Annotated in this window: 43 protein-coding genes and 2 rRNA genes; 36 read left to right on the forward strand and 9 right to left on the reverse strand. The window is 61.6% G+C overall.

Annotated features, from left to right (window positions below; genetic code table 11):
• From ACFIQF_RS22780 to ACFIQF_RS22825, 10 genes are all read left to right on the forward strand, one after another.
• Positions 1 to 1,007, forward strand: a 23S ribosomal RNA gene (locus ACFIQF_RS22780); the annotation flags it as partial.
• A 217-nt stretch (positions 1,008 to 1,224) separates the two neighbouring features.
• Positions 1,225 to 1,337: ribosomal RNA gene (rrf, locus tag ACFIQF_RS22785) — 5S ribosomal RNA — on the forward strand.
• Between the two features lie 130 nt (positions 1,338 to 1,467).
• On the forward strand, positions 1,468 to 1,872 hold the full coding sequence (locus ACFIQF_RS22790; protein ID WP_393945960.1) for a MerR family transcriptional regulator: 405 nt from the start codon (positions 1,468 to 1,470) through the stop codon (positions 1,870 to 1,872).
• Between the two features lie 93 nt (positions 1,873 to 1,965).
• Complete coding sequence (locus tag ACFIQF_RS22795; RefSeq protein ID WP_393945961.1) at positions 1,966 to 3,147, forward strand: isovaleryl-CoA dehydrogenase; 1,182 nt, start codon at positions 1,966 to 1,968, stop codon at positions 3,145 to 3,147.
• 50 nt (positions 3,148 to 3,197) lie between these two features.
• On the forward strand, positions 3,198 to 3,860 hold the full coding sequence (can, locus tag ACFIQF_RS22800) for a carbonate dehydratase (protein ID WP_393945962.1): 663 nt from the start codon (positions 3,198 to 3,200) through the stop codon (positions 3,858 to 3,860).
• Between the two features lie 127 nt (positions 3,861 to 3,987).
• The gene (locus tag ACFIQF_RS22805) at positions 3,988 to 5,169 is read left to right on the forward strand and encodes an acetyl-CoA C-acyltransferase (RefSeq protein ID WP_393945963.1); all 1,182 of its coding nucleotides are present in this window, start codon (positions 3,988 to 3,990) and stop codon (positions 5,167 to 5,169) included.
• 34 nt (positions 5,170 to 5,203) lie between these two features.
• Entirely contained in the window at positions 5,204 to 6,298 is a 1,095-nt protein-coding gene (locus ACFIQF_RS22810; RefSeq protein WP_393945964.1) for a hypothetical protein, read from the forward strand.
• Complete coding sequence (locus ACFIQF_RS22815) at positions 6,295 to 6,921, forward strand: pyridoxamine 5'-phosphate oxidase family protein (RefSeq protein ID WP_393945965.1); 627 nt, start codon at positions 6,295 to 6,297, stop codon at positions 6,919 to 6,921. The genes ACFIQF_RS22810 and ACFIQF_RS22815 overlap by 4 nt, the downstream gene beginning before the upstream one ends.
• An 11-nt stretch (positions 6,922 to 6,932) precedes the next feature.
• Positions 6,933 to 7,595 (forward strand): SDR family oxidoreductase, encoded by a 663-nt coding sequence (locus ACFIQF_RS22820; RefSeq protein WP_393945966.1) that lies wholly within the window; start codon positions 6,933 to 6,935, stop codon positions 7,593 to 7,595.
• A gap of 51 nt (positions 7,596 to 7,646) precedes the next feature.
• Entirely contained in the window at positions 7,647 to 8,777 is a 1,131-nt protein-coding gene (locus tag ACFIQF_RS22825; protein WP_393945967.1) for an acyl-CoA dehydrogenase family protein, read from the forward strand.
• 95 nt (positions 8,778 to 8,872) lie between these two features.
• Here ACFIQF_RS22825 and ACFIQF_RS22830 read toward each other — a convergent pair whose 3' ends face one another.
• Entirely contained in the window at positions 8,873 to 9,400 is a 528-nt protein-coding gene (locus tag ACFIQF_RS22830; protein ID WP_393945968.1) for a MarR family winged helix-turn-helix transcriptional regulator, read from the reverse strand.
• An 81-nt stretch (positions 9,401 to 9,481) separates the two neighbouring features.
• On the opposite strand from ACFIQF_RS22830, the gene badH reads away from it, so the two are divergent.
• The 5 genes from badH to ACFIQF_RS22855 all read left to right on the forward strand — a co-directional run bounded on the left by badH (position 9,482) and on the right by ACFIQF_RS22855 (position 15,136).
• On the forward strand, positions 9,482 to 10,246 hold the full coding sequence (gene badH / locus ACFIQF_RS22835) for a 2-hydroxycyclohexanecarboxyl-CoA dehydrogenase (protein ID WP_393946001.1): 765 nt from the start codon (positions 9,482 to 9,484) through the stop codon (positions 10,244 to 10,246).
• 35 nt (positions 10,247 to 10,281) lie between these two features.
• A complete protein-coding gene (badI, locus tag ACFIQF_RS22840) occupies positions 10,282 to 11,064 on the forward strand; it encodes a 2-ketocyclohexanecarboxyl-CoA hydrolase (RefSeq protein ID WP_393945969.1) in 783 nt (260 codons plus the stop codon).
• 9 nt (positions 11,065 to 11,073) lie between these two features.
• A complete protein-coding gene (gene aliB, locus ACFIQF_RS22845) occupies positions 11,074 to 12,225 on the forward strand; it encodes a cyclohexanecarboxyl-CoA dehydrogenase (RefSeq protein WP_393945970.1) in 1,152 nt (383 codons plus the stop codon).
• A 66-nt stretch (positions 12,226 to 12,291) separates the two neighbouring features.
• Entirely contained in the window at positions 12,292 to 13,947 is a 1,656-nt protein-coding gene (gene aliA, locus ACFIQF_RS22850; protein ID WP_393945971.1) for a cyclohexanecarboxylate-CoA ligase, read from the forward strand.
• 178 nt (positions 13,948 to 14,125) lie between these two features.
• Positions 14,126 to 15,136: a Bug family tripartite tricarboxylate transporter substrate binding protein gene (locus ACFIQF_RS22855; RefSeq protein ID WP_393945972.1), complete on the forward strand. Its 1,011-nt coding sequence runs from the start codon at positions 14,126 to 14,128 to the stop codon at positions 15,134 to 15,136.
• Positions 15,137 to 15,218: 82 nt separating this feature from the next.
• Here ACFIQF_RS22855 and ACFIQF_RS22860 read toward each other — a convergent pair whose 3' ends face one another.
• A complete protein-coding gene (locus ACFIQF_RS22860) occupies positions 15,219 to 15,713 on the reverse strand; it encodes a DUF421 domain-containing protein (protein ID WP_393945973.1) in 495 nt (164 codons plus the stop codon).
• 420 nt (positions 15,714 to 16,133) lie between these two features.
• Here ACFIQF_RS22860 and ACFIQF_RS22865 point away from each other — a divergent pair, with 420 nt between their 5' ends.
• Positions 16,134 to 16,547 (forward strand): YchJ family protein, encoded by a 414-nt coding sequence (locus tag ACFIQF_RS22865; protein WP_393945974.1) that lies wholly within the window; start codon positions 16,134 to 16,136, stop codon positions 16,545 to 16,547.
• Between the two features lie 35 nt (positions 16,548 to 16,582).
• A complete protein-coding gene (locus ACFIQF_RS22870; protein ID WP_393945975.1) occupies positions 16,583 to 17,263 on the forward strand; it encodes an HAD family hydrolase in 681 nt (226 codons plus the stop codon).
• A gap of 17 nt (positions 17,264 to 17,280) precedes the next feature.
• Here the strand turns inward: ACFIQF_RS22870 and ACFIQF_RS22875 are convergent, their stop codons facing one another.
• Positions 17,281 to 18,588 carry a hydroxymethylglutaryl-CoA reductase, degradative gene (locus tag ACFIQF_RS22875; RefSeq protein WP_393945976.1) on the reverse strand — a complete coding sequence of 436 codons (1,308 nt, stop codon included), beginning with the start codon at positions 18,586 to 18,588 and terminating at the stop codon, positions 17,281 to 17,283.
• 149 nt (positions 18,589 to 18,737) lie between these two features.
• Between ACFIQF_RS22875 and ACFIQF_RS22880 the strand changes: the two genes are divergently transcribed.
• The 6 genes from ACFIQF_RS22880 (at position 18,738) to ACFIQF_RS22905 (ending at position 26,679) form a co-directional block, all read left to right on the forward strand.
• Positions 18,738 to 20,189: an aminotransferase-like domain-containing protein gene (locus ACFIQF_RS22880; protein ID WP_393945977.1), complete on the forward strand. Its 1,452-nt coding sequence runs from the start codon at positions 18,738 to 18,740 to the stop codon at positions 20,187 to 20,189.
• 134 nt (positions 20,190 to 20,323) lie between these two features.
• Positions 20,324 to 21,523 (forward strand): ABC transporter substrate-binding protein, encoded by a 1,200-nt coding sequence (locus ACFIQF_RS22885; protein ID WP_393945978.1) that lies wholly within the window; start codon positions 20,324 to 20,326, stop codon positions 21,521 to 21,523.
• A gap of 78 nt (positions 21,524 to 21,601) precedes the next feature.
• On the forward strand, positions 21,602 to 22,522 hold the full coding sequence (locus ACFIQF_RS22890; RefSeq protein ID WP_393945979.1) for a branched-chain amino acid ABC transporter permease: 921 nt from the start codon (positions 21,602 to 21,604) through the stop codon (positions 22,520 to 22,522).
• 2 nt (positions 22,523 to 22,524) lie between these two features.
• Positions 22,525 to 24,342, forward strand: coding sequence for a branched-chain amino acid ABC transporter ATP-binding protein/permease (locus ACFIQF_RS22895; RefSeq protein WP_393946002.1), 1,818 nt, complete (start codon positions 22,525 to 22,527; stop codon positions 24,340 to 24,342).
• Entirely contained in the window at positions 24,332 to 25,066 is a 735-nt protein-coding gene (locus ACFIQF_RS22900; protein WP_393945980.1) for an ABC transporter ATP-binding protein, read from the forward strand. Before ACFIQF_RS22895 ends, ACFIQF_RS22900 begins: the two co-directional genes overlap by 11 nt.
• Entirely contained in the window at positions 25,063 to 26,679 is a 1,617-nt protein-coding gene (locus tag ACFIQF_RS22905; RefSeq protein ID WP_393945981.1) for a GMC family oxidoreductase, read from the forward strand. Before ACFIQF_RS22900 ends, ACFIQF_RS22905 begins: the two co-directional genes overlap by 4 nt.
• Positions 26,680 to 26,705: 26 nt before the next feature.
• On the opposite strand, the gene ACFIQF_RS22910 is transcribed toward ACFIQF_RS22905, so the two are convergent.
• The 3 genes from ACFIQF_RS22910 to ACFIQF_RS22920 form a co-directional block, all read right to left on the reverse strand.
• Positions 26,706 to 28,334 (reverse strand): AMP-binding protein, encoded by a 1,629-nt coding sequence (locus tag ACFIQF_RS22910; protein WP_393945982.1) that lies wholly within the window; start codon positions 28,332 to 28,334, stop codon positions 26,706 to 26,708.
• A gap of 30 nt (positions 28,335 to 28,364) precedes the next feature.
• On the reverse strand, positions 28,365 to 29,045 hold the full coding sequence (locus tag ACFIQF_RS22915; protein ID WP_393945983.1) for a glutathione S-transferase family protein: 681 nt from the start codon (positions 29,043 to 29,045) through the stop codon (positions 28,365 to 28,367).
• An 86-nt stretch (positions 29,046 to 29,131) separates the two neighbouring features.
• On the reverse strand, positions 29,132 to 30,175 hold the full coding sequence (locus tag ACFIQF_RS22920) for an AraC family transcriptional regulator (RefSeq protein WP_393945984.1): 1,044 nt from the start codon (positions 30,173 to 30,175) through the stop codon (positions 29,132 to 29,134).
• A 162-nt stretch (positions 30,176 to 30,337) separates the two neighbouring features.
• On the opposite strand from ACFIQF_RS22920, the gene ACFIQF_RS22925 reads away from it, so the two are divergent.
• Entirely contained in the window at positions 30,338 to 32,050 is a 1,713-nt protein-coding gene (locus ACFIQF_RS22925) for an AMP-binding protein (protein ID WP_393945985.1), read from the forward strand.
• A 44-nt stretch (positions 32,051 to 32,094) separates the two neighbouring features.
• Here ACFIQF_RS22925 and ACFIQF_RS22930 read toward each other — a convergent pair whose 3' ends face one another.
• The gene (locus ACFIQF_RS22930; protein ID WP_393945986.1) at positions 32,095 to 33,825 is read right to left on the reverse strand and encodes a Na+/H+ antiporter; all 1,731 of its coding nucleotides are present in this window, start codon (positions 33,823 to 33,825) and stop codon (positions 32,095 to 32,097) included.
• An 88-nt stretch (positions 33,826 to 33,913) separates the two neighbouring features.
• On the opposite strand from ACFIQF_RS22930, the gene ACFIQF_RS22935 reads away from it, so the two are divergent.
• The 10 genes from ACFIQF_RS22935 (at position 33,914) to ACFIQF_RS22980 (ending at position 43,192) form a co-directional block, all read left to right on the forward strand.
• Positions 33,914 to 35,521, forward strand: coding sequence for a carboxyl transferase domain-containing protein (locus ACFIQF_RS22935; RefSeq protein ID WP_393945987.1), 1,608 nt, complete (start codon positions 33,914 to 33,916; stop codon positions 35,519 to 35,521).
• Positions 35,522 to 35,540: 19 nt separating this feature from the next.
• Positions 35,541 to 36,329, forward strand: a complete 789-nt coding sequence (locus tag ACFIQF_RS22940; protein ID WP_393945988.1) for an enoyl-CoA hydratase/isomerase family protein — start codon at positions 35,541 to 35,543, stop codon at positions 36,327 to 36,329.
• A gap of 95 nt (positions 36,330 to 36,424) precedes the next feature.
• Positions 36,425 to 37,201: a DUF4126 domain-containing protein gene (locus ACFIQF_RS22945; protein ID WP_393945989.1), complete on the forward strand. Its 777-nt coding sequence runs from the start codon at positions 36,425 to 36,427 to the stop codon at positions 37,199 to 37,201.
• 58 nt (positions 37,202 to 37,259) lie between these two features.
• A complete protein-coding gene (locus tag ACFIQF_RS22950) occupies positions 37,260 to 39,266 on the forward strand; it encodes an ATP-binding protein (protein ID WP_393945990.1) in 2,007 nt (668 codons plus the stop codon).
• A 75-nt stretch (positions 39,267 to 39,341) separates the two neighbouring features.
• Positions 39,342 to 40,265: a 2-hydroxyacid dehydrogenase gene (locus tag ACFIQF_RS22955; protein WP_393945991.1), complete on the forward strand. Its 924-nt coding sequence runs from the start codon at positions 39,342 to 39,344 to the stop codon at positions 40,263 to 40,265.
• Between the two features lie 38 nt (positions 40,266 to 40,303).
• Positions 40,304 to 41,215 carry a hydroxymethylglutaryl-CoA lyase gene (locus ACFIQF_RS22960; protein ID WP_393945992.1) on the forward strand — a complete coding sequence of 304 codons (912 nt, stop codon included), beginning with the start codon at positions 40,304 to 40,306 and terminating at the stop codon, positions 41,213 to 41,215.
• 80 nt (positions 41,216 to 41,295) lie between these two features.
• Entirely contained in the window at positions 41,296 to 41,598 is a 303-nt protein-coding gene (locus tag ACFIQF_RS22965; RefSeq protein ID WP_393945993.1) for a hydrolase, read from the forward strand.
• Positions 41,599 to 41,742: 144 nt separating this feature from the next.
• Positions 41,743 to 42,243: a YbaK/EbsC family protein gene (locus ACFIQF_RS22970; RefSeq protein WP_393946003.1), complete on the forward strand. Its 501-nt coding sequence runs from the start codon at positions 41,743 to 41,745 to the stop codon at positions 42,241 to 42,243.
• Positions 42,240 to 42,515 carry a DUF1289 domain-containing protein gene (locus ACFIQF_RS22975; protein WP_393945995.1) on the forward strand — a complete coding sequence of 92 codons (276 nt, stop codon included), beginning with the start codon at positions 42,240 to 42,242 and terminating at the stop codon, positions 42,513 to 42,515. The genes ACFIQF_RS22970 and ACFIQF_RS22975 overlap by 4 nt, the downstream gene beginning before the upstream one ends.
• Positions 42,516 to 42,556: 41 nt before the next feature.
• Positions 42,557 to 43,192, forward strand: coding sequence for a 2-hydroxychromene-2-carboxylate isomerase (locus tag ACFIQF_RS22980; protein ID WP_393945996.1), 636 nt, complete (start codon positions 42,557 to 42,559; stop codon positions 43,190 to 43,192).
• Between the two features lie 137 nt (positions 43,193 to 43,329).
• Here ACFIQF_RS22980 and ACFIQF_RS22985 read toward each other — a convergent pair whose 3' ends face one another.
• On the reverse strand, positions 43,330 to 45,072 hold the full coding sequence (locus ACFIQF_RS22985) for a cation acetate symporter (RefSeq protein WP_393945997.1): 1,743 nt from the start codon (positions 45,070 to 45,072) through the stop codon (positions 43,330 to 43,332).
• Positions 45,069 to 45,377, reverse strand: coding sequence for a DUF485 domain-containing protein (locus ACFIQF_RS22990; protein ID WP_393945998.1), 309 nt, complete (start codon positions 45,375 to 45,377; stop codon positions 45,069 to 45,071). Before ACFIQF_RS22990 ends, ACFIQF_RS22985 begins: the two co-directional genes overlap by 4 nt.
• 279 nt (positions 45,378 to 45,656) lie before the next feature.
• Between ACFIQF_RS22990 and ACFIQF_RS22995 the strand changes: the two genes are divergently transcribed.
• Together ACFIQF_RS22995 and ACFIQF_RS23000 are read left to right on the forward strand one after the other, a co-directional pair.
• The gene (locus ACFIQF_RS22995; protein ID WP_393945999.1) at positions 45,657 to 47,315 is read left to right on the forward strand and encodes an MFS transporter; all 1,659 of its coding nucleotides are present in this window, start codon (positions 45,657 to 45,659) and stop codon (positions 47,313 to 47,315) included.
• 303 nt (positions 47,316 to 47,618) lie between these two features.
• Positions 47,619 to 48,593, forward strand: coding sequence for a porin (locus ACFIQF_RS23000; RefSeq protein ID WP_393946000.1), 975 nt, complete (start codon positions 47,619 to 47,621; stop codon positions 48,591 to 48,593).
• The last annotated feature ends 568 nt before the right edge of the window (positions 48,594 to 49,161 follow it).

The following is a 49,161-nucleotide window of genomic DNA, read 5'->3' on the forward strand; positions in this document are numbered from 1 at the left end:
GTAAACGGCGGCCGTAACTATAACGGTCCTAAGGTAGCGAAATTCCTTGTCGGGTAAGTTCCGACCTGCACGAATGGCGTAACGATGGCCACACTGTCTCCTCCTGAGACTCAGCGAAGTTGAAATGTTTGTGATGATGCAATCTCCCCGCGGAAAGACGGAAAGACCCCATGAACCTTTACTGTAGCTTTGTATTGGACTTTGAACAGATCTGTGTAGGATAGGTGGGAGGCTTTGAAGGGTGGATGCTAGTTCACCTGGAGCCGACGTTGAAATACCACCCTGGTGTGTTTGAGGTTCTAACCTTGGTCCCTAATCGGGATCGGGGACAGTGCATGGTAGGCAGTTTGACTGGGGCGGTCTCCTCCCAAAGCGTAACGGAGGAGTTCGAAGGTACGCTAGTTACGGTCGGACATCGTGACGATAGTGCAATGGCATAAGCGTGCTTAACTGCGAGACTGACAAGTCGAGCAGATGCGAAAGCAGGACATAGTGATCCGGTGGTTCTGTATGGAAGGGCCATCGCTCAACGGATAAAAGGTACTCTGGGGATAACAGGCTGATACCGCCCAAGAGTTCATATCGACGGCGGTGTTTGGCACCTCGATGTCGGCTCATCTCATCCTGGGGCTGTAGTCGGTCCCAAGGGTATGGCTGTTCGCCATTTAAAGAGGTACGTGAGCTGGGTTTAAAACGTCGTGAGACAGTTTGGTCCCTATCTTCCGTGGGCGCTGCAGATTTGAGGAAGCCTGCTCCTAGTACGAGAGGACCGGAGTGGACACACCTCTGGTGTATCGGTTGTCACGCCAGTGGCATTGCCGAGTAGCTATGTGTGGAAGAGATAACCGCTGAAAGCATCTAAGCGGGAAACTCGTTCCAAGATGAGATCTGCCGGGGGCTTGACCCCCCTAAAGAGTCGTTCTAGACCAGGACGTTGATAGGTTGGGTGTGGAAGCGCAGCAATGCGTTAAGCTAACCAATACTAATTGCTCGTGCGGCTTGACCCTATAACTTTGATGATCCCCACCTTAGAAGGGGATGCATGCGAAGACAACACTGCAACTGCAGTTATGCCAAAGGCCTAGCGTGTTACAATGCACAGCTCAGGTCGGCGCAATCAAATTACACGCTGATAGCAACAAGCGAAAGCTTGCTGCAGACTCTATGAATTCGCTTGGGTAGCCACCAAAGATCGCAAGATCGGCTGCCTGGCAAAAAGTTATGCCTGATGACCATAGCAAGTTGGCCCCACTCCTTCCCATCCCGAACAGGACAGTGAAACGACTTCGCGCCGATGATAGTGCGGATTCCCGTGTGAAAGTAGGTCATCGTCAGGCTCTTATCCTGCTAACCCCCGTGATCTCAATGGTCTCGGGGGTTTTGCTTTTACGGCGCGCCGGTTTGTGCCTGGGTGACTTGCTGATTTCTGCCGCGCATTGATAATGCACCTTCAACAAGGATTTGCGCATGGGGACAGTCACCGCCACCTACACCATCAGCGATTTGGCCGAGGAGTTCGATCTCACCACCCGCGCCATTCGTTTTTACGAAGACATGGGGCTCTTGCACCCTGCGCGCGCGGGTGTCAGCGGCAAGCAGCGCATTTATTCGGCCAAGGATCGCACCCGTCTGCGTTTGACGCTGCGCGCCAAGCGCTTGGGCTTGAGCCTGCAAGAGGCTAAAGAGATTCTGGATCTGTACGAGTCGCCTCGCGACACGCAAATGCAGCTGGCTCGGTTTGTGCAACTGCTCTCTGGCCACCGCGAGCGCCTGCATTCGCAGTTGGCAGATTTGCAAGCCAATTTGGCAGAAATTGACGAACATCTGCGCGAAGCGCAAGAGCTGCTGCAGATGCCGGCTGGAAAAAAATAGCTTATATTTGACGTTAACGTAAACGTAGGTGTCGCAGTCGCAGTGCATGCTGCCATACCTCAACAATGACAGAGCCATCAAGGAGACAAGCACATGTCCGGACTTCCAGGTTTGAATTTCCAGCTCGGCGAAGATATTGATGCATTGCGCGACGCAGTGCGTGAGTTTGCCCAGGCAGAGATCGCTCCGCGCGCTGCCGAAATTGATCGCAACGACCAGTTCCCAATGGATCTGTGGCGCAAGTTTGGCGATCTGGGCGTGCTGGGTATCACGGTACCCGAGCAGTACGGTGGCGCTGATATGGGCTATCTGGCACACATGGTGGCAATGGAAGAGATCTCGCGTGCCAGTGCCTCGGTGGGCTTGTCATATGGCGCGCACAGCAACCTGTGCGTGAACCAGATCAACCGCAACGGTAACGACGCACAAAAGGCCAAGTACTTGCCCAAGCTGATCAGCGGCGAGCATGTCGGCGCTTTGGCCATGAGTGAACCAGGTGCTGGCTCTGACGTGATCAGCATGAAGCTGCGCGCTGAAGACAAGGGCGGCTACTACGTGCTCAACGGCAACAAGATGTGGATTACCAACGGCCCCGATGCAGATACCTTGGTGGTGTACGCCAAGACCGAGCCTGAGCTGGGTGCCCGCGGTGTGACGGCTTTCCTGATCGAGAAAGGCATGAAGGGTTTCTCGATCGCGCAAAAACTCGACAAGCTGGGCATGCGCGGCAGCCACACGGGCGAGCTGGTGTTCCAGAACGTCGAGGTACCTGCAGAGAACGTGCTGGGTCAGGTTAACGGCGGCGCCAAGGTGCTGATGAGCGGCCTGGATTACGAACGCGCTGTTTTGACTGGTGGTCCGCTGGGCATTATGCAATCGGTGATGGACAACGTGGTGCCGTACATCCACGACCGCAAGCAGTTCGGCCAGAGCATTGGTGAGTTCCAGCTCATCCAGGGCAAGGTGGCTGATATGTACACCGTGCTGCAAGCAGGCCGCTCTTTTGCCTATACGGTTGCTAAAAACCTCGATCTGCTCGGAACGGACCACGTTCGCCAAGTGCGCAAGGATTGTGCGAGCGTGATTTTGTGGTGCGCCGAAAAAGCCACCTGGATGGCTGGCGAAGGCGTCCAAATCTATGGTGGCAATGGGTATATCAACGAGTACCCGCTCGGTCGTTTGTGGAGAGATGCGAAACTCTACGAAATTGGCGCCGGCACCAGCGAGATTCGTCGCATGCTGATCGGTCGCGAACTGTTCGCGGAAACCTGCTGACAGCGCGCGTGCTGCGCCATCCTTGACAACCGAATCCAAAGGATAGCTTTATGACTACGACCTCCATCGAAGAACTCTTTGTCCACAACCGTGAGTGGGCAAGCCAGGTGGAGCGTGATCGCCCCGGGTTCTTCACCGGGCTGATGTCGCAGCAACATCCCAAGTACATGTGGATCGGCTGCTCCGACAGCCGCGTTCCTGCCAACCAGATCACCGGTCTGGAGCCGGGCGAGGTGTTTGTTCACCGTAACGTGGCCAACGTGGTGGTGCCCAGCGATCTGAACTGCCTGTCCACCATCCAGTACTCGGTGGACCAGCTCAAGATCGAGCACCTGATGGTCGTAGGCCACTATGGCTGCGGCGGCGTGATGGCTGCGCTGGAAGGCCTGCGTCTGGGCCTGGTGGACAACTGGACGCGCCACGTCCGCGATATTCGCGACAAGCACATCCAGCTGTTGCAAAACCTCAAGCCCCAGTTTCGCCATGATGCGCTGTGCGAACTCAACGCCATCGAGCAAGTGGTGAACGTGGCGCAAAGCACGGTGCTGCAAGATGCCTGGGCTCGTGGCCAGAAGGTCACCCTGCACGGCTGGTGCTACAGCCTCAAGAACGGCCTGATCACCGACCTGGGCATGACCGTGCCTGGCGTGGGCGGCCTGGAAGAGGTGTACCAAAAAGCCATCGACAACGTGGCCACACGCGTTCGCGAATAAGGCGCGCAAGCCGGATCGCGGGCAGGCCGAGCAAGGATGACTTGGCCGCTTTTACCGATCCATAACACCCCAAGACCAAGGCCTGTTTGCAGGCCTTGTTTTCAGCAGCAACACACAGGAGACAAACATGAAAGATCCCATCGTCATCGTCGGCGCAGCTCGCACCCCCATGGGTGGCTTTATGAGCGATTTCGCCGACCTGTCGGCCAACGACCTGGGCGGCGCGGCCATCAAGGCAGCCGTAGCGCGTGCCGGCATCGCTCCGGAGAAGGTGGAAGAAGTCTTGTTTGGCAACTGCTTGATGGCTGGCCAGGGCCAGGCGCCCGCACGCCAGGCGCTCTTCAAGGGCGGCCTGCCCAAGAGCACGGGTGCTGTCACGCTGTCGAAGATGTGCGGTGCAGGTATGGAGGCCACTATCCTGGCGCACGACCAGTTGGTGGCAGGCAGCCGAGATGTGATGGTGTCTGGTGGTATGGAGAGCATGACCAATGCCCCGTACCTGCTGAAAAAAGGCCGTGGCGGCTACCGCATGGGGCACGACAAGGTGTTCGACCACATGATGCTCGACGGCCTGGAAGACGCTTACGAGCCCGGCCGCTCCATGGGTACTTTTGGTGAAGACTGTGCGGCCAAATACCACTTCACCCGCGAGCAGCAAGACCAGTTCGCCATCGCCAGCGTGGAAAGAGCGCAAGCCGCTACCAAGTCCGGCGCTTTCAAGGACGAGATCACGCCGGTCACGTTGAGCACGCGCAAGGGCGAGGTGACGATTTCCGAGGACGAAGGCCCGGCCAAGGCCAAGCTGGACAAGATCACCAGCCTCAAGCCCGCTTTCAAAAAAGACGGCACGATCACCGCCGCCTCCAGCTCCAGCATCAACGACGGTGCTGCCGCTCTGGTGCTGATGCGTGAATCCACAGCTAAAGAGCTGGGCTGCAAGCCTTTGGCGCGCATTGTTTCGCACGCCACTTTTGCGCAAGAGCCTGAGTGGTTCACCACGGCCCCCATCGGTGCCACTGAAAAGGCGCTGAAAAAAGCCGGCTGGAAAGTCGAAGACGTGGATCTGTGGGAAATCAACGAAGCCTTCGCCGTGGTGCCCATGGCGCTGATGCACGATCTGAAGGTGCCGCACGACATCGTCAACGTCAACGGCGGCGCTTGCGCGTTGGGCCACCCCATCGGTGCCAGCGGTGCGCGTATTTTGGTCACCCTGCTGTATGCGCTGAAGGCGCGTAACAAGAAGCGCGGCCTGGCAACCCTGTGCATTGGTGGGGGAGAAGCCACCGCCATGGCGATCGAGATCGTCTAAATCCTGCAAAATGGGCTGGTAAAGGAGGCTCGCCATGAACGACGATGCACACACCGACCAGCCCCTCTTGCTGGACACGCAGGCCCTGGAAGGTTTTTGGCAGGCATTTGCCTACGATGAGCGCAATCTTGCGCTGTTGCCCGATCAGGAATTTGTCGCCAAAGCCAACGACATTCTGGCCTTGTACGCGCCCGAACTGGCGCTGGAGTTGGAGCACTCGGACGGCAGCTTGTTCAAGCGCCTCATCATCAGTGCGCACGGCAATACCGACCAGTTTGAAAACGCCATGGCGCTGGTGCGCGCTGCGCCCAGCCTGCCAGGCTACAAGGTGCAGGCGTTTCGCAGCCGCACGCTGGGCAGCGATTTCAGCATGGGCATGGCGGGCTTCGAGCTGGCTTGCTCGGATGTGCTGGTGGCGCATTACGACGCTGGCGGCGTAGTCGGCCTGGAGCTGGCTTTTGAAAAAATCATCCCCGCCGATATGCTGGAACATGCTCAGCACATGAGTTTCATCATGCTTGACCATGTACTGGGCGAGTGGGATTTTGCGGTGCGCGTCGGCCCGGTGGATTTTGTCGACGCTTTTTCGCAAGGCGTCAGCGGGGCGGAGCCGCTGTCAGTGTTTCCGCCCATCTTCGATGCATTCCAGCGCGAGGACATGGGCCGCAGCTACCGCTTTCCCAAAGGCGACGACGACCAGTGGACGGTTTTCGATGTTCGCCAGCGTGGCGCTGCCCAAGATGCGCCGGCGGGCCAATTATCGCTTCGCGTAGCTGCCAACGCCGTGGCTACGCGGGCCGACTTGCCGCACTACCTTGAGGTGAGCATGCCCGTCGCCAACCAGCAAGAGCTGGAGGCAGCCAAGCTGGTGCAGACCAGTTTGCAAGCCGCCTGGGAGCCGCTGGAGCAAGGTATTCTGGCATTCAGTCGCTTGAGTGGCGAGGGTGATCTGGTGTCTGGTTTCTATGTTGAAAACCCCGATGCCGCAGTACACCAGGTACATGCTCTGGCGCAGCAACACGCTGAATCTTTGGACGTGGAAGTCAGCACCATGTTCGATCCCTCGTGGCAAGAATACGGTGCGTTGTATGCCGCCGCTGGCCCACGCCCCGAAGGCAAAGCGGCATGATCACCACGCAAGCGCAACTGCGCACGCTCTACGCCGAGCCTGCCGAGCGGGCGCTGCGCAAGCAGTTGGACCATCTGGATGCGCACTGCCAACGCTTTATTGCGCTGTCTCCGCTATGTGTCGTGGCAACCGGTGGCGCGGCTGGTGCATTGCTCGATGCATCGCCGCGTGGCGGCCCGCCCGGCTTTGTGAAGTGCGCTGATGCCAAGCACCTGCTGCTGCCCGACGCTGGTGGCAACAACCGCCTCGATTCGCTCAGCAACCTTCTGGCAGACCCACGCATTGGTTTGCTGTTTCTGGTGCCGGGTGTGGATGAAACCTTGCGTGTGAACGGCGTGGTGCGCCTGCGTGACGAGGTGGAATTCACCAACCGCTTTGCCGCCGAGCGCCAATTGCCCAAACTGGTGCTGGAGATCGAGGTGCGCGAAGCCTATTTGCATTGCGCCAAGGCGCTGATGCGCTCCAAGCTGTGGGCGGCGGAAACCCAGGTGGAGCGCAGTGTGCTGCCCACGCTCAACCAGATGATCCATGATCAGATCGGCCAGCAAGCTGCACCGGAATCGCAGGCCGCCATGGTGCAGCGCTACCGCGAGCAAATCGTGCAAGAGCAGGGCGAAAGCTGAGAGAGGCGGCCATGGCAGCAATACTGGTGATTGGTGCATCGCGTGGAATCGGCTTGGAGTTGGTGCGCCAATACCGAGAAGCGGGGCATCGGGTGATCGCTACGGTGCGCAAAGCTGCAGACCGCGAGCGTGTGCAGGCGCTGGGCGCCGAGGTGCACTTGGTCGATGTAGCGCAGCCCGCCAGTGTCAGCGGTCTGGCATGGCTGCTGGATGGCGAAAAGCTCGAAGTGGCTTTGTATGTAGCCGGCGTGTGGAGCGCGCCAGATGCCGCCACGCCGCCTACGCAAGAGCAGTTTGATGCCGTCATGCACACCAACGTCCTGGGCGCCATGCAAGTGCTGCCACAGGTGGCGCCCATGGTGCAGGCGGCGCAAGGTGTGTTGGCTTTGGTATCCAGCGAGATGTCGCTGCTGGGCGAAGCGGGGCCGGATGCCTGGCTGTACCGCGTCAGCAAAGCCGCGCTCAACATGGTGGTAGCCAGCGCTCAGCCGCGTTGGCCGGGCATGCGGCTGGTGGCGCTGGACCCGGGTTGGGTGCAGACCGAAATGGGCGGCGCAAGCGCACCGTTGACGCTGCAGCAAAGCGTTGGCGGCATGGTGCAAACCTTGGCCGGTGTCAGCGAGAAAGACGCTGGCCGCATGCTGCGCCACGATGGCGTGCGCGTGCCCTGGTAGCCCAGCCGCACCACTAAGAATTTTGCAAAACAGACAAGGAGACACCGTCACATGTTGCTGACCGAAGACCAAAAGATGATCCGCGATGCCGTGCGCGAATTTGCGCAAGCCGAGCTGTGGCCCAACGCTGCGCAGTGGGACCGTGATCACCACTTTCCCAAAACTGTGCACCAGGGCCTGGCGCAGTTAGGCGCTTATGGCATCTGTGTGCCAGACAGCTTGGGCGGTGCCGGGCTGGATTACATCAGCCTGGCTTTGGTGTTGGAAGAAATTGCGGCCGGCGACGGTGGCACCAGCACGGCCATCAGCGTGACCAACTGCCCCGTCAATGCCATTTTGATGCGCTACGGCAGCGATGCGCAAAAGCAAAGATGGTTGGCGCCATTGGCGCGTGGCGAAATGCTCGGTGCCTTCTGCCTGACCGAGCCGCATGTGGGTTCGGACGCCAGTGCGCTGCGCACCACTGCTAGCAAACAAGGCGACAGCTATGTGATCAATGGCGTCAAGCAGTTCATCACCAGCGGCAAGAACGGCCAGGTGGCGATTGTGATTGCGGTCACCGACAAGGGCGCCGGCAAAAAAGGCATGAGCGCTTTCCTGGTACCTACCGACAACCCCGGCTACCAGGTGGCGCGGCTGGAAGAAAAGCTGGGCCAGCACAGCAGCGACACGGCGCAGATCAACTTTGAAAACTGCGTCATCCCAGCTGAGAACCTGATTGGTGCCGAAGGTGAAGGCTACAAGATTGCGCTGGGCGCACTGGAAGGCGGACGCATCGGCATTGCCGCGCAAAGCGTTGGCATGGCTCGCAGCGCATTCGATGTGGCTGTGCAATACGCCAAAGAGCGCGAGAGCTTCGGCACGCCCATCATCAACCACCAGGCGGTGGGCTTTCGCCTGGCCGAATGCGCCACGCAAATCGAGGCTGCGCGCCAACTGATCTGGCATGCCGCCAGCTTGCGCGATGCCGGTTTACCTTGCTTGAAAGAGGCCGCCATGGCCAAGTTGTTTGCCAGCGAAATGGCTGAGCGCGTTTGCAGCGCCGCTATCCAGACCTTGGGCGGTTATGGTGTGGTGAACGACTTCCCGGTAGAGCGCATTTACCGCGATGTGCGCGTGTGCCAAATCTACGAAGGCACCAGTGATGTGCAGAAAATTCTGATCACGCGCGCGCTGATGTAAGGCTTACATTTCTATGTATCCAGCCCCGCGGTTGCAGTGCGCAACGCGGGGCTTTTTCATGCCTGCGCCGGCCGGCTCTTACTGCATGGCGCACCTCATTGCGACTCGTCACCTTCGCCGCTGCCCGTTTGCTGTGCGTCGATCGCCTGCATGTTGTCCAGCAATTTCAGCAGGTAGTGCAGGGAATGCACCATGTCGTTGCTGGAAAAGCCTTCCAGCGCCTGCTCGTAGTAGCCGGCAATCGAGGCCGCAGCATCGTGCTGCCACACCTGCTTGCCAGCCTCGGTCAGTTGCACCAGGCGCGCCCGTTTGTCGCTCGGGTCGGTCAGCATCTGCACGTAGCCCGTGGCTTCCATGCGGGTGAGCAGGCCAGCCAGGTTTTGCCGACTGACCAGCAGATAGCGCGCCAAATCGCCCACGCCCATGCCTTGCGCGGCTCCGGCCCGCGACAGGGCGCCCATCACCGCCCATTGCTGCGTGGTCAGGCCTTGTGCTTCCACCGCCTTGGTGCCAGTTTTGTGCAACATGTTGGCGCATTGGTAGAGCTTGAAGAACAGGCGGTTGGCCAGGTCAATGCGCAGCTGTTGCGGGTTTTCTCTAGGTGTGGAAGCTGTTTTGCCCATGAATTTGCTCTTGCGTGCTGAAATTGTTTATGTAAATATATTGCTCAATTAATCACTGCGCAAGCGCAGAAGGAGCAAATGATGGCACGTTTTGAAGGGCAACATGTTGTAGTAACCGGTGGCGGTGGCGGCATTGGTAGCGCCACTTGCAAGCGCTTTGCACAAGAAGGCGCCAAGGTCACGGTGCTCGACAAGCAATTGGCTGCGGCGCAAGCCGTTGTAGCGAAAATTCAGGCCGCAGGCGGGCAAGCACAAGCGGTGGCGTGTGACATCACTGACCGCAGCAGTGTCGATGCCGCCGTGCAGGCTGCCGAGCAATGGGCACCCGTCGACGTACTCGTCAACAACGCGGGCTGGGATGTGTTCAAGCCCTTCACCAAAACCAACGAAGGCGAATGGCAGCAGCTGATTGCCATCAACCTGGTGGGTGCGCTGAACATGCACCACGCGCTGTTGCCCAAAATGGCCGAGCGCAAGGCCGGCCGCATTGTGAACATCGCTTCTGACGCAGCGCGCGTTGGCTCCTCGGGCGAAGCGGTTTATGCCGCTTGCAAAGGCGGTTTGGTGGCACTGTCCAAAACCTTGGCGCGCGAGCATGCTCGTCACAACATCACCGTGAACGTGGTGTGCCCTGGCCCTACCGACACGGCGCTGTTCGCCAGCTACAAAGACGGTGCCAGCAACCCCGAGAAGCTGCTCGAGGCATTCACCCGCTCCATACCGCTGGGCCGCATCGGCCAGCCCGAAGATTTGCCGGGCGCCATTCTGTTTTTTGCTTCGACCGACGCTGCCTACGTCACCGGCCAGGTGATCAGCGTGTCGGGCGGTTTGACCATGGCCGGCTGAGGCTGCCAACTCTAAAGAACCTTGAGGAGACTGACATGCAATTTGAAGACATCTTGTACGAAGTGCGCAACGGCGTGGCCTGGATCACGATCAACCGCCCCGAGAAGATGAACGCTTTTCGCGGCACCACTTGCGACGAACTGATCAAGGCCTTGAACGCCGCCGGCTATGACCGCTCGGTGGGCTGCATCGTCTTGGCCGGTGCGGGTGACCGCGCGTTTTGTACCGGTGGCGACCAGTCGGCGCACGACGGCAATTACGACGGCCGCGGCACCATCGGCTTGCCGATGGAAGAGCTGCACACCGCGATCCGCGATGTGCCCAAACCGGTGATTGCCCGCGTGCAAGGCTTTGCGATCGGCGGCGGCAACGTGCTGTGCACCATCTGCGATCTGACGATCTGCTCGGACAAGGCCATCTTCGGCCAGGTCGGCCCCAAGATGGGCTCGGTCGATCCGGGTTATGGCACCGCTTTCCTGGCGCGTGTGGTGGGCGAGAAAAAGGCGCGCGAAATCTGGTACCTGAACAAGCGTTACTCGGGCGAAGAGGCTGTGGCCATGGGCCTGGCCAACATCTGCGTAGCGCCCGAAAAGCTCGATGAGACCGTGCAAGAGTGGGCAGAAACCATCTGCGAGCGCAGCCCCACGGCCATTGCCATTGCCAAGCGCAGCTTCAACATGGACACGGCGCACCAGGCGGGCATTGCCGGCATGGGCATGTACGCGCTCAAGCTGTACTACGACACCGACGAATCGCGCGAAGGCGTGAAAGCCCTGTCGGAAAAGCGCAAGCCCGATTTCCGCAAATACGCCAAGTAAAGCAGCACCATGAATCCCTATCTCGATGACGATTTGTTGAGCCTGTCCGAGTCGGTGCGCCGGTTTGCCGAGGAGCGCGTGGCGCCCGGTTTTCTGGAGCGCGACCAGACCCGCGTGCTCGATCGCGGCCTGATGCGCGAGATGGGCGCCATGGGCCTGATTGCGCCCGAGCTGCCCGAGAAACTGGGCGGCCAGGGCATGGGCTGCCTGGCCGCCGGCGTGGTGCACGAAGAGCTGGCGCGCGCCGATTTGAGCATGTCTTATGTGCCGCTGCTTGCCTCGCTGAACGCCCAGATTCTGGCCGCCCACGGCCAAGCCGATGTGGTGGGCCCGTGGCTGCAAAAAATGGTGGCGGGCGAGGCGCTGTGCGCGATTGCCTTGACCGAGCCGCGCGGTGGCTCGGACGCGGCAAGCCTGCGCCTGAAGATCGAGCGCGAAGGGGATTTCTACGTGGTCAGCGGCGAGAAAACCTCGATCTCGGCGGCCGACCAGTGCGACATCGCCGTGGTATTTGGCCGCACCGGAACGGTGGAATCGGGCGCGCATGGCGTGACTGCTTTGCTGATTCCGATGGATTTGCCCGGCATCACCCGCAGCCGCTTTGACTGCCATGGTCAGCGTGCCATCGGCCGTGGTTCACTGTTCTTCGACAAAGTGCGCGTGCCGGTATCGCACCGTCTGGGCGACGAGAACAAAGGCTTCGTCCAGGTGATGCAGGGCTTTGACTATTCGCGTGCGCTGATTGGCCTGCAGGTGCTGGCAGTGGCGCGTGCGGCGCTGGACGATGCCTGGGAATACGTGGCTCAGCGCCAAGCGTTTGGCAAACCGCTGTCGGCCTTTCAAGGCGTCTCGCATCCGCTGGCTGATTTCGACACGCAAGTCAACGCGGCGCGCCTGCTCTGCCTGCAAGCGCTCTGGCTCAAAGACCAGGGCAAGCCGCACAGCGCCGAGGCCGCCATGTGCAAATGGTGGGCGCCCAAACTGGCTTACGACTGCATCCACCAATGCCTGCTGATGTTCGGCCACGGCGGTTACGACCGGGGCGTGATGGAGCAGCGCTTGCGCGATGTGCTGGGCTTTCAGATCGGTGACGGTACGGCGCAGATCATGAAAACCATCATTGCCCGCGAGCGTGCGGGCCGCCAGGCAGTACCGGCGTAAAGCCAACGGCCCCCAAAGCGCAGCCATAAGCGCGGAGCCGCACACCCCTCAACCAGGAGACAACACATGCAGTTTGATGCCGTATTGCTGGCGCCGCGCCGCGCCCACATGGTCGAGCAAGCTTGGTGGCAGGACACCACCATCAACCAGGCACTGGACGAAGCAGTGCGCCGCTCGCCGGACAAGCTGGCGCTGGTGGCACAGCGCAGCGGTGATGCGCCGGCCAGGCGCTTCAACTATGCCGAATTGGGGCGCATGGCAGACCGCGTAGCTGTTGGCTTGTGGCGCTTGGGCGTGCGGCCTGCGGATGTGGTGGCTTGCCAGTTGCCCAATGTGTGGCAGTTCAGCGTGCTGTATCTGGCCTGCGCTCGCATTGGCGCGGTGCTGAACCCGCTGATGCCGATCTTCCGCGAACGTGAGCTGAACTTCATGCTGGGCCATGGCGAAGCCAAAGTGGTGGTCGTGCTCAAAGACTTTCGCAATGTCGATTACGAGGCCATGCTCAAAGGCATACAGCCGCAGCTGCCGCATTTGCAGCATGTGCTGAGCATTGGCGGTGCGGGCGCGGACAGTTTTGAAGCCTTGTTGGAGCAGCCTGCCTGGGAGCAGGAGGCGGATGCTGCGCAAATTCTGTCGCAGCACCGCGTGGCGCCAGATGCGGTCACGCAGCTTATCTACACCAGCGGCACCACGGGTGAGCCCAAGGGCGTGATGCACTCGTCCAATACCTTGATGGCCAACATCCGTGCCTATGCCGAGCGCTTGGCCTTGGGCGCAGACGATGTGGTGCTGATGGCATCGCCCATGGCGCACCAGACCGGCTTCATGTACGGGCTGATGATGCCGGTGATGTTGGGCGCCACGGCGGTACTGCTGGATGTGTGGAATGCGGCCACCGCCGCGCAACTGGTGCGGCAAGAAGGCTGCAGCTTCACCATGGCCTCGACGCCCTTCCTGAGCGATTTGTCGCGCGAAGTCGCCAGCAGCGGGCCGGTGCCCAGCTTGCGCACCTTCCTGTGCGCAGGCGCGCCCATTCCGGGGCCCTTGGTGGAGCAAGCACAGGCAGCGCTGGGCGCGCAAATCATCTCGGCCTGGGGCATGTCGGAGAACGGCGCAGTCACCACCACCTTGCCCAGCGACGGCGCCCACCGCGCAATCGAAACCGATGGTCTGCCTTTGCCGGGTGCCGAGGTGAAAGTGGTGGATGCCGACGGCCAGGAGCTGCCGCGTGGAAGCATCGGGCAGCTCTGGGTACGTGCCAATTCCAACTTTGGGGGCTATCTGAAACGCCCCCATCTGAACGCCACCACGGAAGACGGCTGGTTCGACACCGGCGACCAGGCGCGCATGGACGAACAAGGCTACATCCGCATCACCGGCCGCAGCAAAGATGTGATCATCCGCGGCGGCGAGAACATTCCGGTGGTTGAGGTGGAATCGCTGCTTTACAAACACCCTGCCGTCGCTCAAGCCGCCGTTGTCGCATATCCCGATGAGCGCCTGGGCGAGCGTGCTTGCGCCGTCATCGTCACCAAACCGGGCGTGGCTGCACCGGTGCTGAGCGACATCACCGATTTCCTCAAGAGCCAGAAAGTGGCACCGCATTACCTGCCTGAGCGATTGCTGGTATTGGCCGAGATGCCCGCAACGCCCTCCGGGAAAATACAGAAATTCCGCTTGCGCGAGCAATTGCTGGCGCTGATCGCGTCTTCCCCGTCTTAAACGCGGGTTGTCAGTCTCCGTAGAGGCGCAGGCTGCTTGGCGTCTCTGCCTCTTCACCGCTGCGTGCGGTGTTGTTCGTGTTGGGTTGGTGCGGAAGTTTTTTGCACCAGCATTTTTGCGCCACCAACAGGCGCGTTCAAAAGAAGCCATGCAATGGCACCAGGAGACAAAGATGGTCATGCAAAAGACAGGAGTGGCGCAGTCCAGCAAACGCAAATTGAACCAGCGTGCATGGGCTGCGGCTGTGGTGGTAACCACGGGTATGTTGGCAGCAGGCAGCAGTTGGGCGCAGGCTGCTTGGCCCAGCAAGCCTGTGCGCATAGTGGTGGGCTTTGCGCCCGGCGGGACCACCGATGTGATGGCGCGCTTGGTGGGCAAGGATCTGTCAGAGCAGCTGGGCCAGCCGGTGGTGATCGACAACAAACCCGGCGCCAGTGGCAATATTGCGGTGAGCGAGGTGGTGCGTGCGGCGCCCGATGGCTACACCTTCCTGGTGGCTCCGACAACGGTGGAAACTGCGAATCCTTCGCTCTTCAAATTCAACCTCAACCCGGCCAATGATTTGCAAGCGGTAGCTGGCATGGGTAAAACGCAGATGTACCTGGTGGCTAAACCGGGGCTGGCGGCTACCAATGTCAAAGAGCTGGTGGCCTTGGGCACCCAGCCGGGCAAGCAATTGGCTTTTGCATCGTCTGGCACGGGGACGGCACCGCATTTGGCCTGCGAGTTGTTCAAGCAAGCTACCAAGGTGAACTTTGTGCATGCGCCGTATCGCGGTGCTGCACCGGCATTGCAAGATGTGATGGCGGGACAAGCCGATTTTGTGTGCGATCCGGGTATTGCCTTTCAGCATATTCGCAGTGGCAAAGTCAAGCTGCTTGGCATCGTCAGCAGCAAGCGCTCGCCATTTTTCCCGGAGGTTCCAACGGTGGCCGAGCAGGGCTTTGCCGGGGCTGATCTGGACATCTGGTTTGGCATGTGGGCGCCCAAAGCAGCACCGCCAGAGCTGGTCAGCCGCATGAGCCAAGCGGTGGCCAAGGCCTTGGCCAATCCGCAGGTCACGGCCAAATATGCAGATTTGGGCGCGGAAACCGTGACCATGAGCACCGCGGCTATGAAGGCCAAGCTCAAAGAAGAAGCCCAGGTTTTGAGCACCCTTATCACGCAGCAAAACATCAAGGCCGAATAGCGCGCACGGATCAACGGCTCAGCCTGTTTTGCTGTGGCGGGCAGGCAGGCTGGCGCTGCAAAGCACCAAGCTCCACAGGTCGTCACACGCCGTCCTGCTGGCTCGTGCTGTCGCGGTTGCGCATCACGATGGTGATCTGGCCGTTGGTCTCGATGGTGGCTACCTCGACTTCATAGGTGTGCAGGCAGCCTGCGGCGCGCAAGGCGGCCTTGAGGTCGTCGCTGGTGATCAGCTCCGACTGCATCACATCGTGGTTCACATTGCCATTGGCGATCAGGCGCTTGGGCAGCCCGTCGACCAGGCGCGAAACCCAGCGGCTGTGGTAGCTGAGTTGGGCCAAAATCGTGTGGCAGGCAATCAAGGTGGCGGCGGAAATCAGGCCGCCGATCAAAGAGTTGTCGCCCGCGTTCATCGAGTTTTGCACTGCGTTGGACAGGATCAACAGCAAGATCATGTCGAACAAATCGTATTGGGCGTACTGGCGCCGACCGGTCAGCCGCAAGAAAATCAGCAAAAACGCATAGACCACGATCCCGCGAACCACAAACTCCCACCATGGCACACTCATTGCGAACATGAGACTCTCCTCGCTGCAGCCACATAGCTGACGCCAGTGTAGGCAGGGCGCTGGCTGCCGGTCAGGCAATAGCTTGGGGCGCAAGATGGATAAGCGCTTGGCGCGCAATTGCCGGATAATCGCTGGCGCAACCGGGTGTCCATGGCGAAATGGAAGGGATCTTCTTGGAATATCAGGAGCAGACAAGAACTGATTGACCGGTATTCAAACAGCTTTACTTGGCAGTGAAGCGGGCGCTGGAATCGTTCACCACAGTGGCGAGATGGCCGCTTAGGCGCGACGCCACGGGGGCAGACAGTACCTGGGTACGGCCACCCCGTGCAACAAAGCATAAGCGGTCATATCGCCACCCCAAAACGAAGACTCCCAAACACAGGCTTACAGCTGGCTTCGGCACTACACTTGTGTCCCTAGATATTCATGAAGAACCAAAAGAAAACCCCTGCTGCGGCTGATGCCGCTCTTTGTCCTTGCGGCTCCGGTGCTGGCTACAGCGCTTGCTGCGGCCGCTATGTGGAAGATTTTTTGAACACGCCAGCGCCCGATGCCGAGCGCCTGATGCGCTCGCGTTACAGCGCTTTTGTGCTGGAGCGCGCTCCTTATTTGCTGGCCACTTGGCACGCGCCGCAGCGCCCGCCTCAGCTGGAGTTCGATCCGCAGTGCCGCTGGCTCGGTTTGCAGGTGAAGGATTTTGTGCAGAGCGATGACACGCACGCCGAGGTCGAGTTTGTTGCTCGCTATAAAGTACAGGGCCGCGCCGTGCGCCTGCACGAGCGCAGCCGGTTTGTGCAAGAGCACGGCCGCTGGTTTTATGTGGATGGCGACCAGTTTTGAGGCGTTCGCCAACCCTGCCCAACAAGGATTCAAAGATGACGAAGACCACCCGTTTCGATGCGGTGCTGTTTGATTGCGATGGTGTGCTGGTGGACAGCGAAACCATCACCAACCGCGTGCTGTGTGCCATGCTCAACGAAGCGGGCTGGGCAGTGTCGGCAGAGGAATGCCTGCAGCTGTTCATCGGCAAAATGGTGCGCAGCCAGAAAGCCCTGATCGAAGCCAACACCGGCAAGCCTTTGACCGATGCCTGGATGGAAGAGTTCTATGCGCGCCGCAACGCTGCGCTGGAAAAGGATGTGCAAGGCATTGAAGGCGCGTTGGAGGCGGTGAAAGCCTTGCACGCCCGGTTCAATGGCCAGATCGCCTGTGCATCGGGCGCGGACCGCAAAAAGGTGGAGATGCAATTGCGCATTGCCGGCATGCTGCCGTACTTTGAAGGCCGAATTTTCAGCGGCCACGAGCTGCCGCGTACCAAGCCTTTCCCCGATGTTTATCTGGCCGCAGCCGCCGCGCTGGGCGCAGACCCCAAGCGTTGTTTGGTCATCGAAGACAGCGTAACCGGTACGCAAGCTGGCGTGGCTGCCGAGGCCACTGTCTGGGCTTACCACCCGCCGCTGCACGCTGTTTGCCCAGCGCATGAGCTGCAGGCTGCAGGTGCTGCCCGTTGCTTTGAAAACATGGGTGATTTGCCGCAATTGGTAGCTGCGGCATAAGCAGCCGTTAGCGCCTATCAGCGCTTGGCGCGCAGCTCGGCCAGCACTTCCAGAGCGCGGTCGGTGCGCACATCGTGCTCTGCGGCCAGGCGCTTGGCTACCAGCTCCACTTCTTCGCCGCTGGCGCCGGCCACCAGCGCAATATTGCGGGCATGCAGTGCCATGTGGCCGCGCTGAATTCCTTCTGTGGCCAGGGCGCGCAGGGCGCCCAGGTTCTGCGCCAGGCCTACGGCGGCAGCAATCTCGCCCAGCTCTTGCGCCGATTTCACGTTCATGATCTTCAGCGCCAGGCGTGCCAGCGGGTGCGTCTTGGTGGCGCCGCCTACCAGGCCCACGGGCATGGGCAGTTCGATGGTGCCCACCAGGGCGCCGCTGCTGTCTTTCTCCCATGTGGTGAGCGATGTGTAGTGGCCGTTGCGGCTGGCGTAAGCGTGCGCGCCGGCTTCCACTGCGCGCCAGTCATTGCCGGTGGCAACGATGACCGGATCGATACCGTTCATGATGCCTTTGTTGTGGGTGGCTGCGCGGTACGGATCCACAGCGGCGAAGGTGTAGGCATCCAACACGCCTTCGATGATTTCTTCGCCGCTGCGCTCTGCGGTGGCCAGTGTCTTGGCGCTCAGGCGCACGCGGGCGCGGGCCAGGCGCAGATCGGCCAGGTTAGAGAGAATGCGCAGGCGCACCGAGCCGCCGGTGATCTGCTCCACCAGCGGTGACACCGATTCGGCCATGGTGTTGACGGTGTTGGCGCCCATGGCGTCGCGCACATCCACCACCAGATGCATCACCACCATCGGGCCGCGTGGCGTGCTGGGGAAGACGTGGACTTCGATGTCCTTGCAGCCGCCGCCCAGGCCAATCAGCACTTTGTCGCGGCTGTTGGCCAGCGCCAGAATCTGCTCGCGCGCCTGGAACAGCGCCAAGCGTGCGCCGTAGGGATCGCCGACGCCCAGAATCTGCACCTGTGCCCGCATCAAAGGCTGGGTGCTCGATGTCTGAAAGCCACCATCTTCACGAGCCAGCTTGGCCATGTACGAGGCGGCGGCAATGATCGACGGCTCTTCCACCGCCAGCGGCACCAGCACGTCGCGCCCGTTGATCTGGAAGTTGCCGGCCACGCCCATCGGCAGCTCGAAAGTGCCGATCACGTTTTCAATCATGCCGTCGGCCAAAGCAGTGGGCAGCGCCCCGGGCTGGCTGATCAGCGCCCTTTCTGCATCACTCAGCTGGCAGAGGTTGGCCACATGGTCCCAGCGTTGGGTGGGGTTCATGGCGCGAAAGTTGGGGAGGCGGGAGTCGATGGCCATAGTCGTTTTTCCAGGCAATTGGCCGCTGCGTGGATCGAGCGGCAACAAACAGTGACTCGAACTGTATGCAGGCTGTACCGTTCAAAAAAGGTACAGTTTGTGAGAACAGTGTCATTGCGCTGCAGCAATGACTTCCATTTTTCTTTTTCTCAGGGACACTGCGAACCATGCCCCGAAGCTCTGCCCCAATTGCCGAAAAACTGGCCGATTTGATCGCCCAGCAGATCCGCCATGGCGTCTACCAGGCTGGGGACAAACTGCCCTCGTTGCGCGAGCTGGCGCAGTTGCATCACTACGCCAAGAACACCGTGGTCTCGGCCTTTGAGCTGCTGGTGTCGCGGGGCCTGGTCGAGCCGCGCCGGGGCTCGGGCTTTTATGTCTCGCAGCAGTTGCAGCGCAAAAAAGTGGCCGAAGACGACAACGGCCAGCTGGTGCGCGCCATGGACACGGTGTGGCTGGCGCGCGAGCAGCTCATCTCGCAACCCGAGGTGGCAGCGGTGAACGACGGTTTCCCGCCCATCGAATGGCTGGCCGATATGCGGCTGGATCGCTACCACCAAAAAGTGGTTCGCACCGGCCTGGGTACGCTGTTTCGCTATGGCAACCGCTTTGGGTATGCGCCGCTGCGCGATTCGCTGGTGCGCAAACTCGGCGTGCTGGGCCTGGCGGTAACGCCGCAGCAATTGCTGCTGACGCAAGGCGCCAACGATGCGCTGGATCTGGTGATTCGCTACTTTGTGCCGCCCGGCGCCACGGTGCTGGTTGATGAGCCGGGCTACTACCTGCTGTTTGGCAAGCTCAAGCTCGCAGGCGTGCGCGTGATTGGCGTGCCGCGCCTAGCCGATGGGCCGGATCTGGTGGCGCTGGAAAGCATTTTGGCCACCGAGCGCCCGCGCCTGTTTTTCACCCAATCGGTAGCGCACAACCCGACAGGCTCGGACCTGAGCCTGCCCAAAGCCTACCGCCTGTTGCAGCTGGCCGAAAAGCACAACCTGCTGCTGGTCGAAGACGATCCGTTTGCCGATTTCAAGCCCACGTCGGCGGTGCGCTTGTCTATGCTCGACCAGCTGGAGCGCACCATCTACATCGGCAGCTTTTCCAAGTCTTTCTCTGCCGCTTTGCGCGTGGGCTACATCGCCTGCAATGCTGAGCTGGCGAGCGATCTGGCCGACCTCAAAACCCTGGTGCATGTGAGTGGCTCGGAGTATTGCGAGCGCATGGTCGACGTGATGCTGCGCGAAGGCCGCTACGAACGCCACCTGATCAAGCTGCGCCAAAAACTGGGCGCTGCCACCGCGCAGGCGCAGCAGTGGTTGGACGAGAACGGCTGCACCGTCTTCGCGCGCAACGCGCAGACGCTTTATCTGTGGGTGCAGTTTCCGGGCGTTTTAGATTCGCTGCAATGGGCCCGGGAATTGTTGCCGCACGCGGTGAAGATGGCGCCGGGGCGCTTGTTCCATTTGGACACGGCCGCGCCATCTGCGTGGTCGCGCTGCAACGTGGCAGCCATGCTCGACCCGCGTTTCCAGGCGGCTGTGCAAACGCAACTGGCGCTGCGCAAGGAAAGCGCCAAGGCCAGCGAGCGCCTGCCAGCGGCTGTGAGCAATATGGGGCACTGATGTGACAGACCCCAGGAAAAACCCAGCAGCCATGGGGCTGCGGAGGCGGCAAGATGCACGACGCTGCTGCCAGGCAAGGAGAGCCATCGGAGTGATTGAACGGTAGACCTCAACAACGGAGCAAGGAGACAAAGATGAGCAAGAGCAAGACTGTTTTTCGTTTGAGCAAGATCGTGGCGCTGGGCGCCAGTGTGTTTGCGCTGTCGGCGCAGGCGCAGGACATCAAGATCGGCTACACGGCCGACCAATCGGCCAGCGGCGTGGCCGAGCTGGGCATTGCCGGGCGCTGGGGCTTTGAGGCGGCCATTGAAGACATCAACAAGGCGGGCGGCATTCTGGGCCGCAAGGTGGTGGGCGTGGTGCGCGACGACCAAGGCACGCCGCCCAAGGCCATTCAAACCGTGCAGGAGCTGATCGACAGCGAGAAGGTCAGCGGCATTGTGGGCCCGGCCAACTCGGGCAATGCGCTGGCCTGGTTGCATATTCCGCAGCAGAAAAAAGTGCCGGTGGTGGTGCCTATCGGCACGGCTACCGAAATCACTACGCGCTACGCCAAAGAGCCGCAAAACTACCTCTACCGCATCTCGATGGTGGACCGTGAGCAGGTGGCGCTGCTGGGTGCTTATGCGGTGAAATCGTCGAAGGAAAAGAAGATCGCCATCCTGGCCGATTCCACCGGTTATGGCCAAGGCGGTATCAAGGATGCCACCGACATTCTGGCGCTGCACGGCGTCAAGCCCGTGGCGGTGGAGAAGTACGGTCCCAAGGATACGGACATGACTTCGCAGCTCAACAAGATCAAGGCTGCGGGTGCCGACACCGTCATCATTTACGGCATTGCCGACGGCGCCGCGCAAGTGCTGCGCAGCATGGAGAAGATCAACTACATGCCCACCACGCTGGGCACCTGGGGCAATCTGAGCTCGCTGCTGCCCAAGATGGCGGGCACCAAGCTGGCCGAGCATTTGATCATGGCCGCCTCCACCACCGAAGATACTTCGGACAAGACCAAGGCGCTGGGCCAGCGCGTGCGCGTGAACTTCCCCACGCTCACCACCTTCCCTTGCTCGGCGCAAGCGTATGACTCGGTCATGCTGCTGGCTGCCGCCATGAAGCAGGCGGGCAGCACGGATGGCGAGAAAGTAGCCGCAGCGCTGGAAAACCTGAACAAGACCGAGGGCGTGATCAAGACCTACGACAAGCCTTTCAACAAGGCCAACCACGAAGGCCTGAGCGTGAGCGATTTCTACCTCGCGCGCTGGAAAGGCAGCGAAGTGGTGCGCTTTGAAGACGATGTCTACAAGTCCCTCAAGCCGGCAGACTTGAAGAAGTAAGGCGTTTTGCAGCAGGCCCGGCGGCATACGCTGCCGGGCCTGCTGCACCTGTGGCTGGGCTTTGAGCGTGGGGCGAGTATGTTCGATTCAATTTTGCAAGCCGTCTTCAGCGGACTTGCGCTGGGCAGTATTTATGCGTTGGTGGCCGTGGGTTTCAACATCACGTTCAACACCACCAAGACACTGAATTTCGGCCAGGGCGAGTTCCTGGTGGCGGGCGCATTTGTGGCGGTATCGGTGCTGTTGCTGCTGGTCGGCAAAAACGTCACCGACAGCCTGGTGCCAGCCGATGTCAGCATGGGGCGCTATCTGCTCAGCCTGGTGGGCACCATGGCTGTGCTCGGCGTTTTAGGCGTGGTGCTTTACTACGCGGCGGTTCGGCCATTCGTCGGGCGCGGCGGCATGGCCTGGGTGATGAGCACCATCGGCTTTGGCATCATCATCCAGAACACGGCTTTGGCAATCTGGGGCCCGGCGCCGCTGGTGATGCCTTCGCCCTTGGGTAGCGAGGTGATCCGCATTGGCGGCGCCGGCGTGCTGCCGCAAGAGGTGCTGGTGCTGGTGGCCAGCGTGATTGTGCTGCTGAGCCTGGATTACGTGATGCGCCGCACCAAGATCGGCAAGGCCGTGCGGGCAGTAGCGCAAAGCGGTAGCGCGGCAACGCTCATGGGTATCAATGTGTCGGCCATCGTCATTCTGGCCTTTGTCATCAGCTCCAGCCTGGCCGGCCTGGCGGGCTTGCTGATTGCGCCCATCACCACGGCCTCGGTTTTCATGGGCATGTCGCTGGCGCTCAAGGCTTTTTCGTCGGCCATTCTGGGCGGCCTGACCAGCCCGCGTGGTTGCATGCTGGGCGGTTTCATTCTTGGGTTGATCGAGGCGCTGGTCGGGCTGTGGCAGGCCGAGCTGCGGGAGATCAGCATTTTCCTGCTCATCATCGTGGTGCTGGTGGTGCGCCCGCAAGGCCTGCTGGGCCAGAAGATTGTGGAGAAAGTCTGATGATGCGCGGCGAGCTCAAACACTATTTGTGGCTGCTGGTGGTGGCGGTGCTGGTGGCACTGGTGCCTTTGTTCACCAGCAACGATTTTTATCTGCGCATTCTGTTTCTGATTGGCGTGAACTACATCGCCGCCTCGGGCTTGAATGTGCTGGTCAATTACACCGGCCAGAAATCGCTGGGCCATGCCGGCCTGTTTGCCGTAGGCGCTTATGCGGTGGCTTTGCTTACCACGCGCTGGGGCTGGAACCCCTGGGCCGCCTTTGCCATGGCCGGTGTGCTGGCGGGTTTGTTTGGCGTGGTCATCGCCTTGCCGGCCTTGCGCGTCAAGGGCCCGGCGCTGGCCATGGTGACGATTGGCTTTGGCATCGTGGTGGAGAAAATCGTCTCCGAATGGCAAGACGTTTTTGCCGGCCAACAGGGCATTTATGGCGTGGTGTCGCTGAACCTGGGCGGGCAGATGTTCAACACCAAACACTGGGTCTGGTTTGTGCTGGCGCTGTGCCTGGCGCTGCACATCATGTTCCGCTACCTGCTGGGCGGCCGCTTTGGCCGGGCTTTCCTGGCCGTCAATACCGCCGAGGTGGCGGCCGAGAGCGTAGGTGTCAGCGTGTACAAGTTCAAGGTGCTGGCCTTTGTGATCAGCGCCTTTACCTGTGGCATTGCGGGCGCCTTGATTGCGCAGCAAAACCAGTACATCAACTCCGATTTCATCACCTTCAACCTCTCCATTTTCTTCTTGCTGGTGGTGCTGTTTGGGGGCAACTCGGTATACGGGCCGCTGCTGGGCGCGGTGGTGCTGACCTTACTGGATTCGCTGCTCTCGCGCTGGCCGGATGTGCAGCACTTCACCTATGGCGCGCTGCTGTTGTTTGCGCTGTACGCCATGCCCAACGGCCTGGCCGGTTTTGTGCGTACCTTGGCGCGCAAGTTTGCGCCTGGCCTGGTGCCCAAAGAGCGTTTGCCGAGCGATCTGCCGCCTTGGCAGCTGAAGCCGGCGGCGGGTGCGGCCAGCGCCGCTGTCTTGCTGGACGGCAAAGGCCTGTACAAGGCTTATGGCGGTGTGGTGCCGACGAACGAGGTGGATATCCAGATTCGGCCCGGCCATGTGCATTCCTTGATCGGCCCCAATGGCGCGGGCAAGACCACCTTGCTCAATATTCTGTCGGGCATCGTCACGCCCGAGCGCGGCAGCATCGAGTTTGCCGGGCAGAACATCGTCGGCGTCTCCACCAACAAAATCGCTCGCATGGGCTTGGGGCGCACCTTCCAGAACCTGCGCCTGTTCAGCGATATGACGGTGCTGGACAACGTCAAGGTGGGCTTGCATGCGCATATCCAGGCCGGTTTTCTGGCCAGTCTGGTAGGCGTAGGCAAGGCGCACAAAGCAGAGCTGGCGGCGCGCGACGAGGCACTGCAGATTCTTGACCGCCTGCATTTGCGCGACAAGGCGCTCGATATCGCCGGCTCGCTGCCTTATGGTTTGCAGCGGCGTCTGGAGCTGGCGCGTGCGCTGGCAACACACCCCAAGTTGTTGCTGCTCGACGAGCCGGCCGCCGGCCTGAACCCGCAAGAGACGCAAGAGCTGGTGCAGGTGATTTCGCGCATTCGAGACCTCGGCATTACCGTGTTGTTGATCGAGCACCATATGGATTTGGTGATGGCCGTGTCCGACCACGTGATCGTGCTCGATTACGGGCAGAAAATTGCCGAAGGCACGCCCGTCGAGGTGCAGAACAACCCGCGTGTGATTGCGGCCTACCTGGGCAGCGACGAACAAGAAGATGGCAGTGATGCGACAGGAGAAGAGCATGCCCGCTGAGAACCAAGCATTGTTGCGCGTGGACGCGCTGCAGGTGCACTATGGCGCGGTGCAAGCGCTCAAAGGCGTGTCGCTGCATGTGAATGCGGGCGAGGTGGTCACCATCATCGGTGGCAATGGCGCGGGCAAGAGCACGCTGATGAAAGCCATCTCCGGGCTGGAGCCTGCGGCGGCAGGCAGCATCCAGTTTCTGGGCCAGGACATCACGCGTACGCCTGGCCACCTGCGCGTGCCGCTGGGCATTGCGCAAAGCCCGGAAGGCCGCCAGGTGTTTGCCGACCAGACGGTGCACGACAACCTGATGCTCGGCGCTTACCACCGCAAAGATGGTGCAGCGCAGATTGCCGCCGATATTGAAAAGCAGTTTGAAACCTTCCCGCGCCTGCGCGAGCGGCGCGAGCAGATGGCCGGCACAATGTCGGGCGGCGAGCAGCAGATGCTGGCCATCGCACGGGCCTTGATGTCGCGCCCGCAGTTGCTGCTGCTCGACGAGCCCTCGCTGGGTTTGGCGCCGCTGATCGTCAAGGAGATCTTTGCCATCGTGCGCCAGCTCAAGGCGCAAGGTGTGACCATTTTGCTCGTGGAGCAAATGGCCAACCAGGCGCTGGCGGTGGCCGACCGGGCTTATGTGCTGGAGACCGGGCGCTTCACGCTGGAGGGCAGCGCGGCCGATCTGCGGCGCGATCCCAAGGTGCGCGCCGCCTACCTGGGGGCGCATGCATGAGCGCAGACGCTGGCGATGTTTTCGACTACGTGGTGGTGGGCAGCGGCGCAGCGGGCGCGATTGTGGCGGCGCGCTTGAGCGAAGACCCGAGCGTCAGCGTTTGCGTGCTGGAAGCCGGTGGCCGGGATTCGCACCCTTACCTCAAGCTGCCAGCCGGTTTCATCAAGGTCATCTTCAATCCGCAGATGGCCTGGCAGTTCAGCTCCGAGCCCACGGCGCGAACGGCGGGCCGGCGCATTCCGCTGCCGCAAGGCAAAACCTTGGGCGGCTCTACCGCCATCAACGGCCTGGTCTACAACCGCGGGCAAAAAGAAGATTTCGACGGCTGGGCCGCTCTGGGCAACCGGGGCTGGAGTTATGACGAGGTGCTGCCGTTTTTCCGCCGCAGCGAATGTTATGTGGAAGGTGGCGACGCGGCGCTGCGCGGCCACGATGGGCCGCTGAAGGTGACGCTGCCGCATTGGCCGCATCCGATTTGCGAGGCATTTTTACAAGGCGCGCAAGAGCTGGGCATGCCGCGCAACCCGGATTACAACGGCGCCCAGCAGCAAGGCGTGGGTTACTTTCAGCGCACTATTCACCAAGGCTGGCGCCAAAGCACGGCCAAGGCGTTTTTGCGGCCGGCGCGGGCCAGAGCGAATCTGCGAATCATCGTTAATGCTCAAGTCCAGCGTGTGTTGCTGCAAGACGGCAAGGCCAGCGGCGTTGAATACCGGCAGGCGGGCAGCTTGCGTGTGGTGCGTGTGCGGCGCGAGGTGATTGTGTGCGCGGGCGCCATCAACACGCCCAAGCTGTTGATGCTCTCGGGCATTGGCGACGGGCCGCGCTTGCAGGCTTTGGGCATCCAGGTGCAAGCGCATTTGCCTGGTGTGGGGCAACACCTCAAAGACCATTTTTCCATCCGCTTGGTGGCACGGGCCAAGCAGGCAGTCACGATCAACGAGATGGCGCGCATTCCCCGGCTCTGGGGGCAGGCCTGGGATTGGTTGCGAGGCAAGCCGAATATTCTGGCGCTGAGCCCTTCGGTGGTGCATTGGTTCTGGCAGTCGCAGCCGGGGCTGGCGCGGCCCGATCTGCAAGGCGTTTTCTCACCCGCCAGCTACCGCGAAGGCTATGTAGGCATGCTCGACCGCTACCCCGGCATGACCTGCGGCGTGTGGCAGCACCGCCCGCAAAGCATGGGCAGCGTAGCGCTGACATCGGCAGACTCAAATGCCGACCCGGTGGTGCAGCCCAATTACCTTGATGCAGAAAGCGACCGGCAGACCTTGGTGCGCGGCGTGCGCGTTGCTCGAGCGCTATTGCAAACCCAGGCATTGGCGCGGTTTCGTGAGGCGGAAACCATGCCGGGCGAGCAGGTGCAGACCGACGATGAGATTCTGGATTTCATCTACCGCTACGGCGTATCTTCGTACCATGTCAACGGCACGGCACGCATGGGCCTGCGCAGTGATGCCGGTGCGGTGGTCGATGAGCAGTTGCGCGTGCATGGTGTTGGCAATCTGCGGGTCATCGATGCTTCGGTGATGCCCGAAATACCCTCTGCCAACACCTGCGCCACGACAATGATGATTGGCGAAAAAGGCGCCGCGCTGGTGCGCAGCGCGGCCTGACAATCCACGCGTTTTTCAACGCTTCATCAACGTTTTTTCTGAGCCCGCAGATCGCGGATTCCGGGCAGGCTGGTCGGGTCCTGGCCGGTGGCCAGAATGCGGTGCTTTTGGATTTTCTGCGTGCCGGTGGTGGGGATTTCGTCGGTGAACCACCACCAGCCCGGCACCTTGTAATACGCCATTTCTTTTTGGCAGAAGGCGAACAGCTCCTGGCACAGCTCGTCGCTGGCCTTCTCGCCGGGCACCAGCACCAGGCTGGCCAGCACTTCTTCTTCGCGGATCGCATCGGGTGCGGCCATCACTGCCACGCCTTGCACCTTGGGGTGCGAGAGCAGCACGGCCTCTACCTCAGCCGCTGCAATGTTTTCGCCGCTGCGGCGGATGATGTTTTTGCGCCGGTCCATGAAGTGCAGCAAGCCATCGGCGTCTTGTTGCACCACATCGCCGGTGTGGAACCAGCCGCCTTGCCAGGCTTTGGCGGTGGCTTCGGGGTTGTCCAGGTATTCGCTGAAAAAATGCTTGCGCGGGGTTTCGGCCGAGTAGCGCACCAGCATTTCGCCAGGTGTGCCGGGTGGCACAGGCTGGCCGCTTTCGTCGGCCACCATCACCTCGAGCCCTGGCGCGCTGCGGCCAAACGAGCGCGTGCCTACCTGGCGGTTCTCGCCATGGTCGGAGATGGTGCGCACCACCTCGGTCATGCCCCACAGCTCGATCAGCGGGAAGCCAAAGCGCTGCTCAAAAGCCGCGTGCAGTTGCGGCTCTACGCCGGCGCCGTAGCCAAAGCGCACGCAGTGTTTTTTCTCCCATTCGGAAGGTGCCTGTTTGAGCAGCAGCGGAATGATCACGCCCAGGTAGTGCACGATGGTGGCGCGCGTGCTGGCCACTTCTTCCCACCAGCGGCTGGGCTGGAAGCGGTCGGTCTGGATCTGGCAGCCGCCCGACAGCAGCATGCAGTAGAACGACAAAATGGAGGCGTTCACATGGAACAGCGGCAGCGGGTTGAAGAGCCGCTCCTTGCCTTCTTGCACCGACACATAACCGGGGTGCGCGGCATACCAGGCACCGGCGGCCAGCTCGTAAGCATGTGATAGCACGCAGCCTTTGGGCTGGCCGGTGGTGCCCGATGTATAGAGAATGCTGGCCGGTGTGTCGGCATTGAGCTCGCCGTGCGGCGCGCTGAGGGCGGCAGGCAGGCTTAGCGCTGTGTAGTTGACCGGGTCGCTTACCACGACAGCCGGTTGTGTGCGTGTGTCTTGCAGCGACTCTTGCACGGCGCCAAGACGTTCGGGCAGGCAGACGATCAGATCGAGCTGTGCGTGGTCTATCAGGTAGTTCAGCTCGCGGCGCTTGTAATCCGGGTTGATGGGCACGCAGCAAATGCCCAGGCTGTTCATGGCAAGCTTGTGCAGCATGTGCTCGGGCCGGCTCTCCAGCAGCAGGCCGATGCGGTGGCCCACGCCGTAGCCGGCAGCCTGGTACTGGGCTTGCAGTTGGGCAATCAGCTCGCCCGCTTCGGTGTAGCTGAACTCGCGCCCTTGCGGCAGGTAGCTGCGCTTGGGGTTGGCGGGCACCGCCAGCAGGCTGTTGCTGCTGTAGCGGGCGATGGCGGCTTGCAATGCTTCGCCGATCGTGCTTTGGTCGTTGATGGCAATCATGTCTCACTCCACAGTGCTGGGTTGTCTGCCTCAGGGCCGGATCAGGGGCGACGGGATCGGGTCCACGTTCTGTGCCAGGGCGGCTTGCTTTTCCACTTCGAGGCTGCGCAAAAAGGCGGCGCGTTGCTGCAAGGCCATCCAGTAGTTTTGCGTGGCCGGGCCCCATTGCGAGCTCATGCCCAGGTAGTCGGACAGCATCAGCGCGTAGCCCACGGCCACATCGGCGGCAGTAAAGCGGCCGGCGCACAGATAGGGTGCATCCGCCGGCAGGGTTTGGGCGGCGGCTTCTACCGCGCGCAAGCGGCCCAGAAACCAGCGTTCGTAATCGTCGGCCACCTGCGGTTGGCGGCGCGGGCCGGGCTCGAAATAGCGGTAACGCAGCACCAGTGTTTGCGGGAAAGTGAGCGTGGCATCGGCCATGTGCAGCCAGTTCAGGTAGCTGCCGTAAGTGGTTTCGCCGGGTGCTACATCCAGGTGCTGGGCGGGCGCTTTGCTGGCCAGGTATTGGCAGCAGGCGCTGGATTCGGTGAGCCGCGTGGTGCCGTCGATCAGCAGCGGCACGGTGCCCAGCGGGTTGAGCGCCAGGTAGTCTTTGGCGAGTGCGCGCGGCGGGAAAGGCAGCATGCGCAGCTGGTAGGGCAGGCCCAGCTCTTCCAGCATCCACAGGGCGCGGAACGAGCGCGCGCTGACACAGTGGTACAACTCGATCACGGCTTTGTCTCCATTTGGTCTTGGTAGGCCATCTTGGCACGATGCGCCGGTCTGTGCAGGCGTTTAGGTGTCAGCCAGGTTGCAAATCAGGCCGGTGGCCGGGTGCTTTTGCGGTATTCGGCCGGTGACATGCCCATCCAGGTGCGGAAAGCGCGGATAAAGCTTTTGTCGTTGCTGAAGCCGGCCAGTTGGGCGATCTGCTTGATGGGGCGGTTGCTGCGGTGCAAGAGCGTCAGCGAACGCTCGCGCCGCACTTCGTCTTTCAGCGCCTGCAGCGAGGCGCCTTCGTCCTTGAGCTGGCGGTGCAGGGTGCGCAGCGAGAGGTGCAGTTTTTTCGAGAGCGTCTCGGCGCTGTGCATGGCCGATGGGTCGGCCGCCAGCAGCTGGCGCACGCGCTGCACCATGAGCCGGTCGCGCCGGTAAGGGCGCACCGTCAGCGGCAGCGCGCGTTGCAGCATGCGCTGCAAGGCGGCTTCGTCGCGGGCAATGGGCAAGGCCAGGTAGCGCGCATCAAACTGCATGCTGGTGACGGGCGCGTCAAACTGCACATCGCCGGGGAAGAGCAGGCCATACACATCGGCGTGCGCGGGCGCGGCAAACGGAAAGTTCACCTTGAACAGCGGCAGCGACGAATCCACGTACCAGCTGGAGAGCCCGTGGATGTTGCGCAGCATCGAGACCAGGCAGAACTCGCGCAGCTCGCCCAGGCCGGCGTTTTCGATGATCTCCAGCGTGGCGGTTTCGCCATGCACTTGCAGGTTCAGTTGCAGGTCGTCGGTGAGCAGGCCGTGGTGGCGACACCAGCGCTTGAGCGCCACGCCCAGGTTGGGGCTGGTGAGCGAGGCGCGGGCCAGCATGCCGTAGCTGCCCCAGGGCAGGCGGCGGCCGAACCAGCCCAGGGCTTCGTCGTCGAGCTCCTGCATGGCAGCGTCGGACAGGGCTTCAAACTGCAAGGCGGTGATGCCCAGCGCGTCTTGCTCCACTGCCAGGGGATCAATTTGCGCCAATTGCAGGGCTTTGTCGGCGCTCAGACCGCGGTGCTGGTAGGCGCGTGCAATGGCCCGCACAAACGCCATCGGCGTAACGGCTGGGTGGTGCAGCACGGCGGAAGAGGGGAGCGGCTTGGTCATGGTGTGAGGGGCAAAAAACTGCCAGAGACCAGCGATTGTACTGGCGACTTTTGCAACCTTGCTGCCACCATTTGCGCAGGCCGCTGGCGTATGCTGCCCAACACACCACAGGTGACCGCAGCGGCCGCAAGCCTGCCGCTGGCGAACAGGAGACATACCGAGATGACTGAGCTTGCCTTGACCAGCAGCTATGCGCGTGGCGCCGCCGCGCCGCGCCTGCTGGATAAGACCATTGGCCAACAGCTGCGCGACACCGCTGCGCGCTTTGGCGCGCGCGACGCGCTGGTCAGCCGCCACCAGAGCATTCGTCTGAGCTACCAGCAACTGCTGGAGCAATCGCTGCAACTGGCCAGCGCCTTGTTGCGCGCCGGTATCAACAAGGGCGACCGGGTCGGCATCTGGTCGCACAACAACGCCGAATGGGTGCTGCTGCAAATGGCGACGGCGCATGTCGGCATTATTTTGGTGAACATCAACCCGGCCTACCGCACCTCCGAGCTGGAGTACGCGCTCAACAAGGTGCAGTGCAAGGCGCTGTTCACGATGGACCGCTTCAAGACCAGCGATTACCTGGGCATGGTGCGCGAGCTGGCACCCGAGCTGGCGAGCAGCCAGCCCGGCCAATTGCACAGCGCCAAGCTGCCCGAGCTGCGCTGGGTGGTGTGGATTGACAGCCCGCGCGAAGGCGAAGAGCAGCCCGGCATGGAGCGTTTCTCGCGCTTCATCACCCAGGGCGATGCGCAGGACGCGCAGATTGATGTGATCGGCAAGACGCTGACGCCTTTTGACCCGGTCAACATTCAGTTCACCAGTGGCACCACGGGCTTTCCCAAGGGCGCCACGCTGACGCACCGCAATATCGTCAACAACGGCTTTTTCATTGGCGAAGCCATGAAGCTGAGCGAGCAGGACCGGCTTTGCATTCCCGTGCCGCTCTACCACTGCTTTGGCATGGTGCTGGGCAATATGGCCTGCATGACCCATGGCTCGGCCATCGTCTACCCGAACGACGGTTTCGAGCCGGTGTCGGTGCTCGAAGCGGTGCAGGCAGAAAAGTGCACCGGCCTGCACGGCGTGCCCACCATGTTCATCGCCGAGCTGGACCACCCGCGCTTCAAGGAGTTCGATCTGTCCACGCTGCGCACCGGCATCATGGCCGGCTCGCCTTGCCCGATCGAGGTGATGAAGCGCGTGGTCAGCGAGATGAATCTGTCGGAGATCACCATCGCCTACGGCATGACCGAAACCAGCCCGGTCAGCTGCCAAAGCTCCACCGATACGCCGCTGGCCAAGCGCGTGTCGACCGTGGGCAAGGTGCAGCCGCACCTGGAAGTGAAGATCATCAGCCCGGAGACGGGCGAGGTGGTGGCGCCCGGCCAGTCTGGCGAGCTGTGCACGCGCGGTTATTCGGTGATGCACGGTTACTGGGGCGATGAGGCCAAGACGCGCGAAGCCATCGACGCCGAAGGCTGGATGCACACCGGCGACCTGGCCACCATGGATGCCGAGGGCTATGTCAACATCGTCGGCCGCATCAAGGACATGGTGATCCGCGGCGGCGAGAACATTTACCCGCGCGAGATCGAAGAGTTTCTCTACACCCACCCACAGGTGCAGGATGTGCAGGTGGTGGGCGTGCCCGACCAGCGCTTTGGCGAAGAGCTGTGCGCCTGGGTGATCGCCAAGCCCGGCCAGCAGCTGACGGAGGACGATCTGCGCGCCTATTGCAAGGGCAAGATTGCGCACTACAAGGTGCCGCGCTACATCCAGTTTGTCGACGCTTTCCCGATGACGGTGACCGGCAAGATCCAGAAGTTCAAGATCCGCGAGGCGATGATCGCCGCGCTGCACCTGCAAGTGGCCCAAACCGCCTGAAGGCGGCCGGCACCACCTACGCCATGCTTAGCCAACCCCTGCGCTCAACCCCGGCCTTCGAGCTTGGCCGTCTGCTTGGCGGCAGCGCGGCGGGCCACGTCCAGGCGTTTGCGCAGCGAGATTTCGGTCAGGTCCAGCTCGGCCACCAGGCTGCGCAGCGATTCGTCGTTGATGTGGTCATGCTGGCGCTCGGCGTAAATCGTGTGGCGCTCGGCCTTGATGCACAGCAGGCGCGTCTCCAGCTCCACCACGTAGCGCTGGCGGCGTTGCTGCACGGCTTCGGGCGTGGCCATGTCTTCGGCCTCCGGCGCTTCGGGCGATTTGTCGTCATCGAGCAGGTCGATACGGTTGCGGTACTCGCGCGCAATGCGGCCCGAGATTTCTTGCTGCCGTGCCTGCCATTCGGTGGGCTGCTGGGCAGCGTCTTCTTCGCTGATGGCCAGGCTGTTGATGGCCGCGCGGCAGGCCGCAATACGGGCCTGGCGCTCTTCGGTGACCGACTCGGGCTCGGTAGCCGGCGGCAGGCGGTGCAGCACCAGCGGCAGGCCAATGCTGCCGAGCACCAGGGTGAACAAGATGGTGCCGGTGGCCAGGAAGATCAGCAGATCGCGTGCCGGAAAAGGCTGGCCGTTGTTCAGCAGCAGTGGCACCGACAGGGCACCGGCCAGCGTCACGGCGCCGCGGATGCCCGCCAGCGTGGTGGCCAGGTTCAGCCAGCGGCTGGGCTTTTCGATCATTTTGCCGGCGCGGTGCGCCTTGTGCAGGCTGCGCGCCACGCCCAGGCTCACCCAGATCCAGCGCAGCAACAGCAGCGCCACCGAGATGATGACCACGTAGCCCACCAAAATCCACCAGTCGTGGCCGGCGTTGTGCAAGGTCACGCCAATGATGGACGGCAGTTGCAGGCCCAGCAGCAGGAAGATGGCGCCGTTGAAGGCCGATTCCACCATGGCCCAGGTGCCCGCCGTCTGCATGCGCTCGGTGATGTAGTCGGCGCGGTTCAGATCGGCAAAATTGGTGGTCACACCCGCTGCCACCGCCGCCAGAATGCCGGAGACGCCGATTTTTTCACCCAGCAGGTAGGCGGCAAACGGCAGCAACACCAGCAGCAGCACCATTTGCGTGGCGGCCACATCGCCGAGGCGGCGGGTAACCGTCTCGCGCAGGTAGCTGAAGCCCCAGCCCACGGCAGCGCCCGCGCCCAGGCCGCCCAGCGAGATCCACAAAAACTCTTGCGTCACCTGGCCCCAGGAGAACAGGCCGGTCAAGGTGGCGGCCACGGCGAATTTCAGCGCCACCAGGCCGGAAGCGTCGTTCAGCAGCGATTCACCTTCGAGCACGTGCATGGTGTGCGGTGGCATGCCCAGGTTGCGCGTAATGGCCGAGACGGCCACCGCGTCAGTCGGCGAGATGACGGCGGCCAGCGCAAAGGCCACGGTCAGCGGCATCTCCGGGATCATCCAGTGGATCAAATAGCCCAGGCCGATCACGGTAAAAAACACCAGACCGAAAGCCAGCTTCAAAATAGGCTGGTAGAGCGAGAAAAATTCGCGCTTGGGAATGCGCCAACCGTCGGCAAACAGCAGCGGCGGAATGAACAGCAGCATGAACAGGCCGGGGTCAAAATCGATGTGCAGGCCTTGCTGCGGCCAGGAGACCAGGGCGCCGATGGCAATCTGGATCAGGGGCAGCGGAATGGCGCGGATGTAGCGCGAGATGATGCCGGTGACAGCACCGATCATCAGCACGAGCAAGACAGTTTCAACGGTATGCATGGTCTGGGGTTGCTTTGTAGCTGCAGACTATTTTGAAAGAAGATGCGATTCTGTGTAGAACGCTAGAACATTGGAAAAGAGGACAAGCATGAGCCAACTACGGTCACAACTCAACGCACGGTCGGCAGATTTTCAGACCAATGCGCAAGCCATGCGCGCCCTGGTCGATGATCTGCGTGCCCAAACTGCCAAGATCGCCGAAGGCGGCGGCGAAGCCGCTCGCAGCAAGCATGTGGGCCGTGGCAAGCTGCTGCCGCGCGACCGCGTGAAGCTGCTGCTCGACCCGGGCACGCCTTTTCTGGAGCTGGCGCCGCTGGCCGCGCTGAACATGTACAACAACGATGCGCCGGGCGCAGGCCTGATTGCCGGTGTGGGCCGTGTCAGTGGCGTGGATTGCATGATTGTGTGCAATGATGCCACGGTCAAAGGCGGTACCTACTACCCGATGACGGTAAAAAAGCATTTGCGAGCGCAAGAGATTGCAGCGCAAAACCGCTTGCCCTGTATCTATCTGGTCGATTCGGGCGGTGCCAACCTGCCCAATCAGGACGATGTGTTTCCTGATCGTGAGCATTTCGGCCGCATCTTCTTCAACCAGGCCAACATGTCGGCCCAGGGCATTGCGCAGATCGCCGTCGTCATGGGCAGCTGCACGGCAGGCGGCGCCTATGTGCCGGCCATGAGCGATGAATCCATCATCGTCAAGAACCAGGGCACCATCTTCCTGGGCGGCCCGCCGCTGGTCAAAGCCGCCACGGGCGAAGTGGTGAGCGCCGAAGACCTGGGCGGTGGCGATGTGCACACGCGCCTGTCGGGCGTGGCCGACCACCTGGCCGACAACGACACCCACGCGCTCAAGCTGGCCCGCACGGCCGTGAGCCACCTCAACAAGGCCAAGGTGCCGAACCCGGCCGACAAGGCGCCGCAAGCGCCGGCTTTCCCCGCTGAAGAGCTGTACGGTGTGATTCCGGTCGATACGCGCAAGCCTTTTGACGTGCGCGAGATCATCGCCCGCGTGGTGGACGGCAGCGAGTTTGACGAGTTCAAGAGCCGCTTTGGCAGCACCCTGGTTTGCGGTTTTGCCCGCGTTGAAGGCATGGAAGTGGGCATCATCGCCAACAACGGCATTCTGTTCAGCGAATCGGCCGTCAAGGGCGCGCACTTCATCGAGCTGTGCTGCCAGCGCAAGATTCCGCTGGTCTTCCTGCAAAACATCACCGGCTTCATGGTGGGCCGCAAGTACGAGAACGAAGGCATTGCCCGCCACGGCGCCAAGCTGGTGACGGCGGTGGCCACGGCCAGCGTGCCCAAGTTCACCATCATCATCGGCGGCAGCTTTGGTGCCGGCAACTACGGCATGTGCGGCCGTGCTTACAGCCCACGCTTCCTGTGGATGTGGCCGAACGCCCGAATCAGCGTGATGGGCGGCGAGCAGGCCGCGAGCGTGCTGGCCACCGTCAAGCGCGACGGTATCGAAGCCAAGGGCGGCAGCTGGAGCGCGGCAGAAGAAGAAGCCTTCAAGGCCCCGATCCGCCAGCAGTACGAAGACCAGGGCCACCCGTACTACGCCTCGGCCCGCCTGTGGGACGACGGCGTAATCGACCCGGCCGACACGCGCCGCGTGCTGGCGCTGGGCCTGGCCAGCACCCGCAATGCCCCGATTGAAGACACCAAGTTTGGTGTGTTCCGCATGTAATGCCCACAGCGAGGTAAAGATGAAATCCCCATTTTTGACCGTTGAAGCCACCGGCTCGGTGGCCACCATCACGCTGACCCAGCCTGATGTGCGCAACGCTTTCAGCGATGCCGTCATTGCGGACATCACGCGTGCCTTCGAGTTCGTGGGCGCGCAAGAAGCCGTGCGTGCTGTGGTGCTGGCTGCCGAAGGCCCGGCCTTCTGCGCAGGCGCCAACCTGAACTGGATGCGCGCCATGGCCGACTACACCCGCGAGGAAAACCTGGTCGACGCCGGCAAGCTCGCCGAGATGCTGCGCGTGATCTACGAATGCCCCAAGCCCACTATTGCGCGGGTGCAAGGCGATGTCTATGCCGGCGGCATGGGCCTGGTTGCCTGCTGCGACATGGCGGTAGCCGCCAATAACGCCGGCTTCTGCCTGAGCGAGGTGAAGATCGGCCTGATTCCGGCCACGATCAGCCCCTACGTGATCCGCGCCATGGGCCCGCGTGCTTCGCACCGCTACTTCCTGACCGGCGAGCGTTTTGACGCCGCCGAGGCGCTGCGCATCGGCTTTGTGCACCAGGTCGTTGAAGGCGATGCGCTGGACGCTGCGGTCGATGGTCTGCTCAAGCACTTGCTGAGCGCCGGCCCCGCAGCCGTGCGTGCCTGCAAAAAGCTGGTGCTGGATGTGGCTGAGCGCGAGATCAACGCCAGCCTGATCCAGTCCACGGTGGAGGGCATTGCCGACATCCGAGCCAGCGCAGAAGGCAAGGAGGGCGTGCAAGCCTTCTTGAACAAACGCAAACCGAATTGGCTGGCGGGCTGAACACCCCTGAAAAAGCGACCTTGGATGGCAATCTGCCAGCGCGCATTCGCTATATAAGCACTGCGTTGGAAGAAAAAATTTGAGGAACCACCACCATGGACATCTGGAACACCATCGTCAACTGGCTGCACGGCATAGGCGTGCATCTGGACAAGGACACGGCGCAAAGCGTCGGGCAGGCGGCCGACCAGGTGGGCCAGGTGGCTAACCAGATGGGCCAGGCCATGGCGCAGTGGGACTGGGGCCAGCTCATGGCCTTGGCTGCAGCGCTGGGCTGGGCCAGCGGTTTCCGCCTGTACGCGGTGGTGTTTGTGACCGGCATGCTGGGCGCCAGCGGCTGGCTGCAATTGCCGGGCGCGCTGACGGTGCTGCAGCAGCCGGTGATTCTGGCCATCAGCGGTGCGCTGCTGTTTGTCGAATTCTTTGCCGACAAGATCCCCGGCGTGGATTCGGTCTGGGATGCGCTGCAAAGCGTGATCCGCGTGCCAGCCGGCGCGGCCTTGGCAGCCAGCGTGTTCGGGGCCGACAACGCCACCATGGCCACGGCGGCCGCCTTGATGGGCGGCACCCTGGCCTTCAGCAGCCAGGTGGCAAAAACCACCACGCGCGCGGCCATCAATACCAGTCCGGAACCGTTCTCCAACTGGGGCGCGAGCCTGGTGGAAGACGGTGTGTCGATTGGCGCTGTCTGGCTGGCCATCAATCACCCGGTCGTGTTTGCGGTGGCGCTGGTGGTGGTGCTGGTGCTGATGTGGATCGTGACCTGGATGCTGTGGAAGTTTTTGAAAGCCGTGATCCGCCGCATTCGGCGCTGGATGGGCCATGACGAACCGGTGGTGCCGGCAACGAGCACCGATATACAACGCTATTGACGACGCATGGCCGCCAAGGGGCGCACATGTGGCTTGAGAAAAGACTGAGGAGATTTTTATGTTTACCAAGATTCTGATTGCGAACCGTGGTGAGATTGCCTGCCGCGTGGCAGCCACTGCCCGCCGCATGGGCATCAAGACCGTGGCTGTCTACTCGGATGCTGATGCGCATGCCAAGCATGTGGCTGCCTGCGATGAGTCGGTGCACATCGGCGGCTCGGCACCCAAGGACAGCTATCTGCGCTGGGAGCGCATCATCGAAGCAGCCAAGGTGACGGGCGCACAAGCCATCCACCCCGGCTACGGCTTTTTGAGCGAGAACGAAGATTTTGCCGCGGCCTGTGCTGGCGCCGGCCTGGTCTTTATCGGCCCGCCCGCCAACGCCATTCGCGCCATGGGCTTGAAGGCCGAATCCAAGCAACTCATGGAAAAAGCCGGCGTGCCGCTGGTGCCTGGTTACCACGGCGCCGGCCAAGACCCGGCCATGCTGCATAAAGAGGCTGACCGCATTGGTTACCCGGTGCTCATCAAGGCCAGCGCCGGCGGCGGTGGCAAGGGCATGCGCCTGGTAGAAAAGAGCGAAGACTTTGCCGCTGCGCTTGATTCGTGCAAGCGCGAAGCCATCAACAGCTTCGGCAACGACGCGGTGCTGATCGAGAAATACGTGCTGCGTCCGCGCCACATCGAGATCCAGGTGTTTGGCGACACACAAGGCAACTGCGTCTACCTGTTCGAGCGCGATTGCTCGGTGCAGCGCCGCCACCAGAAAGTGCTGGAAGAAGCGCCTGCGCCTGGCATGACCGAAGCGCTGCGCAAGCAAATGGGCGAGGCCGCCGTGGCGGCTGCCAAGGCCGTGAACTACGTGGGCGCAGGCACGGTGGAATTCATCGTCGAGCAGCCCGGCGGCTACGACCAGCCCGAGGCGATGAAGTTCTACTTCATGGAAATGAACACCCGCCTGCAGGTGGAGCACCCGGTGACCGAAGCCATCACCGGCGAAGACCTGGTGCAGTGGCAATTGCTGGTGGCCAGCGGCCAGCCGCTGCCCAAGCAGCAGGGCGAGCTGAAGATCATCGGCCACGCGATCGAAGCCCGTATCTGCGCGGAAAACCCCGAGAACAACTTCCTGCCCGCCACCGGCACCTTGAACGTCTACCGCAAGCCCGCTTGCAGCAGCTTTGCCATCAGCGACGTGCGCATTGACGACGGCGTGCGCGAAGGCGATGCGATCAGCCCGTTCTACGACAGCATGATCGCCAAGCTCATCGTCCACGGTGCCGACCGCGCGCAAGCGCTGGCGCGCCTCGATGCTGCGCTGGCTGCTGTGCGCATTGTCGGCCTGCAGACCAATGTGCAATTCCTGCGCCTGATCCTGGCCACGCCATCTTTCAGCCAGGCCAAGCTCGACACCGCGCTGATCCAGCGCGAAGAAGCGCTGCTCTTCAAGCGCCGCACGCTGGGCCTGGACACCGCAGCCGCTGCTGCCGTGGTGGCCGAGTTGCTGCAAGAGCGTGCCAGCGAAACGGCCGATCCCTTCAGCCGCCGCGATGGCTGGCAATCGCATGGCGTGACGGCGCGCCATTTCGATTTTGAATTTGGCGGCGACAAGCTGCAGGCCGAGCTGCGCTACGAACCCAGCGGCCTGGTGCTGACCGTGGGCGAGGCCACTGGCCCGCTGACGTTTGCAAAGCACGGCGATGCGGTGGAGCTGCAGTACAACGGCCATCGCGACCAGGTGCAAACTTGGCAGCAAGGCGAGGTGGTGCATGTGTTTGCTGCGCGTGGCGCGGCCGAGATTACGGCCATCGATGCGCTGGCGCACGCCGGCGAAGCTGGCAGCGAAGGCGGCCGCCTGACCGCGCCCATGCCTGGCAAGGTGGTGTCGTTTGCCGTCAAGGCCGGCGACAAGGTGAGCAAGGGCCAGCCGCTGGCCGTGATGGAAGCCATGAAAATGGAACACACCATTGCTGCGCCCGCTGACGGCCTGGTGGTGGAGCTGCTGTTCGCGCCTGGCGACCAGGTGAGCGAAGGCGCCGAGCTGCTCAAGCTGCAAGTGGGCGAGTAAGAGCGGCAGCCGCTCGCCTTGGCACTGCGGTGCACAAGACCGGGCGGCTGCGTTTTCTGTGCTGAAATGCCGGCCATGAAAATCGCTGTTTATTCCGCCGGGGAATCGCCCCAAGTCTGGCTCAACGCCATTCGTCAACACCTGCCCCAGGCCCAAGCCTGGGCTTGGGAGCCGGGTGCGCCGCAGGCCGATTACGCGCTGGTCTGGAAGCCGCCGCAGCAGCTGTTCGACGAGCAGGGCGCAGGGCTGAAAGCCATCTTCAACATGGGTGCGGGCGTGGACGCGCTGTTCAAGCTGCAACTGCCGAGAGGCGTGCCCGTGGTGCGCCTGGAAGACGCGGGCATGGCCGTGCAAATGGCCGAATATGTTTGCCATGCGGTGATCGACCATTTTCGTGGCTTGGGCCATTACCGCGCCCAACAACAAGCCGGTGAATGGAAGCTGCAACCCCTGCGCTCGCGCATGGATTTCCCTGTGGGCATCATGGGTCTGGGCGTGCTCGGTGAGCGCGTTGCTCAGGCGGTGGCGCAGTTTGATTTTCCGGTGCTGGGCTGGAGCCGTTCGGCCAAGCAGCTCGATGGCGTTCGCACTTTCCACGGCACCGAGCAGTTGGGCGAGTTTCTGGCGAACACGCGCATTCTGGTGAACCTGCTGCCGCTGACGGCCGAGACCGAGAACATCATCAACGCCCCATTGCTGGCGCAGTTGCAGCGCGGCGCGTATGTGATCAATGTGGCGCGCGGCCAGCACTTGGTGGACGAAGATTTGCTGGCCGCCATTGCCAGCGGCCAGGTGGCAGGCGCGATGCTCGATGTTTTTCGCACCGAGCCGCTGCCGCCCGAGCATGCCTTCTGGCGTTGCCCGCAGATCAGCATCACGCCGCACGGATCGGCGCGGACCTTGCCAGAAGAAACATTGCTGCAGATTTTGCAGAAGCTGAAAGCCTTTGCGGCAGGCGAAACGGTGACCGGCGTGGTCTACGCCGATCGCGGATACTGAAGCCCACAGGGCATGTTGAAAGAACCAAGGAGAGCACCATGGCTACCTATCCCAAACGAGTCAAACTGATTGATGTGGGCCCGCGCGACGGCCTGCAAAACGAGAAATCGCAGGTGCCGGCGGCGGTGAAGATCGAGCTGGTGCACCGCCTGCAGGATGCGGGCCTCAAAGAGATCGAGGTCACCAGTTTTGTGTCGCCCAAATGGGTGCCGCAAATGGGCGACAACACCGAGGTGATGGCGGGTATCGCGCGCCAGAATGGCGTGCTGTACTCGGTGCTCACGCCCAATATGAAAGGCTTTGAGGCCGCAGTCGGCTCCAAGCCCGACGAGATCGTGGTGTTCGGTGCCGCCAGCGAAGCCTTCAGCCAGAAAAACATCAACTGCAGCATTGCCGAGAGCATTGAGCGCTTTGCACCGGTGGTGGAAGCGGCCAAGGCCGCCGGCATTGCCGTGCGCGGCGCCATGAGCTGCACCGTGGGCTGCCCGTATGAAGGTGATATTGCCCCATCGCGCGTGGCCTATTTGGCCAGCCTGATGAAGGACATTGGCGTGGAGCGTGTCGACGTGGCCGACACCATTGGCGTAGGCACGCCGATCAAGGTGCAAAAGGCGATCGAATCGACCTTGCCGTACTTTGATATCGACCATGTCTCCGGCCATTTCCACGACACTTACGGCCAGGCGCTGTCCAACACCTTGGCCGCGCTGGAGCTGGGCGTGTGGAACTTCCAGTCGTCCATCGCCGGCCTGGGCGGCTGCCCGTATGCCAAGGGCGCCACTGGCAACGTGGCCACCGAAGACCTGGTCTACATGCTGCAAGGCATGGGCATTGAGACGGGCATCGATCTGGACAAGCTGGTCGATGCAGGTATCTACATCAGCGACTTTTTGCAGCGCAAGCCTAATTCACGGGTGGCGGTGGCGTTGATGAATAAGCGCGCTGGTTAAGCACTGCATGCGCTACACAGGCCCGCCCGTTTGGCGGGCTTTTTTTCGGCAGATTGAATCTGAAACTCAAGGGGGAGCACATGCGAAAAAAAGTGGTGTATGTGGACGTGGATGACACCTTGGTGCGTAGCGTCGGCAGCAAGAGAATTCCACTACCGGCGACGATTGCGAATGTGCGCCGCTTGGCCCAAGAAGGCAAAGTCGAGCTGTATTGCTGGAGCACCGGCGGCGCTGAGTACGCACAGGCTTCGGCACTAGAGTTGGGACTCCACGATTGTTTTCTGGCCTTCTTGCCCAAGCCAGACATCTACATTGATGACCAGGCGTTTGCGGACTGGCGTTATTGCCAGCATGTGCTGCCAGGCAATGATGTGGATATGTGAATACCCAAGAAGTTGAATGAAAAATGCCGCTGGCGCTCAATTTAATTGCGCTGTCTGCTATCCAAATGAAAGCAATGTCCGTAGCGACAGAGCCTGGAGTCGTATCGCGGCACAATCGGAGCCATGACAGACAAGGAAACCAAGATGTGCGGAGCTGAATTGACGAGCTTGCCCGATGCGGTGCAGCGGGTGGCCAAGGTGTTGCAGGACAAGGGTCATGCGCATATGCCGCAGATGCTGAGCGATGCGGCGCGCACGGCGCAAGAGGCGGCTGATGCCTTGGGTATCGGGGTGGGGCAGATCGCCAAGAGCATCATCTTTCGCCGCAAGAGCGATGATGCCTGCGTGCTGGTGATCACCTCGGGCGATCGCCGTGTCGACGAGAAAAAGGTCGAGGCACTGGTGGGCAAAGTGGGCAAGGCGGACGCCGATTTTGTGCGCGAGCGCACCGGCTTTGCGATTGGCGGGGTGTCGCCCGTGGGGCACCAGAGCGAGCCGGTCACCTTGATTGATCGCGAGCTGTTCCGCTTTGAGCAGATTTGGGCCGCCGCAGGCCACCCGTACGGCGTGTTTCCGCTGGCGCCGCAAGACCTGGAAAAGCTGACCGGTGCGCCGGTGGCCGATGTGGTGAAGGAAGCCGCATGAGCGACGTGCAAGACCAGACTGTTCAGCCTGTTTACACCAACGCACCGCTGGCCGCGCGCACCAAGGTGGTCCGGGCCAGTGGCGCTTTCGCGGCTGATTTTGCCGATGTCGTGCCTTCGCCTTGCGTCTCCATCTGCAAGATGAACGCCGACCGCAGCCTGTGCCTGGGCTGCTACCGCAGCATCGACGAGATCCGTGCCTGGTCCAAGTCTGACAACGCTGGCCGCTTGCAGATCTGGCAGCAGTTGCTGGCCCGCGCCGGCCTGGGCTAGGATGGCCGTGCGGTAGACAAAAAAACTGATCAGGGCTTGTCATGAAGACGGTTGATTTTTACTTGGACTTTGTCTCTCCTTATGCCTGGCTGGCTTTCCATGCCTTGCCCGAGGCGTTGCAAGGCCACAGCATTCATGTGCGCTACACGCCCGTGCTGCTGGGCGCCTTGCTCAAGAACCACAACAACCCCGGCCCGGCAGGCATTGCCGGCAAGCGCGAATGGACTTACCGCCATGCCAGCTGGTTGGGCCATGCGCAAGGCTGCGGCTTGCAGATGCCGGCGCAGCACCCGTTCAACCCTTTGCCTTTGCTGCGGCTGGTGCTGCAAACCAGCCTGGATGGGCGCATCAACCGCTTCACCGCCGATGCAATTTTTCGCCATGTCTGGCTGGGTGGCGCGGACGCGCTGGATGCTGGGCGTTTGCAGGCTTTGCAGCAACTGCTCGTAGAGCAGATCAAAACCGACGCCCAGGCCGAGCAGCGCGCCAAAGATTTGCTGCGCAGTAATACCGAAGCTGCAGCGGCTGCTGGCGTGTTTGGCGTGCCCGCGATGGTGGTGGATGACAAGCTGTTCTGGGGCTTGGACAGCTTGCCGATGCTGAGCGCCTACCTTGCTGGCGACGCTTGGTTTGAGCAGGAGTGGGCTCAGTCCGGCAGCCGCCCATCGGGCTTGTGATGCAGGCGGGCTGCTGTTGCCAGCAGCCTTGGTGGCTGCATTTCACAGATCGCTGATCGCTGGAAATAGAAAACCGGGCCTGGCCCGGTTTTCTCATTCAGTGGCTGACAACAGCCATCACAGCGCCATCGTCGGCATCAGTGGGCGCTGGCGCCAGATGCGCCGAGGCCGGTTTCCGAGCGCACTTGCTGTGCTTCGAAAGCGCCACGCTCCTTGGCGGCCTGGCCGCTCTTGTCGAGCACCGAGAACAGCCAGACACCGACGAAGCCGATGGTCATCGAGAACAGCGCGGGCGAGGTGTAGGGGAACCAGGCCGAGCCGGGTGGGTTGCCGAAGGTGGCTTCCCAGACCGAGGGCGAGACGATGGTCAGGCCCACCGACGAGATCAGGCCCATGAAGCCGCCGATCACCGCGCCATTGGTGGTGCAGCCTTTCCACAGCACCGACAGCAGCAGCACCGGGAAGTTGGCCGAGGCGGCAATCGCGAAGGCCAGCGCCACCATGAATGCCACGTTCTGCTTCTCGAACAGAATGCCGAGCAGCACCGCGATCAGGCCCAGCACCAAGGTGGTGATGCGCGATACCTTCAGCTCCGAGGCGCTGTCGGCCTGGCCTTTTTTGAACACGGTGGAGTAGAGATCGTGCGACACGGCGGAGGCGCCCGAGAGCGTCAAACCGGCCACCACGGCCAAGATGGTGGCAAAGGCCACGGCCGAGATGAAGCCGTAGAACACGTCGCCGCCCACGCTCTTGGCCACCAGCACTGCCGCCATGTTGGCCGTGCCTGCACCGCCCTTGATCACGCCCTTGATAGTGTCAGCCATTTCCGGGTTGGTCAGCACCATGGTGATGGCACCAAAGCCGATGATGAAGATCAGGATGTAGAAGTAGCCGATCCACACCGTGGCCCAACCCACAGATTTGCGTGCTTCCTTGGCGTCGGGCACGGTGAAGAAGCGCATCAGGATGTGGGGCAGGCCCAGGGTGCCGAACATCAGTGCCATGCCGAAGCTGATGGCCGAGATCGGGTCCTTGATAAAGCCGCCCGGGCCCATGATGGCTTGGCCCAGTTTGGCCGCGAGCTCCGGTGCCGCACCGCCGTTGGCCGCGATTTCGGTTTTCACGCGCACGCCTTCGGAGAAGAGTTTCTCGAAGCTGAAACCGTAGTGCGCCATGATCATGAAGCCCATGAAGGTGACGCCCGCGAGCAGCATGCAGGCCTTGATGATCTGCACCCAGGTGGTGGCCGTCATACCGCCAAACAGCACGTAGACCATCATCAGCACGCCCACCAGCACCACGGCGATCCAGTAGTCCAGGCCGAACAGCAGCTTGATCAGCTGGCCGGCGCCCACCATTTGCGCGATCAGGTAAAAGGCCACCACGACCAGCGTGCCGCTGGCGGCGAACATGCGGAACTTGCCTTGGGCAAAGCGGTAGCCGGCCACGTCGGCAAAGGTGAACTTGCCGAGGTTGCGCAGGCGCTCGGCCAGCAGGAAGGTGAGGATGGGCCAGCCGACGAGAAAGCCGATGGAGTAGATCAGGCCGTCGTAGCCACTGATCATGACCTGGGCCGAGATGCCCAGAAAGGATGCGGCCGACATGTAGTCGCCGGCGATCGCCAGGCCGTTCTGGAAGCCGGTGATGCCGCCGCCCGCGGTGTAGAAGTCAGACGCCGAACGGGTCTTGGAGGCGGCCCATTTGGTGATCCACAGCGTGGCGGCCACAAAGGCGACGAAGAGGACGATGGCCGTCCAGTTGGTGGCTTGCTTGGCGGCATCGCCGATGTCGCCGCCAGCGGCCAGCGCAGGCGCTGCGGCAGCCAGCAGCATGGGCAGGGCCAGCGCGGGCGCCAGCTTGCGTTGCAGGTTGTGCTTCATTGCTGGGCCTCCTTCAGGATCTGGGCGGTCAGCTGGTCGAATTCGTTGTTCGCACGGCGGATGTAGAACAAGGTGATCGCCACCGTGAACAAGATCACGAACAGGGCAATCGGAATGCCCAGCGTGGTCACGCCGGAACCCAGGCGCTGGGCCAGCAGTTCCTTGTCAAAGGCGATCAATCCGACATAGCCGTAGTAGACGACCAGCATCAGAACGGCCAGGGTCCAACCGAAAACATCACGCTTGCGCTTGAGCTCCCGGTAACGCGGATTGGCTTGAATTTTGGCAACGATGGAATCGTTCATATCTGTCTCCATGGGTGCACCGAAGGTGCTATTGGCACAGCAGTCCTAGTACTGCTTGCTTTCATTCTGAAAACCGCAACTGACGACCTGCTTACGCAGCGCAGCATTTGCTGCTTCTGCTTGTCAATCCAGGGGTATGTCCTGATAAGAATTTGCAGCTGCCAGGCCGCAAGCGCCCGAGTTTGTAAGGAGTTCGTCAGGAATCGTTTCGATATTCCGTCTTGGGCACAGCTTTGCGGTTTTGTCCACCCTTCAAATCAAAAAAACAGGAGACTTTCTATGGCAACCAGTGCAGCTGCACGGCCGATGACGAAGGAAGAGCGCAAGGTCATCTTTGCGTCGTCACTCGGTACCGTTTTTGAGTGGTACGACTTCTATCTCTACGGTTCGCTGGCAGCCATCATTGCCAAGCAATTCTTCTCGGGGCTGGATCCCACATCGGCTTTCATTTTTGCGCTGCTGGCGTTTGCCGCCGGCTTTATCGTGCGCCCGTTCGGTGCGCTGGTGTTCGGCCGTCTGGGCGACATGATCGGCCGCAAGTACACCTTCCTGGTCACCATCTTGCTGATGGGCGCGTCGACCTTCATCGTCGGCATCCTGCCCAACTACGCAGCCATTGGCGTAACGGCCCCCATCATCTTGATCGTGCTGCGCATGCTGCAAGGTCTGGCGCTGGGTGGTGAGTACGGCGGCGCCGCCACCTATGTGGCCGAGCATGCGCCCAACGGCAAGCGTGGTGCTTACACCTCGTGGATTCAGACCACGGCAACGCTGGGCCTGTTCCTGTCGCTGCTGGTGATTCTGGGCACGCGTACCGCCATGGGCGAGCCCGCGTTCAACGACTGGGGCTGGCGCATTCCTTTCCTGGTGTCGATCATCTTGCTGGGCGTGTCGGTCTGGATTCGCATGACGCTGTCCGAATCGCCCGCTTTCCAGCGCATGAAGGCTGAAGGCAAGACCTCGAAGGCACCGCTGAAAGAATCGTTTGGTGAGTGGAAGAACCTGAAGATCGTGATTCTGGCGCTGGTCGGTCTGACCGCCGGCCAGGCCGTGGTCTGGTACACCGGCCAGTTCTACTCGCTGTTCTTCCTGACGCAGCAGCTCAAGGTCGATCCCGTGACCGCCAACCTGATGATCGCGGTGGCCCTGCTGATTGCCACGCCGTTCTTCGTGGTGTTCGGTACGCTGTCCGACAAGATTGGCCGCAAGCCCATCATCATGGCCGGCTGCCTGCTGGCGGTGCTGACCTACTTCCCCGTGTTCAAGATGCTGACCGAAGCCGCCAACCCCGATCTGGCCGCTGCGCAAGCCAAGAACAAGGTGGTGGTGGTGGCCAACCCGGCGGAGTGCTCGTTCCAGTTCAACCCCACCGGCACCTCCAAGTTCACCAGCTCCTGCGACGTGGCCAAGCAATTGCTGGCCGCCAACTCGGTGAGCTATGAAACCGAGGCTGCGCCAGCGGGCACGCCTGCCGTCATCAAGATCGGCAGCGACGTGATCCCGAGCTACGCAGCAGTGGGCCTGTCGGGCGATGAGCTCAAAGCCAAGGACGGCGCTTTCAAGAAGGCTGTGGCAGACACGCTGGCCAAGGACGGTTACCCAACCAAGGCTGACCCGGCCAAGATGAACAAGGTCCTGATGATCGTGCTGCTGACCTACCTGGTGCTGCTGGTGACCATGGTGTACGGGCCGATTGCCGCCATGCTGGTGGAAATGTTCCCGACCCGCATCCGCTACACCTCCATGTCGCTGCCCTATCACATCGGCAATGGCTGGTTTGGCGGCTTGCTGCCCACCACGGCATTCGCCATCGTGGCGCAGACCGGCAACATGTACAACGGCCTGTGGTACCCGATCATCATCGCCGGCATCACCTTTGTGATCGGCACCCTGTTCGTGCGTGAAACCAAGGATGTGGATATCTACGCGGACGATTGATCTGCCCCCCATCACCAGGGCTGAGCCCTGGTTTTGACCAAGCCATGGACTCTTCGGAGTCCATGGCTTTTTTTGCCGGGGAAAACCGCTGACGGCTGGCCCGGCAGGCTGTTCTGGTTAACCCGGGGGTGCCGGAAAAAGTGTGGTAACAATGCGTCACTGCATACAAAACAACGGCGCAAATGCATGGTTGCATCAAGTCGAGACTCTAAAATTTGACCCATGTGCGAGGCCTTGCGTCTGCTTAAAACGGCAGTGCGACAGGCCCGCCAAATTTTTTTACATCCCATCCCCGAGGACCTTATGCGCACACTGAATCGTTTGATGATTGCCACCCTGGCAGTTGCCGGCACCACCGCTGCTTTTGCCCAAAGCAGCGTTCAAGTCTATGGCCGTGTGAACACGTCGGTGGAGCGCCAAAAGGCTGGTGATGTGTCGACGACCGGTCTGTACAACAACGCATCGCGTATCGGCTTCCGTGGTACGGAAGACCTGGGCGGCGGTCTGAAGGCCGGCTTCGTGCTGGAATCCGGTTTTGACTCCAGCACCGGCGCTGGCAACACGGGTGGTGGCATCAACTTCAAGCGTCAGAGCGAACTGAACCTGGCTGGCAACTTCGGTATGCTGCGCATGGGCGTGTTCACCGCCGAGTCCTACTACGCAGTGGCCGACTACGGCGTGCTGGACCAGCCTAACCACGACACCGGCTCGCTGTCGGACGCGCTGTACAACTACGGCATGCGCGATTCCAACAAGATCGCTTACCGCACCCCCGTGCTGCTGGGTGGCCTGACGATCGAAGGCGCTGCTTCGTTCCACGAAAAGGCTGCTGGCACCAACAAAAAGAACGGCTACGACCTGGCTGTGAACTGGGAAGGCGGCCCTCTGGCTTTCGGTGGCGCTTACACCCAAGTGGGTGACGACAAGAACCTGGGCCTGCGCGCTCACTACACCATCAACGCTTTCCAAGTGGGTGCCTACTACCAGCGCTCCGACGAAGAGCTGCGCGGCAAGCGCAACGCTGCTCGCGTGACCGGTCAGTACACCATGGGTGCTTCCGAGTTTGTCGCCGGCTTCGGCTGGGCTGGCAAGTGGGACAACCTGTCGAACAGCGGCGCACGCCAGCTGATCCTGGGCTACAACTACAACCTGAGCAAGCGCAGCAAGCTGTACGCTGGCTACACCAAGGTGGACAACAAGGCTAACGCCAACTACGCAACCGGTGTTGCTGGTGCCGATTTCAGCACCTTCGCGCTGGGCATGCGTCACAACTTCTAATCTTGCAGAAGGTGGTGCGTAAAGCACCATCCGATGACTACCCGCTTTCTTGCGAAAGCGGGTTTTTTTATGCCTTATTGAGACATTGAGCGTGGCTCTGGTTTTTGCTGTTAGCCAGCAGGCTTGGCTGCGGGCACAGAGCTTTCTCGCGTCTGGCGGGGGATGTCTGCGCTTCGCGCAGATGCCGGGATTTCGCCCCGGCGGGCGACCTCCTTTCTTGCTGCACGTCCGGTGTGCCGGCCCAGAAGAAAGTAAGCAAAGAAACGTGCCCTGCATCCAGCGTCCCCGACCGCCCCGCAAAGCGGGGCAATCGGGGCAACCTGCGGCCACAACAAATGCCGGCGTGCGTCATAACTCATTGCGCGCCAAGGCGCTCCATTCAAACAGATGACGCAAGTCAGAGCACGAAGTTTGGCTGCTCTGCGGCAGCCAAACCGCCGGTATTTGCTGCGACCGCAGGCGCTGGCTGAAAGGGGGGGAGGGACAGCCTGAACAGCCAACAGCCAACAGCCAACAGCCAACAGCCAACAGCCAACAGCCAACAGCCAACAGCCAACAGCCAACAGCC

Origin of the sequence: Comamonas trifloxystrobinivorans (assembly GCF_043359985.1) — a bacterium.
Classification (GTDB): domain Bacteria; phylum Pseudomonadota; class Gammaproteobacteria; order Burkholderiales; family Burkholderiaceae_C; genus Comamonas; species Comamonas trifloxystrobinivorans.

Bases quoted from the DNA above. Each gene is read 5' to 3' on its own strand.
- ACFIQF_RS22830 (WP_393945968.1), bottom strand. From the start codon at position 9,400: ATGGGCAAAACAGCTTCCACACCTAGAGAAAACCCGCAACAGCTGCGC.
- ACFIQF_RS22980 (WP_393945996.1), top strand. From the start codon at position 42,557: ATGAAGACGGTTGATTTTTACTTGGACTTTGTCTCTCCTTATGCCTGG.
- ACFIQF_RS22910 (WP_393945982.1), bottom strand. From the start codon at position 28,334: ATGATTGCCATCAACGACCAAAGCACGATCGGCGAAGCATTGCAAGCC.
- aliA (WP_393945971.1), top strand. From the start codon at position 12,292: ATGCAGTTTGATGCCGTATTGCTGGCGCCGCGCCGCGCCCACATGGTC.
- ACFIQF_RS22955 (WP_393945991.1), top strand. From the start codon at position 39,342: ATGAAAATCGCTGTTTATTCCGCCGGGGAATCGCCCCAAGTCTGGCTC.
- ACFIQF_RS22895 (WP_393946002.1), top strand. From the start codon at position 22,525: ATGCGCGGCGAGCTCAAACACTATTTGTGGCTGCTGGTGGTGGCGGTG.
- ACFIQF_RS23000 (WP_393946000.1), top strand. From the start codon at position 47,619: ATGCGCACACTGAATCGTTTGATGATTGCCACCCTGGCAGTTGCCGGC.
- ACFIQF_RS22970 (WP_393946003.1), top strand. From the start codon at position 41,743: ATGTGCGGAGCTGAATTGACGAGCTTGCCCGATGCGGTGCAGCGGGTG.
- badH (WP_393946001.1), top strand. From the start codon at position 9,482: ATGGCACGTTTTGAAGGGCAACATGTTGTAGTAACCGGTGGCGGTGGC.
- ACFIQF_RS22825 (WP_393945967.1), top strand. From the start codon at position 7,647: ATGTTGCTGACCGAAGACCAAAAGATGATCCGCGATGCCGTGCGCGAA.
- ACFIQF_RS22805 (WP_393945963.1), top strand. From the start codon at position 3,988: ATGAAAGATCCCATCGTCATCGTCGGCGCAGCTCGCACCCCCATGGGT.
- ACFIQF_RS22985 (WP_393945997.1), bottom strand. From the start codon at position 45,072: ATGAAGCACAACCTGCAACGCAAGCTGGCGCCCGCGCTGGCCCTGCCC.
- ACFIQF_RS22930 (WP_393945986.1), bottom strand. From the start codon at position 33,825: ATGCATACCGTTGAAACTGTCTTGCTCGTGCTGATGATCGGTGCTGTC.
- badI (WP_393945969.1), top strand. From the start codon at position 10,282: ATGCAATTTGAAGACATCTTGTACGAAGTGCGCAACGGCGTGGCCTGG.
- ACFIQF_RS22945 (WP_393945989.1), top strand. From the start codon at position 36,425: ATGGACATCTGGAACACCATCGTCAACTGGCTGCACGGCATAGGCGTG.
- ACFIQF_RS22940 (WP_393945988.1), top strand. From the start codon at position 35,541: ATGAAATCCCCATTTTTGACCGTTGAAGCCACCGGCTCGGTGGCCACC.
- ACFIQF_RS22880 (WP_393945977.1), top strand. From the start codon at position 18,738: ATGCCCCGAAGCTCTGCCCCAATTGCCGAAAAACTGGCCGATTTGATC.
- ACFIQF_RS22795 (WP_393945961.1), top strand. From the start codon at position 1,966: ATGTCCGGACTTCCAGGTTTGAATTTCCAGCTCGGCGAAGATATTGAT.
- ACFIQF_RS22860 (WP_393945973.1), bottom strand. From the start codon at position 15,713: ATGTTCGCAATGAGTGTGCCATGGTGGGAGTTTGTGGTTCGCGGGATC.
- ACFIQF_RS22990 (WP_393945998.1), bottom strand. From the start codon at position 45,377: ATGAACGATTCCATCGTTGCCAAAATTCAAGCCAATCCGCGTTACCGG.
- ACFIQF_RS22920 (WP_393945984.1), bottom strand. From the start codon at position 30,175: ATGACCAAGCCGCTCCCCTCTTCCGCCGTGCTGCACCACCCAGCCGTT.
- ACFIQF_RS22905 (WP_393945981.1), top strand. From the start codon at position 25,063: ATGAGCGCAGACGCTGGCGATGTTTTCGACTACGTGGTGGTGGGCAGC.
- ACFIQF_RS22870 (WP_393945975.1), top strand. From the start codon at position 16,583: ATGACGAAGACCACCCGTTTCGATGCGGTGCTGTTTGATTGCGATGGT.
- ACFIQF_RS22925 (WP_393945985.1), top strand. From the start codon at position 30,338: ATGACTGAGCTTGCCTTGACCAGCAGCTATGCGCGTGGCGCCGCCGCG.
- ACFIQF_RS22995 (WP_393945999.1), top strand. From the start codon at position 45,657: ATGGCAACCAGTGCAGCTGCACGGCCGATGACGAAGGAAGAGCGCAAG.
- ACFIQF_RS22815 (WP_393945965.1), top strand. From the start codon at position 6,295: ATGATCACCACGCAAGCGCAACTGCGCACGCTCTACGCCGAGCCTGCC.
- ACFIQF_RS22890 (WP_393945979.1), top strand. From the start codon at position 21,602: ATGTTCGATTCAATTTTGCAAGCCGTCTTCAGCGGACTTGCGCTGGGC.
- ACFIQF_RS22810 (WP_393945964.1), top strand. From the start codon at position 5,204: ATGAACGACGATGCACACACCGACCAGCCCCTCTTGCTGGACACGCAG.
- ACFIQF_RS22960 (WP_393945992.1), top strand. From the start codon at position 40,304: ATGGCTACCTATCCCAAACGAGTCAAACTGATTGATGTGGGCCCGCGC.
- ACFIQF_RS22820 (WP_393945966.1), top strand. From the start codon at position 6,933: ATGGCAGCAATACTGGTGATTGGTGCATCGCGTGGAATCGGCTTGGAG.
- ACFIQF_RS22865 (WP_393945974.1), top strand. From the start codon at position 16,134: ATGAAGAACCAAAAGAAAACCCCTGCTGCGGCTGATGCCGCTCTTTGT.
- ACFIQF_RS22900 (WP_393945980.1), top strand. From the start codon at position 24,332: ATGCCCGCTGAGAACCAAGCATTGTTGCGCGTGGACGCGCTGCAGGTG.
- ACFIQF_RS22790 (WP_393945960.1), top strand. From the start codon at position 1,468: ATGGGGACAGTCACCGCCACCTACACCATCAGCGATTTGGCCGAGGAG.
- ACFIQF_RS22855 (WP_393945972.1), top strand. From the start codon at position 14,126: ATGCAAAAGACAGGAGTGGCGCAGTCCAGCAAACGCAAATTGAACCAG.
- aliB (WP_393945970.1), top strand. From the start codon at position 11,074: ATGAATCCCTATCTCGATGACGATTTGTTGAGCCTGTCCGAGTCGGTG.
- ACFIQF_RS22885 (WP_393945978.1), top strand. From the start codon at position 20,324: ATGAGCAAGAGCAAGACTGTTTTTCGTTTGAGCAAGATCGTGGCGCTG.
- can (WP_393945962.1), top strand. From the start codon at position 3,198: ATGACTACGACCTCCATCGAAGAACTCTTTGTCCACAACCGTGAGTGG.
- ACFIQF_RS22935 (WP_393945987.1), top strand. From the start codon at position 33,914: ATGAGCCAACTACGGTCACAACTCAACGCACGGTCGGCAGATTTTCAG.
- ACFIQF_RS22975 (WP_393945995.1), top strand. From the start codon at position 42,240: ATGAGCGACGTGCAAGACCAGACTGTTCAGCCTGTTTACACCAACGCA.
- ACFIQF_RS22950 (WP_393945990.1), top strand. From the start codon at position 37,260: ATGTTTACCAAGATTCTGATTGCGAACCGTGGTGAGATTGCCTGCCGC.
- ACFIQF_RS22965 (WP_393945993.1), top strand. From the start codon at position 41,296: ATGCGAAAAAAAGTGGTGTATGTGGACGTGGATGACACCTTGGTGCGT.